At 30.8% G+C, this 57,671-nt stretch carries 55 protein-coding genes, 1 riboswitch and 2 other annotated features (1 of these 58 running past the window's edge); of the genes, 49 read left to right on the top strand and 6 right to left on the bottom strand.

Annotated elements, in window-relative coordinates:
- The 19 genes from prfA to P6922_RS00185 all read left to right on the top strand — a co-directional run.
- On the top strand, positions 1 to 438 hold the 3' portion of the coding sequence (gene prfA / locus P6922_RS00275; RefSeq protein WP_007554333.1) for a peptide chain release factor 1. Its footprint begins 642 nt before the window's first position; the window shows 438 of its 1,080 coding nt (coding positions 643–1,080); the start codon falls outside the window, past its left edge; the stop codon is at positions 436 to 438.
- Complete coding sequence (gene prmC, locus P6922_RS00270) at positions 431 to 1,297, top strand: peptide chain release factor N(5)-glutamine methyltransferase (protein WP_276873381.1); 867 nt, start codon at positions 431 to 433, stop codon at positions 1,295 to 1,297. Before prfA ends, prmC begins: the two co-directional genes overlap by 8 nt.
- 170 nt (positions 1,298 to 1,467) lie before the next feature.
- Positions 1,468 to 2,505 (top strand): L-threonylcarbamoyladenylate synthase, encoded by a 1,038-nt coding sequence (locus P6922_RS00265; RefSeq protein ID WP_007554400.1) that lies wholly within the window; start codon positions 1,468 to 1,470, stop codon positions 2,503 to 2,505.
- A gap of 60 nt (positions 2,506 to 2,565) precedes the next feature.
- Entirely contained in the window at positions 2,566 to 3,018 is a 453-nt protein-coding gene (gene rpiB / locus P6922_RS00260; RefSeq protein WP_276873379.1) for a ribose 5-phosphate isomerase B, read from the top strand.
- Positions 3,011 to 3,556 carry a TIGR01440 family protein gene (locus tag P6922_RS00255; protein WP_007554279.1) on the top strand — a complete coding sequence of 182 codons (546 nt, stop codon included), beginning with the start codon at positions 3,011 to 3,013 and terminating at the stop codon, positions 3,554 to 3,556. Before rpiB ends, P6922_RS00255 begins: the two co-directional genes overlap by 8 nt.
- 141 nt (positions 3,557 to 3,697) lie before the next feature.
- Positions 3,698 to 4,939 (top strand): serine hydroxymethyltransferase, encoded by a 1,242-nt coding sequence (locus tag P6922_RS00250; RefSeq protein WP_276873377.1) that lies wholly within the window; start codon positions 3,698 to 3,700, stop codon positions 4,937 to 4,939.
- A gap of 74 nt (positions 4,940 to 5,013) precedes the next feature.
- Positions 5,014 to 5,210 (top strand) — a binding site (T-box leader).
- 35 nt (positions 5,211 to 5,245) lie between these two features.
- Positions 5,246 to 6,550: a serine--tRNA ligase gene (gene serS, locus P6922_RS00245; protein ID WP_007554429.1), complete on the top strand. Its 1,305-nt coding sequence runs from the start codon at positions 5,246 to 5,248 to the stop codon at positions 6,548 to 6,550.
- A 161-nt stretch (positions 6,551 to 6,711) separates the two neighbouring features.
- Positions 6,712 to 7,434, top strand: coding sequence for an NfeD family protein (locus tag P6922_RS00240; RefSeq protein WP_276873374.1), 723 nt, complete (start codon positions 6,712 to 6,714; stop codon positions 7,432 to 7,434).
- Between the two features lie 12 nt (positions 7,435 to 7,446).
- Positions 7,447 to 8,427 carry a flotillin-like protein FloA gene (floA, locus tag P6922_RS00235; RefSeq protein WP_007554370.1) on the top strand — a complete coding sequence of 327 codons (981 nt, stop codon included), beginning with the start codon at positions 7,447 to 7,449 and terminating at the stop codon, positions 8,425 to 8,427.
- A gap of 11 nt (positions 8,428 to 8,438) precedes the next feature.
- Positions 8,439 to 8,858, top strand: coding sequence for a hypothetical protein (locus P6922_RS00230; protein ID WP_276873373.1), 420 nt, complete (start codon positions 8,439 to 8,441; stop codon positions 8,856 to 8,858).
- Between the two features lie 2 nt (positions 8,859 to 8,860).
- Positions 8,861 to 9,319 carry a hypothetical protein gene (locus P6922_RS00225; protein ID WP_276873371.1) on the top strand — a complete coding sequence of 153 codons (459 nt, stop codon included), beginning with the start codon at positions 8,861 to 8,863 and terminating at the stop codon, positions 9,317 to 9,319.
- Positions 9,320 to 9,393: 74 nt separating this feature from the next.
- Positions 9,394 to 9,627, top strand: a complete 234-nt coding sequence (locus P6922_RS00220; RefSeq protein WP_007554385.1) for a YdbC family protein — start codon at positions 9,394 to 9,396, stop codon at positions 9,625 to 9,627.
- Positions 9,628 to 9,731: 104 nt separating this feature from the next.
- Positions 9,732 to 10,487 (top strand): C40 family peptidase, encoded by a 756-nt coding sequence (locus tag P6922_RS00215; protein WP_276873370.1) that lies wholly within the window; start codon positions 9,732 to 9,734, stop codon positions 10,485 to 10,487.
- Between the two features lie 164 nt (positions 10,488 to 10,651).
- Complete coding sequence (gene alaS, locus P6922_RS00210) at positions 10,652 to 13,261, top strand: alanine--tRNA ligase (RefSeq protein WP_276873368.1); 2,610 nt, start codon at positions 10,652 to 10,654, stop codon at positions 13,259 to 13,261.
- A gap of 13 nt (positions 13,262 to 13,274) precedes the next feature.
- The gene (locus P6922_RS00205) at positions 13,275 to 13,541 is read left to right on the top strand and encodes an IreB family regulatory phosphoprotein (RefSeq protein WP_276873365.1); all 267 of its coding nucleotides are present in this window, start codon (positions 13,275 to 13,277) and stop codon (positions 13,539 to 13,541) included.
- A 1-nt stretch (position 13,542) separates the two neighbouring features.
- The gene (ruvX, locus tag P6922_RS00200; RefSeq protein ID WP_007554417.1) at positions 13,543 to 13,980 is read left to right on the top strand and encodes a Holliday junction resolvase RuvX; all 438 of its coding nucleotides are present in this window, start codon (positions 13,543 to 13,545) and stop codon (positions 13,978 to 13,980) included.
- Positions 13,970 to 14,239 carry a DUF1292 domain-containing protein gene (locus P6922_RS00195; protein ID WP_007555469.1) on the top strand — a complete coding sequence of 90 codons (270 nt, stop codon included), beginning with the start codon at positions 13,970 to 13,972 and terminating at the stop codon, positions 14,237 to 14,239. The genes ruvX and P6922_RS00195 overlap by 11 nt, the downstream gene beginning before the upstream one ends.
- A gap of 132 nt (positions 14,240 to 14,371) precedes the next feature.
- Positions 14,372 to 15,646, top strand: coding sequence for a metallophosphoesterase family protein (locus P6922_RS00190; protein WP_276873364.1), 1,275 nt, complete (start codon positions 14,372 to 14,374; stop codon positions 15,644 to 15,646).
- Positions 15,633 to 18,617 (top strand): AAA family ATPase, encoded by a 2,985-nt coding sequence (locus tag P6922_RS00185; RefSeq protein ID WP_276873362.1) that lies wholly within the window; start codon positions 15,633 to 15,635, stop codon positions 18,615 to 18,617. The genes P6922_RS00190 and P6922_RS00185 overlap by 14 nt, the downstream gene beginning before the upstream one ends.
- Positions 18,618 to 18,744: 127 nt before the next feature.
- On the opposite strand, the gene P6922_RS00180 is transcribed toward P6922_RS00185, so the two are convergent.
- Entirely contained in the window at positions 18,745 to 19,371 is a 627-nt protein-coding gene (locus P6922_RS00180) for an HD-GYP domain-containing protein (RefSeq protein ID WP_007554346.1), read from the bottom strand.
- 212 nt (positions 19,372 to 19,583) lie between these two features.
- Between P6922_RS00180 and P6922_RS00175 the strand changes: the two genes are divergently transcribed.
- From P6922_RS00175 to ligA, 12 genes are all read left to right on the top strand, one after another.
- Positions 19,584 to 20,288: an MBL fold metallo-hydrolase gene (locus P6922_RS00175; protein WP_276873359.1), complete on the top strand. Its 705-nt coding sequence runs from the start codon at positions 19,584 to 19,586 to the stop codon at positions 20,286 to 20,288.
- A 1-nt stretch (position 20,289) separates the two neighbouring features.
- Entirely contained in the window at positions 20,290 to 20,598 is a 309-nt protein-coding gene (locus P6922_RS00170; protein ID WP_276873357.1) for a hypothetical protein, read from the top strand.
- Between the two features lie 132 nt (positions 20,599 to 20,730).
- Positions 20,731 to 22,326, top strand: a complete 1,596-nt coding sequence (gene rny / locus P6922_RS00165) for a ribonuclease Y (RefSeq protein WP_052527186.1) — start codon at positions 20,731 to 20,733, stop codon at positions 22,324 to 22,326.
- Positions 22,327 to 22,439: 113 nt separating this feature from the next.
- Positions 22,440 to 23,561, top strand: coding sequence for a S1C family serine protease (locus P6922_RS00160; RefSeq protein ID WP_276873355.1), 1,122 nt, complete (start codon positions 22,440 to 22,442; stop codon positions 23,559 to 23,561).
- Positions 23,555 to 24,031 (top strand): 23S rRNA (pseudouridine(1915)-N(3))-methyltransferase RlmH, encoded by a 477-nt coding sequence (locus P6922_RS00155; RefSeq protein ID WP_276873353.1) that lies wholly within the window; start codon positions 23,555 to 23,557, stop codon positions 24,029 to 24,031. The genes P6922_RS00160 and P6922_RS00155 overlap by 7 nt, the downstream gene beginning before the upstream one ends.
- A gap of 69 nt (positions 24,032 to 24,100) precedes the next feature.
- On the top strand, positions 24,101 to 24,592 hold the full coding sequence (locus tag P6922_RS00150; protein WP_007554470.1) for a CBS domain-containing protein: 492 nt from the start codon (positions 24,101 to 24,103) through the stop codon (positions 24,590 to 24,592).
- Between the two features lie 136 nt (positions 24,593 to 24,728).
- A complete protein-coding gene (murA, locus tag P6922_RS00145; RefSeq protein WP_007554365.1) occupies positions 24,729 to 25,982 on the top strand; it encodes a UDP-N-acetylglucosamine 1-carboxyvinyltransferase in 1,254 nt (417 codons plus the stop codon).
- 52 nt (positions 25,983 to 26,034) lie between these two features.
- Positions 26,035 to 27,063 carry a rod shape-determining protein gene (locus P6922_RS00140; protein WP_276873350.1) on the top strand — a complete coding sequence of 343 codons (1,029 nt, stop codon included), beginning with the start codon at positions 26,035 to 26,037 and terminating at the stop codon, positions 27,061 to 27,063.
- A 67-nt stretch (positions 27,064 to 27,130) separates the two neighbouring features.
- A complete protein-coding gene (locus tag P6922_RS00135) occupies positions 27,131 to 27,835 on the top strand; it encodes a TVP38/TMEM64 family protein (protein WP_276873347.1) in 705 nt (234 codons plus the stop codon).
- 97 nt (positions 27,836 to 27,932) lie between these two features.
- Entirely contained in the window at positions 27,933 to 28,874 is a 942-nt protein-coding gene (locus tag P6922_RS00130) for a manganese-dependent inorganic pyrophosphatase (protein ID WP_007554414.1), read from the top strand.
- 75 nt (positions 28,875 to 28,949) lie between these two features.
- On the top strand, positions 28,950 to 31,157 hold the full coding sequence (gene pcrA / locus P6922_RS00125) for a DNA helicase PcrA (RefSeq protein WP_276873344.1): 2,208 nt from the start codon (positions 28,950 to 28,952) through the stop codon (positions 31,155 to 31,157).
- A 1-nt stretch (position 31,158) separates the two neighbouring features.
- Positions 31,159 to 33,159, top strand: a complete 2,001-nt coding sequence (ligA, locus tag P6922_RS00120; protein WP_276873341.1) for an NAD-dependent DNA ligase LigA — start codon at positions 31,159 to 31,161, stop codon at positions 33,157 to 33,159.
- A gap of 51 nt (positions 33,160 to 33,210) precedes the next feature.
- Here ligA and lgt read toward each other — a convergent pair whose 3' ends face one another.
- Positions 33,211 to 33,987, bottom strand: a complete 777-nt coding sequence (gene lgt / locus P6922_RS00115; protein WP_276873338.1) for a prolipoprotein diacylglyceryl transferase — start codon at positions 33,985 to 33,987, stop codon at positions 33,211 to 33,213.
- Between the two features lie 205 nt (positions 33,988 to 34,192).
- On the opposite strand from lgt, the gene P6922_RS00110 reads away from it, so the two are divergent.
- From P6922_RS00110 to rfaE2, 12 genes are all read left to right on the top strand, one after another.
- On the top strand, positions 34,193 to 35,614 hold the full coding sequence (locus P6922_RS00110) for a glycosyl hydrolase family 18 protein (RefSeq protein ID WP_276873335.1): 1,422 nt from the start codon (positions 34,193 to 34,195) through the stop codon (positions 35,612 to 35,614).
- Positions 35,615 to 35,705: 91 nt separating this feature from the next.
- Positions 35,706 to 38,177, top strand: coding sequence for a leucine--tRNA ligase (gene leuS / locus P6922_RS00105; RefSeq protein WP_276873333.1), 2,472 nt, complete (start codon positions 35,706 to 35,708; stop codon positions 38,175 to 38,177).
- A 106-nt stretch (positions 38,178 to 38,283) separates the two neighbouring features.
- Positions 38,284 to 39,198, top strand: a complete 915-nt coding sequence (locus P6922_RS00100) for an NAD(P)/FAD-dependent oxidoreductase (protein WP_276873331.1) — start codon at positions 38,284 to 38,286, stop codon at positions 39,196 to 39,198.
- A complete protein-coding gene (gene nth, locus P6922_RS00095; RefSeq protein WP_276873328.1) occupies positions 39,198 to 39,839 on the top strand; it encodes an endonuclease III in 642 nt (213 codons plus the stop codon). The genes P6922_RS00100 and nth overlap by 1 nt, the downstream gene beginning before the upstream one ends.
- A 99-nt stretch (positions 39,840 to 39,938) precedes the next feature.
- Positions 39,939 to 41,063, top strand: coding sequence for an HAD family hydrolase (locus tag P6922_RS00090; protein WP_276873326.1), 1,125 nt, complete (start codon positions 39,939 to 39,941; stop codon positions 41,061 to 41,063).
- Positions 41,064 to 41,197: 134 nt separating this feature from the next.
- A complete protein-coding gene (locus P6922_RS00085; RefSeq protein WP_276873323.1) occupies positions 41,198 to 42,223 on the top strand; it encodes an AAA family ATPase in 1,026 nt (341 codons plus the stop codon).
- Entirely contained in the window at positions 42,211 to 43,059 is an 849-nt protein-coding gene (locus P6922_RS00080) for a PSP1 domain-containing protein (protein WP_276873321.1), read from the top strand. Before P6922_RS00085 ends, P6922_RS00080 begins: the two co-directional genes overlap by 13 nt.
- Entirely contained in the window at positions 43,052 to 43,792 is a 741-nt protein-coding gene (locus P6922_RS00075; protein ID WP_276873318.1) for a tRNA1(Val) (adenine(37)-N6)-methyltransferase, read from the top strand. The genes P6922_RS00080 and P6922_RS00075 overlap by 8 nt, the downstream gene beginning before the upstream one ends.
- Before the next feature lies 1 nt (position 43,793).
- Positions 43,794 to 44,642: a 16S rRNA (cytidine(1402)-2'-O)-methyltransferase gene (rsmI, locus tag P6922_RS00070; protein WP_276873315.1), complete on the top strand. Its 849-nt coding sequence runs from the start codon at positions 43,794 to 43,796 to the stop codon at positions 44,640 to 44,642.
- Positions 44,643 to 44,691: 49 nt separating this feature from the next.
- The gene (gene metG / locus P6922_RS00065; RefSeq protein WP_276873312.1) at positions 44,692 to 46,596 is read left to right on the top strand and encodes a methionine--tRNA ligase; all 1,905 of its coding nucleotides are present in this window, start codon (positions 44,692 to 44,694) and stop codon (positions 46,594 to 46,596) included.
- The gene (locus P6922_RS00060) at positions 46,593 to 47,363 is read left to right on the top strand and encodes a TatD family hydrolase (RefSeq protein WP_276873311.1); all 771 of its coding nucleotides are present in this window, start codon (positions 46,593 to 46,595) and stop codon (positions 47,361 to 47,363) included. The genes metG and P6922_RS00060 overlap by 4 nt, the downstream gene beginning before the upstream one ends.
- Before the next feature lie 129 nt (positions 47,364 to 47,492).
- Entirely contained in the window at positions 47,493 to 48,941 is a 1,449-nt protein-coding gene (gene rfaE2 / locus P6922_RS00055; RefSeq protein ID WP_276873309.1) for a D-glycero-beta-D-manno-heptose 1-phosphate adenylyltransferase, read from the top strand.
- Between the two features lie 62 nt (positions 48,942 to 49,003).
- Here rfaE2 and P6922_RS00050 read toward each other — a convergent pair whose 3' ends face one another.
- Positions 49,004 to 50,233 (bottom strand): MFS transporter, encoded by a 1,230-nt coding sequence (locus P6922_RS00050; RefSeq protein ID WP_276873307.1) that lies wholly within the window; start codon positions 50,231 to 50,233, stop codon positions 49,004 to 49,006.
- Positions 50,234 to 50,295: 62 nt separating this feature from the next.
- Here P6922_RS00050 and P6922_RS00045 point away from each other — a divergent pair, with 62 nt between their 5' ends.
- A complete protein-coding gene (locus tag P6922_RS00045; RefSeq protein WP_276873305.1) occupies positions 50,296 to 50,901 on the top strand; it encodes a ribonuclease H family protein in 606 nt (201 codons plus the stop codon).
- Positions 50,902 to 50,948: 47 nt separating this feature from the next.
- Here P6922_RS00045 and P6922_RS00040 read toward each other — a convergent pair whose 3' ends face one another.
- From P6922_RS00040 to P6922_RS00030, 3 genes are read right to left on the bottom strand one after another with little or no spacing between them, the layout of a single operon-like run.
- Positions 50,949 to 51,776: a MetQ/NlpA family ABC transporter substrate-binding protein gene (locus tag P6922_RS00040; protein WP_276873303.1), complete on the bottom strand. Its 828-nt coding sequence runs from the start codon at positions 51,774 to 51,776 to the stop codon at positions 50,949 to 50,951.
- A gap of 13 nt (positions 51,777 to 51,789) precedes the next feature.
- Positions 51,790 to 52,443 carry a methionine ABC transporter permease gene (locus tag P6922_RS00035; RefSeq protein WP_007555440.1) on the bottom strand — a complete coding sequence of 218 codons (654 nt, stop codon included), beginning with the start codon at positions 52,441 to 52,443 and terminating at the stop codon, positions 51,790 to 51,792.
- Positions 52,424 to 53,461: a methionine ABC transporter ATP-binding protein gene (locus P6922_RS00030; protein ID WP_276873301.1), complete on the bottom strand. Its 1,038-nt coding sequence runs from the start codon at positions 53,459 to 53,461 to the stop codon at positions 52,424 to 52,426. Before P6922_RS00030 ends, P6922_RS00035 begins: the two co-directional genes overlap by 20 nt.
- A 58-nt stretch (positions 53,462 to 53,519) precedes the next feature.
- A riboswitch (SAM riboswitch) is annotated at positions 53,520 to 53,618 on the bottom strand.
- Positions 53,619 to 53,762: 144 nt separating this feature from the next.
- Between P6922_RS00030 and P6922_RS00025 the strand changes: the two genes are divergently transcribed.
- From P6922_RS00025 to rplT, 5 genes are all read left to right on the top strand, one after another.
- Positions 53,763 to 54,071, top strand: coding sequence for a YerC/YecD family TrpR-related protein (locus tag P6922_RS00025; RefSeq protein WP_276873298.1), 309 nt, complete (start codon positions 53,763 to 53,765; stop codon positions 54,069 to 54,071).
- 39 nt (positions 54,072 to 54,110) lie between these two features.
- Positions 54,111 to 54,320, top strand: a binding site (T-box leader).
- A gap of 35 nt (positions 54,321 to 54,355) precedes the next feature.
- Positions 54,356 to 56,260, top strand: a complete 1,905-nt coding sequence (gene thrS / locus P6922_RS00020; RefSeq protein ID WP_276873295.1) for a threonine--tRNA ligase — start codon at positions 54,356 to 54,358, stop codon at positions 56,258 to 56,260.
- 171 nt (positions 56,261 to 56,431) lie between these two features.
- Positions 56,432 to 56,956 carry a translation initiation factor IF-3 gene (gene infC / locus P6922_RS00015; protein ID WP_007554529.1) on the top strand — a complete coding sequence of 175 codons (525 nt, stop codon included), beginning with the start codon at positions 56,432 to 56,434 and terminating at the stop codon, positions 56,954 to 56,956.
- A gap of 18 nt (positions 56,957 to 56,974) precedes the next feature.
- Complete coding sequence (gene rpmI / locus P6922_RS00010) at positions 56,975 to 57,175, top strand: 50S ribosomal protein L35 (RefSeq protein WP_007555438.1); 201 nt, start codon at positions 56,975 to 56,977, stop codon at positions 57,173 to 57,175.
- Between the two features lie 22 nt (positions 57,176 to 57,197).
- Positions 57,198 to 57,548, top strand: a complete 351-nt coding sequence (gene rplT / locus P6922_RS00005; RefSeq protein ID WP_007554585.1) for a 50S ribosomal protein L20 — start codon at positions 57,198 to 57,200, stop codon at positions 57,546 to 57,548.
- Positions 57,549 to 57,671: the final 123 nt, after the last annotated feature.

The raw sequence follows: 57,671 nt of genomic DNA, 5'->3' as shown, positions 1-57,671 counted from the left end.
GAAATATCTAAAGAAGATATACGTGTAGATGTATATAGAGCATCCGGAGCGGGCGGACAGCATATAAATAAAACTTCATCGGCAATTCGTATAACACATTTACCTACAGGAATTGTAGTAACTTGTCAAAATGAAAGAGATCAAAGACAAAATAGAGAAAAAGCGATGCAAATTTTAAAAGCCAGACTTTATGATGAAGCTTTACGTAAAACTAAAAGTGAAACTGCTCAAAACAGAAAAGAACAAGTAGGGTCAGGAGATAGATCTGAACGTATACGTACATACAATTATCCGCAAGGAAGAATTACAGATCATCGTATAGGCGTTTCAGTTTATCAAATGGATAGTTTTATGAACGGATATATGGAACCGATTATAGATCGATTGATAGAGGCAGATTTAAATCTCAAAATTAAAGAAGGGGAAGGTAATGGTTGAAAAAGAAATTTGGACAATAAAAAAATTACTAAATTGGACAACTGAATACTTTAAAAAGCATAAATTGGAAACCCCAAGATTGGATGCGGAACTTCTTTTATCATATGTTTTAAAAAAGACAAGAATATATTTATATACAGATTTTGAACAAATAGTTAATAAAAATGAATTGAAAGAATTTAAAAAACTTATTCAAAATAGAATAAATGGTTTTTCAGTAGCAACACTTATAGGCGAAAAAGATTTTATGGGATTTAAATTTTTTGTTAATGATAAGGTTTTAATTCCAAGACCGGATACGGAAACATGGGTAGAAAAAGTTATACAAATTCATAAAAATGATATAGAACTGTTTGTGGCTGATATAGGATGCGGAAGCGGAGCAATAATATGCAGTTTTTTAAAATATTGTAAAAATGCAAAAGGTGTAGGTATTGATATATCTGATGATGCTATTGAAATCTCCAAGAAAAATATAAAAAATTTATCATTGGAAAATAGAATAGAATTAAGAAAGGGAGATTTTTTTAACGCTTTAAAAAAAGGTGAAAAATTTGACGGTATATTCAGTAATCCTCCATATATACCTACAGACGATATTAAATTTTTACAAAAAGAAGTTAAAAATGAACCGTTGATTGCTTTAGATGGAGGTAAAGACGGATTAAATTTTTATAGAAAAATAGCGGAAAATGCAGAAAAATTTTTAAATTCAGGCGGATTTTTAGCTGTTGAAGTAGGAATTCATCAAAGCTTGATTGTAAAAGAAATGTTTGAATCAACAGGATATTTTACCGATTTTGAAATAATTAAAGATTATGGAAATATAGAAAGAGCCGTTTATTGTATACGAAAATAAAATTGATAAAACCTCGACAGATTCTTTTTTTATAAAGAATCTGTTTTTATTTGTTTAAATATTGTTGACTTAAACACATATTTGAGTGAAGATATAAAGTGAATATACAATATATAAGAGTGAATTTATTAAAAGCAAAATAAGAGTGAAATTTTGCGGAAAGAAAATTAATGAAAACAAAAAAAATAAATGTAAATAAAAAATATTATTCCGATTTGGTTAATAAATTAGGATACATAATAAGAAAAGGCGGACTTGTAGCATTTCCAACAGAAACAGTGTATGGACTTGGGGGAAACGCTTTAAGTTCAAAAGCAGCAAAAAAAATTTATAAAGCTAAAGGTCGTCCATCAGATAACCCTTTAATTGTTCATGTTGCAGATAAATCTCAAGTGAAAAATTTTGTAAAAAATATAAATGATTTGGAACATAAATTAATGGATTTATATTGGCCGGGACCTTTAACGATAGTATTTGAAAAAAAAGATATTATACCTTATGAAACATCAGGTGGGCTTGATACAGTAGCTATAAGATGTCCAGATAACAATGCAACAAGAGCATTAATTCGTGCAGCGAAAGTTCCGTTGGCAGGTCCAAGTGCAAATATATCGACTAGACCGAGTCCTACATATGCAAAAAGCGTTTTGAACGATTTAGACGGTAGAATAAATGCGGTAATAGATAACGGTGACAGTAAGATAGGTTTGGAATCTACTATTGTTGCGGTAAATGAAGGAAAAATAATAATTTATCGTCCCGGTGCAATTACTCAAGAAATGTTATCGGAATTAGCACCAACTTCTTTAGATACGGCATTAAAAAAGAGTAATGAAAAACCGAAAGCTCCCGGAATGAAATATAGACATTATGCACCGTCGGCTCCATTGGAAATTTATGTAGGAAATGAGAATAAAGTTGAAGAATCTATACTTGAAGTTTCAAATGAAAATGATAAAATATATGGATTTTTTGTAAGTAAAGAAACAGCAGAAAAGTTACCGAAAAACAGTATAGTATTTTGCTGGGGTAAACGTTCCGATAAAAAAAGCATGGCAAGAAATTTGTTTAAAGGACTGTTGTTTTTCAATTCCCAAAAAATTGATCAAATCATTGGAGAAGGTACAGATAATAAAGGAATTGGTATGGCAATTATGAACAGATTGAAAAAAGCTTCAGGTCAGCATATTGTTTTTGTAGAGAAATAGAAGTATTATATAGTCAGAAACATTAATTTTTTATAAAAATATAAAGAGGTGAATGCATTTATGAAAATTGCCATAGCCGGAGATCATGGGGGATTTTTATTAAAGAATGAATTAATCAAGCATTTACAAGAATTAAAAATACCCTATATTGATTGTGGAACTGATTCTCAAGAATCTTGTGATTATCCTGATTATGCAGAGAAAGCATGTAAACTTGTATTATCAGGGGAAGTTACTTACGCCGTATTGATTTGCGGTACAGGAATAGGAATGTCAATTACAGCAAATAAAATTAATGGAATCAGAGCTGCATTGTGCAGTGATGAATTTTCAGCGCATTTTACGAGAGCACATAATGATGCAAATGTATTGGCATTAGGAGCAAGAGTAATAGGTCCCGGATTGGCAGTAAGTATTTTAGACGCATTTATAAATTCAAAGTTTGAAGGTGGTCGACATGAAAGGCGTCTTGAAAAAATCAGACAAATAGAAAGGAGCCATAATCATGTATGAAGAATTAAAAAAACAAAGTTTAGCTGCTTTTGAAGAACTTTGTCAAGTATCAAATTTTAAGAAAGGTAATTTGATAGTTATAGGTGGTTCATCCAGCGAAATACGAGGAGGAAGAATCGGTAAAGACAGTTCTTTTGAAATAGGCACCGCAGTTGTATCAACTTTGATGAAAGCGGCGGAAGAAAAAGGTTTATTGCTTGCTTTTCAGTGTTGTGAACACTTAAATCGCTCATTAATTGTAGAAAGAAAAACAGCTGAAAAATATAATTTGGAAGAAGTTTCAGTAGTTCCGTGGCTTCATGCCGGTGGAGCATTTTCTACAAATGCATATGAAATGTTTGAAGATCCTGTTGCAGTTATGAGTGTTAAAGCTCATGGAGGATTGGACATAGGATTGACAATGATAGGAATGCATTTAAAACGTGTCGCAGTTCCGATAAGATTGAAAAATAATAAAATCGGTGAAGCATTGGTTTGCGGTGCAAGAACAAGACCTATGCTTGTGGGTGGAGAACGTGCAAGATATACCAAACAATAACTGATTTAAAATAAAATGATCTCGAGTAAAATTTTCGAGGTCATTTTATTTTTGAGTAAGTTTTTAATTTAATGATATGATATACTGTTACTATCTTATTTACTATAAATTACAATTTATTAAGAAAGGATACTTTTATATATGGAAAATTTAAAAAAATTAGATTCTGAAATTTTTTTCAGTATAAAAGAAGAATTAACACGCCAACGTGATAAATTGGAAATGATTGCTTCTGAAAATTTTGTAAGTGAAGCTGTTTTGGAGGCACAAGGAAGTATTCTTACTAATAAATATGCTGAAGGATATCCGGGAAAACGTTATTATGGCGGATGTGAATATGTAGATAAAGTAGAACAACTTGCAATTAATAGAGTAAAAACAATATTTAATGCAGAACATGCAAACGTTCAACCGCATTCAGGGTCACAAGCAAATTTTGCTGTTTATTATGCTATGCTTAATCCCGGGGATACGATTATGGGAATGAATTTAAATGACGGTGGACATTTAACTCATGGTAGTCCTGTTAATATTTCCGGAAAATATTTTAATGTTATTCCATATGGAGTACGTAAAGATGACGAATTAATTGATTATGATGCTTTGGAAAAAACTGCTAAAGATGTAAATCCTAAACTTATCATAGGTGGAACAAGTGCATATTCAAGAATAATAGATTTTGAAAGAATTTCATATATTGCAAAATCTGTAAATGCTTTATTTATGGTGGATATGGCACATTTCGCAGGTTTGGTTGCAGGAGATGAATATCCTAATCCTATGAAATGGGCTGATATTGTAACGACTACAACTCATAAAACTCTTAGAGGGCCTCGAGGTGGAGTAATATTGTGTAAGGGAAAATATGCAAAACTTATAGATAAAGCTGTATTTCCGGGGATGCAAGGCGGACCGTTGATGCATGTTATAGCAGCTAAGGCGGTAGCATTCGGTGAAGCAATGCAAGATGATTTTAAAGTTTATGCAAAAAAAGTAAAATTAAATGAAAAAGCTTTATCTGACACATTACAAAAAAATGGAATAAGAGTAGTTTCCGGCGGAACGGACACACATGTTCTCTTGGCAGATTTGACATCGCTTGGTATTACTGGTAAAGAAGCACAAAATATTTTAGATGAAATTGGAATTACATGCAATAAAAATACAATTCCTTTTGAAACTTTAAGTCCTTTTGTTACAAGTGGAATACGATTAGGTTCCGCAGCACTTACTACAAGGGGGTTAAATGAAAAAGATTTTATTGAAATTGCAGATATTATATCTGTATCTTTAAAAAATTCTGAAAATGAAGAAAAACAATCTGAATGTAAAAAACGTGTAAAAAAATTGTGTGAGAAATATCCTATGTATGAAAAATTATAAAATAAAGGTAAATGAATTATTTTATTCATTTACCTTATTTCTTTACAAAAATTGATATATAGTCTATAATTACCTTGAAAGCGATGAATGAGAATATCTTTTTGAAAGTTTTAAGAGAGCAAATGTTTGGTGAGAATTTGTATCCGTAAAAAAGAGATCCGCTCAGGAGCAGTCGGTGAAGAATCGAACGAGTGATTTCGTTATAAAATCAATGAGGGAAATTTATTAAATTTCCGAATATGGGTGGCACCGCGATAACTTCGTCCCAATGAGGCGAGGTTTTTTTGTTTGCAAAAGGAGATTAAAATGCTTGATTTGAAATTTATAAGAGAAAATTTTGACCTTGTAAAGGAAAATTTGATAAATCGAAATAATAATTTTGATTTAAATAAAGTTTTGGAACTTGACCGAAAGAGACGTGAATTATTGCAAGAAACCGAAAAATTAAAAAGTAGAAGAAATATAGAAAGTAAAAATATTGCAATAGCTAAGAAGAAAGGTGAAGATGCATCTGCAGCTATTGCAGAAATGCGTAAAGTAGGTAATCAAATTTCTGCAATAGATATAGATTTAAATAAAATCGAAAAAGAATTACATAACCTATTACTTCATATTCCTAATATTGTAGATGAATCGGTACCGGTAGGTAAAGATGATAGTGAAAATCCTGAAATAAGACGTTGGGGTGTTCCGCGCAAATTTGATTTTCCTATAAAAGCACACTATGAATTGGGTGAATCACTTAAGATGCTGGATTTTGAACGTGCAGGGAAAGTTTCAGGAGCAAGATTTACTTTTTATATAGATGCAATAGCTAAATTAGAACGAGCAGTTTATAATTTCATGTTGGATCTTCATACTGTAGAAGGTACATTTACAGAAGTTATTCCTCCGTATATTATTAATGAATCTTCAATGCAAGGTACAGGACAACTTCCGAAATTTGCGGAAGATATGTATAAAGTTGAAGGGGAAACAATGTATATGACACCTACAGCAGAAGTACCTTTAACTAACTATTTTGCAGGTGAAATTTTAGATGAAAGTATACTTCCTGTGCATTTTACTGCACTTACACCGTGTTTTAGAAAAGAAGCAGGATCTGCCGGAAAAGATACACGTGGATTAATTCGTCAACATCAATTCCAAAAAGTTGAAATGGTTAAATATTGTAAACCTGAAGACAGCAAAGATGAATTGGAGTCTTTAACAAATGAAGCTGAAAAAGTTTTACAAGAATTAAATTTACCATATAGAGTAGTATGTTTATGTACCGGAGATATAGGATTCTCAGCATCAAAAACTTATGACGTTGAAGTTTGGATGCCGGCACAAAATAAATATAGAGAAATATCGTCTTGCTCAAATTGTTTGGATTTCCAAGCCAGACGTGCCAATATTCGTTTCCGCAGATGTAAAGGAGCCAAGCCGGAGTTTGTACATACATTAAACGGATCCGGACTTGCTGTAGGAAGAACTGTTGCTGCAATAATGGAAAATTATCAAAATGAAGACGGTTCAATTACCGTTCCGGAAAAACTTCGTCCTTATATGAAAAATATTAAAGTAATCAGTGCATTAAAGGGTTACAAAAGTTCAAACATTAAATAAATAATCTAATTATATCAGACCTCTGAATTTCGATTTAATATGTAATTTTCGGGGGTCATTTTTTTAGAATATAATCAAACGTACTAATTATAATTACTTTGTAGTTTGAAACTTATAAATATAGTATAATTAGAGTAATAAAAAGTATGTTTGGAGGGTTAATGCATAAAATACAAATATTTTTACTTACAGTGTTATTAACAAGTATTTTATTTCCCATGAAAATACTTGCTTTTTCAGGTAATGATTATATTTTTACAAATAATTTTATAATGGAAATAACACTTGTTTCAGTAATTTTTATATCTATTTTTGCTGAGATAAAAACAGCGGGATTTTCAGGTGCCGGTATTGTTGCAATTATTTCGGGAAGTATATTGTTTTTTATACATGGAAGCGAACTACTTTACATGTGGGATATATTACTGTTTTTTTCGGGAATAATTTTATTATTTTGTGATTTATTAATTTTTTTTACCGGTGCGATTTCAATGGCAGGTATTTTGTGCATATGTATGGGATTATATATAAATTTAGGAGCAAATTTATATGCGTTTTATATAGTCTTTGCCGGCTTTGCATTTTCGATTATTGTTGCATACATTCTTTTAAAGAGAATGTCAAAAAGTATTTTATGGGATAAACTTTCACAAAAGGTAATTTTAAGTTCATCCAAAGGATATAAATCATCATCGTTGGATTTGAATAAATATATAGGCAAGCAAGGAATAACCGCTACTGTTTTAAGGCCGACAGGAAAAGTAAAAATTGATAAAGTTATATTTGATGCTATATCTGACGGTGATTTTATTGAAGTCAATAAAAAAATAACGGTAATAAATATTAATGGCAGCCAAGTTGTTGTAAGATTAGATAATTTTTAAAGGAGGGCATATATGGAAATATTTTTAGTACCCGGAATAGGTTTTGTATTTTTTGTATTTTTTATAGTTGTATTTTTAAATTTTATACCTTTGGGGTTGTGGATTTCAGCATTATCATCAAGAGTTTCAATTTCATTGTTTGATCTTGTAGGAATGAGATTAAGACGTGTACAACCTCGCATGATTGTTTTACCGCTTATAAAAGGGACAAAAGCCGGATTGAATTTAAATGTAAATCAATTGGAAGCACATTATTTGGCAGGAGGAAATGTTGATAATGTTGTTGATGCATTAATTGCCGCTCATAGAGCACAAATTTTATTATCATTTGAACAAGCGGCTGCAATTGATTTGGCAGGTAGAAATGTATTGGAAGCTGTTCAAATGAGTGTAAATCCGAAAGTTATCGAAACGCCCACAATATCTGCAGTAGCGAAAAACGGTATTGAATTGAAAGTGCGTGCAAGAGTAACTGTACGTGCAAATATAGACAGATTGGTTGGGGGTGCAGGTGAAGCTACAATTATTGCTCGTGTAGGGGAAGGTATAGTAACTACGGTGGGATCATCTGAAAAGCATACTGATGTGTTGGAAAATCCGGATCATATTTCAAGGACCGTTTTAGGGAAAGGGTTAGATTCCGGAACAGCATTTGAAATACTTTCTATTGATATAGCTGATGTGGATGTAGGAAGAAATATAGGAGCACAATTACAAACAGATCAAGCGGAAGCCGACAAGCAAATTGCACAAGCGAGAGCGGAAGAAAGACGTGCGATGGCTGTTGCTAAAGAACAAGAAATGCGTGCATATACACAAGAAATGCAAGCAAAAGTAGTAGAATCTCAAGCGGACGTTCCTCGTGCATTATCTGAAGCACTTAGAAAAGGTAATTTGGGAGTAATGGATTATTATAATTTAAAAAATATTAATGCAGATACAAAAATGCGTAATACAATTGCTGAAAATGATACAACTCATGATTTATTATAAGGGTGAAATGTATGTCGACTGAAATGGTTATAGCAATTTTTATATGGTTAGCATTTGTTTTTGTAAATGTATATATTAAAAAAAATAAAAATTCAGAAAACAAAGAAAAAGAATCATATGAAATTAAAAATTATGGGAAAAATTATGATTATGAAAAAGTAAGGAACATTATAAAAAAATCGTGGGATAAAACTTCAGAACAAAAACAAGAAGAAAAACAAAAAGAAAAAAATATTTATAATTTTGCAGAAAAAGATAAATTTAAAGAAGAAAAAAGAAATTATGTGAATTTGCGGATTTTAAATAACAATGAAATAAATTCACATAAGAATAAAAAAATAAATTTGAAGAAATGGATTGTTTATGACAGCATTTTCAATGAACCAAGAAGTAAACGACCTTTTATTGCACAAAAAAGAGTTGAAAGATAAAAATGGAAAATTTATATGAAGTGTTTAAAACCTGTATAGTGATTCGTCAAATGTATAGAAAAAAATCTGTAAGGATAGTTGCTTCATTGTTTTATTCAGTTGTTTCGGCTTATTGTATAAACTATATATATAATAATTATCAACATAATTATTATGTTGAATTAATTATTGTATTAATATCATTATGGAGAATATGTATATTAAATCTTCCGATTGTATTATTTTGTGAAAATGTATTATTTATTATGCCTTCTAATGAAAATTGGAAAATTTTACCTAAATATGAAAAGCTTTCATATAATGAAATTGCAGGTGTATCTGTTTCTTGGAAAGATTTGTATTTAGGTAAACGAATAGATGGAGGGGTAGTTAAATTTTCTGTTTTGTTAAATTATTTATCAGCAAAAGACAAGCAAAAATTTCAAAAAAATATTGAAAAAGAGATTAGGGAAAATAATTAATTTATGTTAACTAACATTGATTTTTTAATTAAATATGTGCTAGTATAAAAATGCATAAAGTTGAGGTGAAATTAATGGCAACACAAATTACTATTACTATAGAAGAAGAGTTGGGAGATTTGTCAATCGGCTCAAATGGATGGAAAAAGCAGTTAACTTATACGAGTTGGAATGAACGTGAACCCAAATTTGATATTAGATCATGGGATGAAAATCATGAGAAGATGACAAAAGGTATAACGTTGACAAAGGAAGAATTGTTAAATTTAAAAGAAATTTTAAATAATTTGGATTTTGACAAATATTAAAAAAGTCGCCTGATGGCGATTTTTTTAATTGCAAAATAGAAGAAAAAATAATAATGTGCTATTATTTATAAGAAAGATTATTGATATTCAGGAGATAAACACAAATGAAAAAACAATGTATTATTGCAGTTTTTGTTACAGCACTTGTGTTTGGCACAGGGTATATAGGAAATTCTGCTTATAAAATTGGTAATAGCGGTGAAATTGTAAAATTAATTCAAAGAAAATTAGTTAAACAAGGTATAAAAATTGAAATTGACGGAAAATATGGAAAAGATACTGAAAATGCTGTGAGAATTTTTCAGAAAAGAAAAAAATTAAAAGTAGACGGAATAATAGGAGAAGAAACATATTTTGCTCTTGTAGGAAAGCATATACCGAATAAAAAAAATATAAAAAATAAGCATACGAATAAGAATGTTTTTCATAATACTGAAAATATATACGGGATTGATGATCACATCGTAAGGTGGAAAGAGGCCGGTGTTTTAAAAGGTAAAGTAAAAAATATAACTGAAGAAGCTAAACGGTATATAGGTGTTCCATATAGATTTGGAGGTATTACTCCGGAAGGTTTTGATTGCTCAGGCTTTATTCAGTATGTATTTAATCGTCAAGGTATTGATTTACCCAGATCTGCAGATGAACAATTTGAAAGGGGTAATAAAATTAATATAAATTCTTTGAGACCGGGAGATTTGGTATTTTTTAATACTTATGATGAAGGTGTATCTCATTCAGGAATTTATATCGGTTCGGGAGATTTTATAAGTGCAACTACCAGTCAAGGTATAGCTATTGCAACTATGAAAAACGGATATTGGCATGACAGATATATAGGCGCGTCCAGAGTTTTATAAAAGAAGGTTAATAACCTTCTTTTATAATTTTCAAAAATTAAATATGAAACTGTTAAATCTGATATTAAGTTTCAGTGAATTTATATAGCTGATTTTACTTGTTATAAACGGTAAGTATGAAGTATAATAATAAGATAATAATCTGTCTTACAGGGGGAAAAATAATGAAAGGTAACGACATTCGAGAAGCATATCTTTCTTTTTTTGAAGAAAAAAAGAATCATTTACGTTTAAAAAGTTTTCCATTGATTCCTAAGGATGATCCTAGTTTACTGTTGATAGGTGCAGGAATGGCTCCTATGAAACCTTATTTTACAGGTAAAGTTGAACCACCATGTCATAGAATAACAACAAGTCAAAAATGTATAAGAACAGGTGATATAGAAAATGTAGGACGTACTGCAAGGCATCATACGTTTTTTGAAATGTTGGGTAACTTCTCTTTTGGAGATTATTTTAAAAAAGAAGCTATTGAGTGGGCTTGGGAATTTTTAACGGAAGTTCTTAAGATGGATAAAGAACGTTTATATGTAACAATTTTCCCGGATGACCAAGATGCATATAATTATTGGCATAAAAATATGGGAGTTGCGGAAAATCATATTTACAGACTTGAAGATAATTTTTGGGAAATAGGAGAAGGTCCTTGCGGTCCTGATTCTGAAATATTTTTCGATCAGGGTGAATCTTTCGGAACAGATCCTGCAAATCAAATGGGTGGAGACGGAGATCGTTTCCTTGAAATTTGGAATTTGGTGTTCAGTCAATTTGATAGACAAAAAGACGGAACATATTTACCGCTTGCAAAGAAGAATATAGATACAGGTGCAGGTTTGGAGCGATTAGCTGCAGTAATGCAACAAAAGAAAAACAATTTTGAATCCGATTTGTTTTTCCCTATTATTTCAGAAGCTTCAAAATTGTCCGGTGCAGTATATGGTGTTAAAGAATCAGATGACGTTGCTTTAAAAGTTATATCTGATCATGCAAGAGCAATAACAAATATGATTTCCGACGGTGTACTTCCTTCAAATGAAGGTCGCGGATATGTATTGCGCAGAGTATTACGCAGGGCCATACGTTTCGGTAAATTAATAGGAATTGAAAAACAGTTTATGGGACGTATGGTAGATGTAGTAGTGGATATGATGAAACCTGAGTATCCTGAATTGTATGAAAAGAGAGATTTTATAAAGAAAGTTGCAAGTGTAGAAGAAGAACGTTTCCAGTCGACATTAAATGCAGGCACTGAACTTTTATCAGAAATGATTGAAGACAGTAAGAAAAAACATATAAATAAGCTTTCAGGAGAATATGTATTTAAACTCTATGATACTTATGGATTCCCTTGGGAATTGACTGATGAAATTGCTAAGGAAGAAGGTATGAGTATTGATAAAGAAGGTTTTATAATATCAATGAATAAGCAGAAAGAAAGAGCAAGAAATGCAAGAGTAAAAATTTCTGCAAAAGTACTTACGCCTGATACGACTAAATTGGATGCTAAGAATCTCACCGTAAAAGATGAAGATGTAGATACAACTATTGTGATGCTCGGTAAAAATGGCGAAGAAATAGTATCTGCTACTGATGGCGAGGATTTAGTTGTAATTTTGAAAAATAACCCTTTCCATGCTGAAGGCGGCGGACAAATGGGAGATATCGGTATTCTGCGTAATTCTTCCGGTGTTTTTGAAGTTCACAACACAAAAAAATTACCTGATGGAATTGTATATCTTATAGGAACCATTACGGAAGGTAAAATTTCGGTAAATGATGTGGTTGAAGTTAAAGTAGACAGAGTTCGTAGAGCTGCTTTGGCAAAAAATCATACAGGTACACATTTATTGCATGCTGCATTAAGACAAGTATTAGGTAAACAAGCTACTCAAGCGGGTTCTTTGGTGGCACCGGACCATTTGCGTTTTGATTTTACTTGGAATGAACCTCTTACTGCAAAACAAATTAATGATGTAGAAAAACTTGTAAATGAGAAAATTTTGGAATCGCTTACTTTAACTACAAAAGAAGTTCCTTTGGAAGAAGCAAGGAAAGCGGGAGCTTTGGCTTTATTCGGTGAAAAATACGGTAAAATTGTACGTATGGTAAGAATTGGAGATTTCAGTTTGGAATTATGTGGAGGCAGTCACACGCATACTACAGGCGAAGTAGGATCATTTAGAATTATAAGCGAAAGCGGTATAGGATCTGGCCTTAGAAGAATTGTGGCACTTACCGGAATATCAGCATATGAAGCAATGGTAAATGATCGTAAATTGATAGAAAATTCAGCTGTTTTATTAAAATGTAAAAAAGAAGAAATTTTAAATAAAATTGATAAACTCAATGGAGATTTGAAAAAAGCTGAACATGATATTATTAAATTAAAGAACGAACAGGCAAAAGGTGAATTATCAAGTTTGATGAGTGATATAAAAAATAAGAATGGCATATCATTCTTTGCATCTACGGCACATGCTGATAATATTAATGAACTTAGAAAAATAGCAGATATGATTAAAGATAAATTACCCAAAGGTGCCTTTGTTTTGAGTTCGGTATCAAACGGAAAAGTAAATTTTGTAGGTATGGCATCTAAGGAGGCTGTAGAAGCAGGAATTCACATGGGTAAAGTTGTTTCTCAAGTAGCAAAAATATGTAATGGCGGTGGCGGTGGAAAGCCTACAGTGGCTCAAGCCGGCGGTAAAGATATTTCAAAAGTTGAAGATGCAATTAAAGAAAGTGAAAAAATTATTGAATCGATGATTAAGTAAAGGAGGGATGCAAATGTCAGTATCAGATCAAACAATACTCTTTAGTAAAGGTGCTGAAGAAGGGGAAAATGTTAAGGCAACTATGGTTTTAAAAGAGGTATATAGTGCTCTTAAAGACGCCGGACATAATCCTGCAGTTCAACTTGTAGGATACTTGGTATCGGGAGAACCTACATATATAACAAGCAGACATGATGCACGTAAACTTATTTCAGGTATAGAAAGAGATGAACTGGTTGAAGAGTTGGTTCGTTATTATGTAAAACATAAAGGTTTATAAAATGCGTATTATGGCGTTAGATGTGGGTTCGCATACAATAGGTGTAGCTATAAGTGACCTGATGGGATGGACAGCACAGGGATTGGAAACTATTAGGCACAGTACGCGTGAAAAAGATTTTGAAAGACTTAAAACTATAATTGACAGCTATGATGTAAAAGAAATTGTAGTGGGAATGCCGTTAAATATGAACGGTACAAAAGGTATACGTGCAGAACTCACAGAAGATTTTGTAAAAGATTTGAAAAGTGCATTCCCCAATATACCATGCGCATTTTGGGATGAACGATTAACAACAGTTATGGCACAGAAAACATTAATATCTGCAGACATGAGTAGAAAAAAGAGAAAAAAAGTCATTGATAAATTAGCGGCTACAGTAATTTTAGAAGGATATTTAAGACATTTGGAATTCAAGAGAAAGGGAAATGATGGATAAAAAAATACAAGAAGAATCTGTTATTGTTACAATTGTAGGACCTGACAATGAAGAAAAAGATTATGTTCAAGAAACGGTAATACCTTTCATGGGGAAAAAGTTTGCAATTTTAGTTGCTATTCCGGAAACTGAAGACGGTAATGAAGAACTTGATATGATTCTTGCAAGAATGGATGAAGATGAATTTGGAGAAATTGAGTATCTTCCTCCAACAGACGAAGAATACGATGCGGTGATAAGTATTTACGATGCTATGTAAGTGTATACTGATCTCAAAATTGGATTTTAAATTCAAAATTTGGGATCAGTTTTAAATTTGTAAAAATTATTAAATATATTGATATGAAGTGTATGATAATATATAAATATAAACAATTTCGTAGGAGGAAGTATGAGAAAACATTTTTCTTTTCTTCATTGTGCAGATTTACATCTAGGTGAACCATTTGCCGGAATATGTCCTGAAATGTCAGGACCGTGGACATCTGCCATAAATAAAGCTACATTCAAATCTTTTGAAAAAATAATAGATGTTGCTATTGAATCACGTGTAGACGCTATTCTTATATCAGGAGATATTTATAATAGTGAAAATCATAGTTTAGCTGCACAAATGGCATTTGCAAGAGAATTATATCGTGCAGCACAGGTGGGTATACATACGTTTGTAGTTCACGGAAATCACGATCCGAAAGAAGCATGGAGAGCAGATATACCTTTACCTGAATCTGTACATGTATTTTCATCTGATGATGTAGAATCTGTAATCTTAAAAAAAGACGGAGAAGATGTTGCTGCAATATACGGAATGAGTTTTAAAACAAAACATATAACTGAAAATCTTTCACTAAAATTTAAAAATAAAAACAAAAACTTGTTTTCTATCGGAATGTTACATACAGATGTAGGCAAATCTGAAGGTGTATATGCACCTTGTACAATAAATGATTTAAAAAAAAGTGGAATGGACTATTGGGCTTTAGGACATATACACAAAAGAAAAATAATTTCTGAAAAACCTTACATTATATATCCCGGTAATATACAAGGCCTTGATATAACGGAAACAGGCGCAAAAGGGTGCTATATAGTAGATGTAGGAGCTTTTGGCACTGTAACACCGAAGTTTGTTGAAACTGATGCTTTAAGATGGGTAGATTTAACAATAGATATATCAGAATTCAATCAAACTGAAGATTTATTAAATGAAATAACAAAAAGAAGATTATTACTTAGAGAACAAACGGGTAGACCAAACATAATACGTTTAATTTTTACGGGAAGAGGTATCTTACATAAAGCAGTTTCATCAAAAGACGGGCAAGAATATATATTGCACATGCTAAACGATAAAGAACGTTTTCGTCATATATTTTCATATTTTGCGAGAATAGATGATTATACAAACATATCTATAGATTTGGAAGAACGTAGAAATTTACCTGATATAGTAGGAAATTATTTATCGGCTTATGATGAAATTAAAATGACGAATAAAGAAGATAAAATAAAAATTTTAAATGATATGTTAAATAAATCACCTGAATTTGAAAAGTTAAAAAAATCAATATATAAAATAGATGAAAAGTTATTAATTCGCGCTTTTGAACGAGCTGAAATTGCAGGTGTCGAAATGCTTGCGGAGGAAGAAAATGAAAATAACTGAACTGCAATTAGAAAAATATGGGATATATAAAGATATTTTATGGAAACCGGCCGTTAATGAACTCAATGTAATTATGGGTGCTAATGAAAGCGGAAAAACAACTTTACTTAGATTTATAAGAGATATGATATTCGGTTACAATCGTGGAAAATGGCAAGGTAAATCTGGAAATATGTCTTTTATAAGGGACAACGGTGATAAATATCGAGTATATAGAACAGAAAAAGAAAAGTGGTTTTTAGATTCGGAAATGAAAAAAAACGAAGATGAATTACCGCTTCTATGGTGGCATGGTTTAAACAGAAAAATGTATGAAAATATATTTGCAATCGGATTGGAAGATTTGCAAGGTGCAACATTTTTAAGTGATAATGCCGTAAGAAGCAGATTTTTTATGTTGCAAGGTGGAGATAAAATATCAAATGTAAAAAAAATAGTTAAAGAAGAAATGGAAAATATTTTTATATCATCTCCTCAAGGAAAAAGAAAAATAAATTCTCTTTTAAATAAACTGCATGAAACTGAAGAAGAACTGGACAAATTATCTTTACAAGAAAAAGATTTTTCAGATTTGCAAAAAAAGCAAGAATTGTTAAATGGTGAGATAAGTGAACTGAAGAATAAGTTGGAATATCAAAAAAAAGAAAGTAAAAAACTTGAAAAAAGACTTGGTGCTTGGGAATATTATAAAAGAGTAAAAGCACTTAAAAAACAAATAGATTTAAGTGAAAAAGTAAAAGTATTTCCATCAAATGGTAAAGAACAATGGAATCGTTTGATGAATGATATGAAAGTAATACATGAACAACAAGAAGCTTTGAAAGTTAAATTATCTGAGTATAAACCATATAAAAAAGAAGAAATAGTTCCATTAGTAAATCTTCAAGATAAACTTGAAAAATTATATATAAATCTTGGACAATGGCAGCAAACAATTAATGATGCAGAAGAATTGAAAAATCAAAAATCTGAATGGAAAATTCAATTTATGCATCTAGGATATGATCTTTCTTTATGGGACACAATGTTAAATCCGGAAAAAATAAATACGAACGTAGATTGGGAAGAAGGCAGAAGAATTTCACAGAGCGTAATTGTAAGAGATAATGAATTACATTTTTGGAAACAGCGTGAACCCGAAGTGGAAACAATTGAACCATTGGAACCTGTAGATACGGAAATTATTACGGAAGAAGATTGGAAAAATTTTGAAAATAAAGCAAATAAAATAGAGACATTTGTTGATCGGAAAAAAATTATTAAAGATGATTTACAAACATTAAACGAAGAAAAAGAACATAAATTTACAATATGGTTTTGGATAGGTACAGTATTATTATTGTTTGCAATTTTGAGCTTAGCTGCTTTTTATACATCATTTATAGGAGTATTTTCAATATATATTGCAATAATATGTATTATTTGTTCAGGCGCAGCATTTATTGTTAACAGAAAAAAATCACATTCAAAGAGGAATAAACAAGATAAATTTAATAAAGAATTATTGGATGTAGAAGAAAAAATAAAAATATTGGGAAGTGAATTTCCGGGGAAAATACCTGAGTCTGAAGAAGATATGATTGCATTTCATAACATGATGCAAGAAAAACGTGCGGATTTTTATAAAAACCAATTAAAAAGACAAGCAAATTTATGGAAAAAAGAAACAATAAAAAAACAAGAACTTGAATATAATAAATGGATTGAAGAAGGCAAGGAACTGAAAGAATTAGATGAAGAAATTCATAAAGATTGGAAAGCATGGCTTTTAAAATATAATTTACCTGAATGTAAAGCTGATGATCTTTCAAAACTACAAGAACAATGGCAGAAAATTTATTCAATACAAGGTAAAGGTAAAATACTTGATGTTAAAATAGAACAAATTGAACAAAAATTATCTGAATTTAAAGAACGAGCTGCTGTCATTATTAAAGCAACAGGAAAATCATGTGAAGTAAGTCCGGCTGAAATTTTACAAATTTATGAAGAAAACAGAAGATGCAATTTAGAATGGCAAAGCGTTTTTGAAAGAAACAAGCAGCATTTATCCTATAAAAATGAACTTGAAAAATTAAATGAAAAATGGAATAAATGCCAAGAAAGTATGCAATCTTTATTTAAACTCGTAAATGCAGAGAATGCTGAAGAATTTGCTGCAAGAGTAAATGCATATGAAAAACAAGATCAGATTATGAAAGAGTGGAATGCGGTAAGACAAGATTTACGTTTATATGCAGGCAGTGAAGAAGAATTTAATAAATTATGGGGCTTTTTGGAAAAAGATGAATATGAGAAATGGATGAAAGAGTATAAACTTCTTGAAGAATCAACTAAAAAAGGCAATGAAAAACTTGGAAATATGCAAATGCAAGCAGGTGCTGTTGAAAATGAAATATTTAGGTTAGCCGAAGACGAATCAATGACAACCAAATTGCAAGAGAAAAAAGAAATAGAATCTAAGATATTACATTTGCTGGAAGAATGGATAACATATTTTTATATAGATAAAATACTTGAAATTGCACAAAAAAAATATGAAACAGGTAAGCAACCTAAAGTAATGGAACAAGCAAATTTATTTTTAAACTCTATGACAAGAGGTAAATATTCAATTTTATTGGATGATAAAGGAAAATCTATAAAAATTATTGATTATAAAAATCAAATAAAAGAGTCAAAAATATGGTCATCAGGTACAGGAGATCAAGTATATTTGGCTATTCGCCTTGCTTTGGCATTAGCGTTTGGAGAACAAGTTGAATCACTGCCTATCGTTCTTGATGATATATTTGTAAGATTTGATGAAGAGCGACAAAAGGAAACTTTAAAATTTTTAATGGAACTCGGCAAAAAACAGCAAATATTTTTATTTACATGTCATAAACAAACTATGCGTATAGCAGAAGAAATAGGAAGGGGGCGTAATTCCGGATTGTTTACATATATTAATTCCGGTGTTATAAATTAAAAACATTATTTAAAAATATAGTTTCAAGTTTATATAATAAAAATTGGAGTAAAAATATTTTCTTTACCCCAATTTTATTTACAAAATAAAACTCCGATAACATGGTTTGAACAAAGTTATCGGAGTTTTACTTTACAGAAATATCACAACTATGAAATATAACTTTTAAAAAAGCTGTAATTACTTCCGGATCAAATAAAATACCTGAACCGCTGAATATCATTTGTGAAACTTCAGCTTTTGTTTTTTGTTTAAAATCCGCCGAGCTATAAATATTTGAATCAAAATAACTTGCAACGGCTATTATTCGTGCACCGAGCGGAATATTAACATTCTTTAAATGTTTAGGATAACCGGTACCGTCCCATCGTTCATGATGAGAACGTATATAAGGCAGAAGATCCTGACAACCCGGACACGATTCAAGCATGTTTGCACCTAATTCAGGATATTTTTTATAAAGAGAAAGCTCTCTTCTGCTTAAATAAGGTGCTTTGTTCAATATTTGATTCGGCAGTGCCAAATATCCAATTTTATGTAAAAATGCCGCATATCTTATTAATGTGATTTCATTTGCAGGTAGTCTCATATATATTGCCGTAGCTCCGGCATAATTTGAAACACGCACTGAATGAGCATATAAATCAGGTGATTTCAGTCGCAATAAATCACTAAAATAAGACGTTACGGTATCAAGAGCTTCCTGTATATTTTTAAAAGCTGAGGAAGATTGAAATAATGACGAACTATGCATTGTAACATCCTTAGTTAATAAAAAAATGTATTTAAAATCTGTTTTTATTTTATATAAAAACAGATTTATAGTCAAAGTTTTTTTTATGATATATCAAAATTATATAGTTGAAAAATTTTATAGTATTTTTATTTAAATATATATTAGATTATATTATTAAATATGTATCGAAATTATTATATGTTATAATATTCGACATGGAGGATATTAAGATGAAAATATCTATTACATATTTGTATCATAGCGGATTTATAGTAGAAACTTCGGAATGTATAATGGTATTTGATTATCATAAAGATAAAAACAATATTTTGGATAATATGATTAAAGAAAACAATAAGGATTTGTATTTTTTTGTAAGTCATAAGCATTCAGATCATTTTAATTTTGAAATTGCAAAGTATTCTGCCCGAGCAAAATTATATTTTTTACATTCAGAATGCAAATTGTTTAATGTAGATAAATCTAAAATTGTAAGTATGAGTGTATTTGACAGTTTTGAAAATGATTTATTTAAAATCAAGATGTACGGATCTACAGATATAGGTGGTTCATATTTTGTAAAATTAAAAAATTGCAGTTTATTTCATGCCGGAGATCTTAATTGGTGGCATTGGGCAAGTGAAAACAATTTTTATAATACTAAAGCAAGAGAGAATTTTTTTGAAGAAATAAAAAATATATCTCAAAATGAAAAAGAAGTAGATTTTGCATTCTTTCCCGTAGACTCAAGACTTGAAATAGCAAGTGAATGGGGAATTAAATATTTTTTAGATCAAATTAAAGTGAAGCATTTAGTCATACCTATGCATATGTCTGGTAAAAAATGGATTCCATCCTATGAATTCAAGTGGAAATATAAAAATATGAATGTTTGGATTCCTTCTAAAGAAGGAGATTTATATAAAGGAGAATAGTATGTCTAATACATGGGTATTTATTATGGCAGTTATGATTTTGGGAAATTTTATTTTGCAAATGTTACCTGCAAGTGTTTTTATTCCCGGAGTTATAATTGTTCATTTATTAATATTGCTTTTTTCTTATATTCTGTTAAAAAGAGATAAGTTTAGTGATATAAGAGCAAATATGCTTTTTATTTTCGGACTTACGGTTATAAATATTTTAGTTGATTTAAATATTATGTCACAATCTTTGTCGTGGATAGCATTCGGTGCGTTGCTTATGTGGTCAATGCTTGGTGGAGGAAGTTCCAAAAACGATTAGTTAAATACAATAAAGCTGTTTTGCATATTAATGCTGGATATTGTATTTATTTATCTTGACAATAAAATATAAAAATTTTAGAATTAAAGATGGCGTTTTGTCTATAGTAAATGATATGAATATTGAAATTATATGAATAGAGAGGTGAACTGGTTGAATATTGATGAAGTATTACTTATTATTATCATCGGTTGTGTAATTGCTGCTTTTGTAGGGGCAATTATAGGATATATATTGAGAAAACATTTGGCAGAGGCCAAAATAGGCTCTGCTGAAGAAAAAGCTAAACAAATATCTGAAGATGCAAAGAAAATGTTGTCTTCTGCAGTACATGATGCGGAAACAATGCGTAAAGAAGCTTTAGTTCAAACAAGAGAAGAAATACATAAAATTCGTGAAGATATGGAAGCTGAAAGTCGTGAACGTCGTGACGAACTTAAATGTTATGAACAACGATTGGTCCAAAAAGAAAACAACTTAGATTTAAGAAGTGGAAATTTGGAACAAAGAGAAACTTCTCTTAATAAACGTGAAATACAGGTAAAGCTTCAAAAAGAGAAAGTCGATGATTTGTATTTACAACAAGAGAAAAAGCTGGAAGAAATCTCATTATTATCTAAAGATGAAGCAAGAGACATGATTTTATCCAGAGTTGATGATGAATTGGAACATGAAAAAGCAGTTCGAATAAAGAATGCTGAAGATGAGATTAAAGAGAAGGCTGAAACAAAGGCCAGGGAAATTTTAGCAACAGTTATTCAAAGAAGTGCTGCAGATACGGTATCTGAAACAACCGTATCGGTTGTTTCATTACCGAATGAAGAAATGAAAGGACGTATTATAGGTAGGGAAGGACGAAATATTCGTGCTATTGAAACATTAACAGGTGTAGATTTAATAATTGATGATACTCCTGAAGCGGTTATTTTGTCATGTTTCGATCCTATACGTAGAGAAATTGCAAGACAAGCATTGGAAAGTTTGGTTAAGGATGGACGTATTCATCCGGCAAGAATTGAAGAAATTGTCGAAAAAACAAAGAACGATATAGATAAAGAAATTAAAGAAGCCGGTGAAGAAGCTGTATTGGAATGTAACATCGGTGGTGTTCATCCGGAAATGATAAAAATGCTCGGTAGGTTGAAATTCCGTACAAGTTATGGACAAAATGTATTACGACACTCGGTTGAAACGGCATTTTTTGCCAGTCTTTTAGCGGATGAAGTCGGTGCAGATGCGGAAATGGCAAGACGTGGAGGGTTATTCCACGATATCGGAAAATCTATTGACAGAGAACAGGAAGGTACACATGTAGAATTAGGTGTAGCTCTTGCAAAAAAATACAAAGAACCTCCGAAAGTAATTAATGCTATAGCATCTCATCATGGTGATACTGAAGCTACTTGTGTCGAAGCTGTACTTGTTGCGGCAGCGGATGCTATTTCAGCTGCAAGACCTGGCGCAAGAAGAGAAACATTGGAAAATTATATTAAACGTTTAACCAAATTGGAAGATATAGCCAAGTCATATCCTGGGGTTGATAATTGTTATGCAATTCAAGCAGGACGTGAACTCAGAGTTATAGTTAAACCTGAAAAAATAACAGAAGATCAAGCTATTATTTTATCTCACGATATAGTAAAAAGAATAGAAAATGAATTACAATATCCGGGACAAATAAAAGTTGTTACTATAAGAGAAACTCGTGCTACAGGATATGCGAAATAATGATAGAAGGAACATCTTAATTAAGATGTTCCTTTTATTATATATTTAAATAATAAGAAATATGTTATATTAAAAGAATAAATATATAATTAATATTTTGATTTGGAGGGGTTATGAAAAATCAAATACTTAATAAAATTTTAAAAGCAAGATTAAAATATTTATTATTGTTTATAATTGTATTGATTATTGCATGGATTAGCGGATTTTACTTCGGTAATACTTATAGTAATGAATTTAAAAGTGATTTTAACAAAAATGAAAATATAGAGCTTCCTGCCGTAAGAAATACACCGATAGTTGAAGCTGTAAAAAAAGTAGGGCCTTCAGTTGTAGGAATTACTTCTAAAATTTATGGACGTGATATATTTAATCGTAAATTTGAAATTAATCAGAGTACAGGTTCAGGTGTTATTTTTGATGAAAAAGGATATATTGTAACTAATAATCATGTTGTTTCCGGAAGTGATGATGTAAATGTTTTATTATCCAACGGTAAAACAATTAACGGTAAAGTTATAGGTAAAGATGCAATAACCGATTTGGCAGTTATTAAAATTGACACTCAAGATGATTTACCTACAGCTGTATTTGGTGATTCGGAACAGTTGCAAGTAGGTGAAACTGCTATAGCTATAGGTAATCCTCTTGGATTGGAGTTTAAAGGTACAATAACTGTGGGTGTAATAAGTGCATTGAACAGAACATTGGATAATATGGAACATCGTTTTAAGTTGATTCAAACCGATGCTGCTATAAATCCTGGAAACTCAGGTGGTGCTTTAGCAACAGTCGATGGAAAAGTTATAGGTATTAACAGCTCAAAAATAATAAAGCAAGGAATTGAAGGAATTGGATTTGCAATACCTATTAATCAAGTTAAAGATATTACATCACAATTGATTAAAAACGGTCGTGTTATACGTTCTTTTTTAGGTGCTTCTTTGATTGATGAAGACTTGGCAAATAGATATGGATATGATTGGAGTCGTGACGCCGGTGGTGTGTTGGTATTAAATGTTTACAGAGATGGACCGATTGATGCTTCGGGTATAGAAATCGGAGATTATTTAATGCAGATAAATGATAAACCGGTTAATAAAATTATAGAAATAAGAGAAATTTTAAGTAAGTATTCTCCCGGTGAAAAAATTAATGTTACATATGAATCTGACGGTGTTTTAAAAAGAACAATTGTTGAGTTGGGCGAATCTCCGGAGAATTTGAAATGGTAATTATAATATCTGCAATAGGTAAAATAAAAGAAAAATGGATGAAGGAAGGTATTGATGAGTACCTTAAACGTTTGAAACCGTTTGCTAAAATGAATATTATTGAACATGAAGAAGAAAAATTTTCTAAAAAATCTGAAGAAATTAAGAAGCAGGTTATGGAAAAAGAAAGTATTAAATTATTAAAATCTTTAAAAGATACAGATTGTTGCATATTATTAGATACATCGGGTAAAGAAATGTCATCGGAAGAATTGGCTTCATGGTTTGAAAATAAAATGATTTCAGGTAAAAGTAGATTTCATTTTTTTATAGGAGGTCCTTTAGGTAATGGAGAGACTATCAGAAAAAATATTAAATTTAAATTATGTTTAAGTAAAATGACGTTGACACATCAAATGGCAAGATTGATATTAGTTGAGCAAATATACAGAAGTATAAAAATTATAAAAAATGAGCCTTACCACTTATAAAGAACTATAATAATAATCAAAAATAATGTACAATTAAATAAGATATATTTTTACAATTTGGAGGATTTTATGGGAATAAAACAATATTTAGCAAAAGATTTCATGTCTAAAGATATTATTTCAGTTTCTGCAGATATAAATATTCATGATTTGGTGAAAATATTTGTAGAACATCCTGTAAGTGCATTACCTGTTGTAGGGGAAAAAAATACATTACTCGGAATTATATCGGAAGGAGATTTACTTTATAAAAAGGTAAGACCGTATGTACCTCAATATATGGATGTTTTAGGGGCAGGAGTCTATTATTGGGGCTATGGAAGATTTGCAAGTTCATTTAGAAAATTGCTTGCAACCAAAGCATCTGAAATTATGACAACAAATGTGCACTGTGTTGCTCCTGACACTAATTTGGAAACTGTTACTACTTTAATGATTGATGAGCATTTAAAAAGTGTACCTGTTGTTGAATCTCCGAATAAATTAGTAGGTATGATTACAAGACATGACATTCTTCAAGTTATTGCATCTTCTGAGAAAGATGAAAAATCTGAAAAATAAATTTAATCATTTTTATATATTCGGTGTTTTTATTTATTTTGTTGAATTTGAATATTAATTTTGCTATGATTACCTAAGATTTAAAATAGTAAAATTTAAATAAAATAATTATTTGAAATATATAGGAGTGATTCGTTTGGAAAGATTATTGATTAAAGGTGGAAAACCTTTACATGGATCCGTACGCGTATCAAGCGCAAAAAATGCAGTTTTGCCTATTATTGTGGCGACGTTATTGCCTTCAACACCTGCTACAGTGCTTGATGTTCCAGATTTAGATGATGTAATAACTATTTGCAGCGTTTTGGAATCTTTAGGTGTAATAGTAAAAAAGCAAGGTAGCAGCCTTACATTTGATGCTTCAGGTCTTAATAAATCGGAAGCGTCTTATGAATTGATGAGCCGTATGCGTGCATCTTTTTTGATTATGGGTCCTCTTCTTTCTAAAATGGGCTATGCAAAAATCGCTTTACCCGGAGGATGTATGATTGGAAGTCGTCCTATTGATTTGCATTTAAAAGCGTTTGAGGCATTAGGTGCAAAAATAACTGTAGGAAACGGCTTTGTAGAAGGATATGCACCTCAAGGGTTAAAAGGAACAACTATATATTTAGATTTTCCTAGTGTAGGAGCTACTGAAAATATACTTATGGCAGCAGTACTTGCTGAAGGAAGAACAATTATTGAAAATGCTGCTGAAGAACCTGAAATAGTTGATCTTGTTACTTTTTTATCAAGTATGGGTGCAAACATAAAAGGTGCAGGAACAAATGTTATACGTATTGAGGGTGTTAAAGAACTTAAGGGAATATCGCATACAGTTATTCCGGATCGTATAGAAGCCGGAACGTATATGATTGCTGCTGCAATGGCGGGCGGCGATGTAACAATTGAAAATGTTTTAACGGAACATTTAAAACCTCTTTTGGCTAAACTTTCTGAAGCAGGTGTAAAGGTAATAAAAGATATAGATAGTGTCCGTGTAATTAGTGATGGAAATATAAATTCAACCGATATTAAAACTATGCCTTATCCCGGATTTCCTACAGATTTACAGGCACAATTTATGGCATTGATGACAGTAAGTAACGGTGAAAGCAAGATTACCGAAACTGTTTTTGAAAATAGATTTATGCATGTAGGTGAATTAAGACGTATGGGTGCATCTATTCAAGTTGAGGGAAGATGCGCAACGGTTAGAGGCGTTCCTTTCTTAAATGGTGCATTTGTTCGCGCAACAGATTTGAGAGCAGGTGCTGCACTTGTACTTGCAGGTTTGGCGGCACATGGAGAAACTGAAATAGGTGAGTTGCATCATATTGATCGAGGATATGATCATTTAGTTGAAAAGTTACAAGGCTTAGGGGCTGAAATTTCTCGTGTCGAATAAGAAAAAAATATTAAGCAATAAATTCAAATTTCAATTAGATAAATATACTTTTATGGATTGGCTTGGATCATTCGGGTCTGAAAATATAGGCGTTGATTTAGGGACATCGAATATGGTGGTATATTTAAAAGAAAAAGGTATTATCTTTTCTGAATCATCTGTAGTGGCCAAGCAAGAAAATAAAAATGATTTTTTTTCTTATGGAACTAAAACCGAAGAGATGGAAGGACGTACACCTCAAGGTATAAATTTGATTTATCCTGTAAGAAATAGTGTTGTAGTTGATTATAAAGCAGTTACGTACTTATTGAATTCAATTATGAGTTATTCATATTTGAAAGGATTATTTTTCCATCCGAGATTACTTATATGCGTACCACCGGGCATAAGTAAAGTTCAAAAACGTGCACTTCTTGAAGCTTCGGTTGCAATGGGAGTAAGAAAAACTGTTTTGATTGATCAACCTATAGCTACCTTAATGGGGATAAAAAATAAACGAAAAGATTGTCAAGGGTTTTTCCTGATAGATTTCGGCGGAGGATCTGTTAAAATATCAGTTTTATCCAAACGCGGAATAGTTATAAGTGATTCATTAAAATATGGCGGGATTTATATGGATCAAGCCATTATATCTTATATAAGAAAACAATATCGTGTTAATATAAGTAGAAAATCAGCAGAATCACTGAAAATAACACTTGGTGTTACTTGGGAATTAGATCATGCGCAAAGAACAGCGGAAGTATCAGGGCAATCACTCGATACAGGATTGCCGGTAAGAATTTCTGTAACTTCAAAAGACATATACCAAGCTTTAAGTTCAATTTTAAACAAAGTGTTTTTACAAATAATAAATGTATTACAGCAGACGCCACCTGTTTTGCTATCTGATATAAAAAATGACGGTATAATCATGTCAGGTGCTTTATCACAATTAAAAGGTTTGAGCAATATGATAGGTAATATAACAGGTATTTCAACTTATGTAATAAATCAGCCTTCCTATATTAATGCTATAGGTGCAGGTAAAGCTTTGGAATATATGCATTTATTTCGTGATTCATTACAAGATTTGCATTAGTAAAATAAAAGGGATGCATATGCATTCCTTTTACTTATTTTAAAATTTAACTACCAGGTCGTGAATTATGAGAGAAAATGAAGAGAAAAGGGAAAAACAATTTCGATTTATTTTAATAATATTATTATGTTTACTTTTTGGCGGTATTCACATTGCCGATCCGACTTTTTATTCAACAATTATAAAATTATCCAAAGATGGAAACCTTCAGGGAACTGTTGTATATCTACAAAGTTTTGGTATATGGGCGGTTTTTGTAAGTTTCTTTATAGATGTAATAATAAATATAGTGGGATTTTTGCCTTCTATATTTTTATCAACGGCAAATGGTTTGATTTTCGGTATTTTTTGGGGAACTGTTATATCATGGTTGGCTGAAACTACCGGAGTCATGATTTCTTTTTTTATAATGAGAACGCTTTTTAGAAATATTGCAAAGACCATTATTCAAAAAAGTGAAACTTTGACCAAATTAGATTCCTATGAGTCATGGAAAGCTGTTATGATTGCGCGGGCAATACCTTATATGCCTAACGGATTGGTTACTGCAATATCCGCATTATCAAGCATGACATTTTATGAACATTTATTAGGAAGCTTGATAGGTAAATTTCCGTCAGTTTTATTGGAAGTTGTATTAGGACATGATATAGTTACTTTTAAAGAGCATCAACTAAGATTGGCTGTAATTATAATTGTAGTAGGTATTGTTTACGGATTGATTTGGTTATATATGAAAAATAAAAAAAAGCAAGAGAAAAATAAGTGTTAATTTTATATAACAGTCGTTGATTCTATTGAATGATTTAAAACTATAGAGTAAAATATAAATAATAATTTTACGTTTGATGTAGAGAGGAGAATGTTTAATGAGTAAGGTTTATGTTGTCGGGCACAAGTCTCCTGATACGGACAGTATAGGTGCAGCAGTAAGTTATTCATACTTGTTGAGACAATTAGGTGTAGAAGCTGTACCGATTTGTGCAGGAGAAATTAATAAAGAATCACGTTTTGCACTTGATTATTTCGGAGTGGAAGCGCCTGTATATGTAAAATCTGTAGCAAGAAAAAGTCCTGATGAAGAAAAGAAAAAATTAATTTTAGTAGATCATAATGAATCAAAACAGTGTATTGACGGATTTGAAGACGCAGATATTATTGAAGTTATAGATCATCATAGAATTGGAGATTTTGAAACATTAAAACCGATTTTTATATTGATTCGTCCTGTAGGATGCGTAAATACAGTTGTTTACGGTTTATATAAACAACATGGAGTAAAGCCTTCTCGTGAAGCTGCCGGCATGATGCTTTCTGCTATTATTTCAGATACCGTATTATTCCGTTCACCTACAACAACAGACGAAGATAAACAATCAGCTATTGAACTTGCAAAAATTGCCGGTGTAGATTATGAAAAATATGGCATGGAAATGCTCAGAGCAGGTGCGGATATATCGGATTATCCACCAGAAAAATTAGCAAATAATGATTCCAAAGAATTTAGTGCAGGTGATAAAGTATTTACAATAGGACAAATTTCAGTTATGGATGAAGCACCTATTGAAGCAAAAAAAGCTGAAATAATGAAAATTTTGGAAGCAAGAAAAATTGAAAAAAATTATGTTGCATCTTTCTTGATGGTTACAAACATTCTTACTGAAAATACTGATTTATGGTTTACTGAAGGGGCTAAATCTTTTGCTGAAAAAGCATTTGGTAAAGAATCAAAAAATAATGCGATTTTATTGGAAAAAGTTATGTCCAGAAAGAAACAAGTAGCACCGTTTCTTATTAAGGTATATGAATAGGAATTAAATAAAGTGAGACTCATAATGACTATCAAGTCATATATGAGTCTTATTTTTTAGATACAAAGGAGTAAAATGGATACATATTTAAACTCGTTGAATGAGCAGCAAAGAAAAGCTGTAGAACACTTATATGGGCCGGTACTTATTATGGCAGGTGCAGGATCTGGAAAAACAAAAGCTTTAACTTGTCGTATAGCGCATATGCTGAATAACGGTATAAAACCGGAAGAAATTTTAGCAATTACTTTTACAAATAAAGCTGCACAAGAAATGAAGGAACGAGTACAAAATTTAGTTGGTGTTATAGCGAATAAAATTTGGATGTATACATTTCATTCATTTGGTGTAAGGTTTTTAAGAAGAGAAATTGAAAATGGCGGAATTTATACAAGTAAATTTACTATTTATGATTCTGACGACTCAAAACAATTATTAAAAAATATTTTAAAAGAACTGAATTTGGATGAAAAAATGTTTCAAGTAAATCAAGTTCAATTTAAAATATCAGCTGCAAAAAACTCATTAATTGGACCAAATAAATTTCGTTATGAAAACAGTGGAAACTTTTATAATGAAAAAATTTCCGATGTGTATGAATTATATGATAAATATATGAAACAAAATAATGCTTTAGACTTTGATGATTTGCTTAAATTAACAACTGAAATGCTATATGAAAAAAATATAAGAGAAAAGTGGCAAAAAAGGTTTAAATATATTTTGATTGATGAATATCAGGATACAAATCATGCACAATATTTGATGGCAAAATATATTGCCGGTGAAGATTGTAATATATGTGCAGTAGGTGATGTGGATCAAAGTATTTACTCTTGGAGAGGTGCAGATTTAAAAAATATTATTGATTTTAAATCTGATTATCCACAAGCTGAAATTATTAAACTTGAGCAAAATTACAGATCTACAAAAACAATTTTAAACGCAGCAAATTCAGTAATAAAGAATAATATAGACAGGCCTTCAAAAAATTTGTGGACACAAAACGACAAGGGAGATTTAATACAAAGATATAAAGCATCTGATGAGCATGCAGAAGCGGATTTTATTATAAATACAATAAAAGAAGAACATGATAAAAATAATTGCAGCTATGGGAATTTTGCTATTTTGTACAGAATGAATGCACAATCACGTGTTCTTGAAGAAAGCCTTGTTAAAAAAGGTATAGGATATACAATGGTAGGAGGGACACGTTTCTATGATCGTGCAGAAATTCGTGATATTTTGGCATATTTGAAAGTAATATCAAATTATAAAGATGATATATCATTATTACGTATAATAAATGTTCCTAAAAGGGGTATTGGTAGTGTAACCGTACAAAAGTTATTAAATTTTGCAAAAGATAAAAACATATCAATATTTGAAACCTTGATTATGCTTGAAGAATCTTCATTATCGGAATCAGTCCAGAAAAAAATACAAAAATTCAGTGCATTAATATTTAAATTAGTTAATGAATCAATTCAATGTGATGTATTTGAATTGATTGATATGGTCTTAAAAGAAACAGAATACATTGCGGCTTTACATGAATCTAATGATCCGAGAAGTCAAAGCAGAGAAGAAAATATAGGAGAATTATTATCTGTTGCAAAAGATTTTATAAATGAAAAACCTGACGGAACACTTTCCGATTTTCTTGAAAAAGTTGCACTTGTTAATGATGTAGATAACTATGAAACTGTAAACGATAAAGTAACGTTAATGACTGTTCACAGTGCCAAAGGATTGGAATTTCCCTTTGTTTTTTTAGCAGGAATGGATGAAGGTATATTTCCGGGAGTACGTTCACTTATGGACGAAAGTGCATTGGAAGAAGAAAGGCGATTGTGTTATGTAGCTATTACTAGAGCTAAAGAAAAATTATTTATTACAAGTTCGAATATAAGGACAATGTACGGACAATTAAAGCCATTTAAAGAAAGTAGATTTTTAGAAGAAATTCCCGGTGATTTAATAGAAGAAGTGAAAAGAAATAATTCATGCTATCAATATAATTCAAATGGCAGATTTATTGATAATATTAAAAGTAAATATGCATTGTCGGAATCCGGTATAAGAAATAAATTTCCTAAAAGAAATTCTTCTAACAATTATAATTGGAAAGTTGGAGATATAGTAAAACATAGATTATGGGGAAATGGAAAAGTAGTAGAAGTAAGTGGCAAGGGTAAAGATATGATGCTTAAATTGCAATTTAAAGGAAATAAAATTCGTCAAGTTATGGTGGCATTCGCACCGATTGAGAAGGCATAAAATGATAACAAATGAAATAATTTCAAAAGTTAAAAAATTACGTGAAGAATTAAGATATCACAGTTATTTATATTATGTATTGGATAAGCCTGAAATAAGTGATTTTGAATTTGACAAAATGTATCGTGAATTAGTAGATTTTGAATCTAAATATCCTGAGCTTATTACTCAGGACTCACCTACACAGAGAGTAGGTGGAAAAGCTACCGGAGATTTCAAAAAAGTAGAATTTAAAAAACCTATGTTAAGTTTGTCAAATGCATTTAACGGTAAAGAGTTAATAGAATTTGATAAAGGTGTGAAAGAAACTTTAAATACCGATAATATAGAATATATAACGGAACTTAAAATTGATGGATTATCAATGAATTTAATTTATGAAGAAGGTAAATTAATACGAGGATTGACTAGAGGTGACGGTAAAGTCGGTGAAGATGTTACGGCAAATGTAAAAACAATAAAGTCAATTCCGTTGTACATTGAAAATGCACCGCCTTATATTGAAATAAGAGGCGAAGTATTTATGCCCAGATCGAGTTTCGTAAGTTTAAATGAAAAACGAGATGCTGCAGGTATTATGCCGTTTGCAAATTGCAGAAATGCGGCATCCGGGTCGATAAGACAGTTGGATCCGAATGTTACGGCATCTAGAAATCTTGATTTCTTTGCATACTCCGTAGGAGAAACTGAAGGTATTGAAATTAAAAATCAAGAATCTTTATTAAACTTGCTAAAAAAATTTCATTTCAAAGTAAATCCTAATTATAAAAAGATAAACAGTATTGAAAAAGTTATAGAAATTATTAATGAATGGCAAGAAAAAAGACATCATTTAGGATATGATACTGATGGAATGGTTGTTAAAGTAAACGATTTTGCACAACAAAATATATTAGGAGCAACATCAAAAGATCCTAAATGGGCAATTGCTTATAAATATCCTCCGGAAGAAGAAGAAACAGTTGTTGAAAATATTATAGTTACAATGGGAAGGACAGGTGTTTTAACACCGTCTGCAGATTTAAAACCGGTACAAATAGCAGGAACTGTAGTAAAAAGGGCAACATTACATAATATGAATTTTATAGAAGAAAAGGACATAAGAATAGGAGATATTGTAAAAATTTATAAATCGGGTGAGATTATACCGGAAATATCTGTAGTTTTGAAGAATAAACGTACCGGAAAAGAGAAAAAATTTATTATGCCGTCCGAGTGTCCTTTGTGTAAACATAAAATTTATCGTACAGAAGGTGAAGTTGCATATAGATGTATAAATCCTGATTGTGGTGGGGTTATAAGAGAAAACCTTATACATTTTGCATCAAGAAATGCCATGAACATAGAAGGTTTGGGACCTGCAGTGATAGATGGTTTGTTGGCATACAATTTAATTGAAAATATTGCAGATTTTTATGAATTGAAAAAAGATGATATTATACAAATCGAGCGAATGGGAGAAAAAAGTGCTAAAAATTTATTGATATCAATAGAAAACAGTAAAAATAGAGGATTGTCAAAATTTTTATTTGCATTAGGTATAAGACATTTAGGCGAAAAAGGTTCCGAATTAATATCAGAAAAATTTAAAGATATTGATGTGTTAATGAATGCAAGTGTAGATTCTATAAAATCCGTTTCAGGTATTGGAAATATTACGGCCGAACATATTTATAAATATTTTAAAAATGAGAAAAACAAAAAAATAATAGAAAGATTGAAAAATCATGGAATATTAATGAAACTAAATGAGCGAAAATCTGAAGGTAATGCATTTAAAGGTCATAATGTAGTATTAACAGGTAAACTGAGTAATATAGGAAGAAGAGAAGCCGGAGAAATAATAAAAGCATTAGGCGGCAATTTACAATCAACAGTAACAAAAACTACAACACTTGTCATAGTCGGAGAGAATGCAGGAAGCAAATTGGAAAAAGCAAGGGAAAAAGGAATAAAAATAATAAATGAAAATGATTTTTTAAAAATCATTAATAATAAATAAATAAATGCTCTGAATTAAAAGAATTCAGAGCATTTATTATTTCTCAGTATTCTAAGTATTAGTTTTGTTTTTGGTACTGAAATATATGAAAAAAACAGAAGTTAAAATAAATACAATTACTGAAGTTATTTGCGCACTTTTTAATCCGAATGCCAATATTGCATAATCTCCACGTAAATATTCCAAGAAAAAGCGTAATATGGAATAAAGCATTAAATAAAGGCAAAAAACAGTACCTTTAGGACGTTTTGAACATGAGAACCAAATAAGTAAAACAAAAATTATTAAATCACCTTGACATTCCCAAACTTCTGCAGGCCATAAAGGTTGACTGCCGAATGTTTTATAAGCCAATGTTGTTTTAGGATATAACAAACCGAAAGAACTTCCGGTTGGATGTCCAAATGCATCTCCATTCATAAAATTGGCAATGCGACCTATCGCTTGTCCTAAAATAATTGCGGGGGATATAGTATCTGCAAAAGGAAGTATTGGAATACCATGTTTTTTTAAGAAAAAGTATGCGGCAATTGCAGAAAACAATAATCCACCTTGTATTGCCATGCCTCCTTGCCATATAAAAGGTATTTCCAAAAGATGGTTATGATAGTATTGCCAATCGAAGAAAAATACATCCCACAATCTGCCACCTATAATTCCGGAAAAAGAAATTACAAGTCCAAAATCAAATAAAATTTTTTCCCAACCGTGTCCTTCTTTTTTTAATAAAAAATATGCAATTATACATCCGGCTATAATGCCGAACGAGAAAAATATACCATAAAAACGAATAGGAAAATTTCCTATAAATGTAAGGTATTGATGCATTATATCTCCTTTAAGTTATTTCATTTAATAAATCTGATTATATGTTAAATATTAAATTTAATTACCAAATTATATTATCAAAATAAAATAGCAGCTGCAATAAAAAAGAATAAATTACATAATTTTATTTATAAAAAACCTATGATATACTACAAAAATAAGTGTACTTTATTTATTTAATTTTTTAATTTCGGGTAGGAGAAACATGAAAATAAAAAAATATACGATTTTAATTTTATCAAGTTTGATTCTTACTGTTTTCATTAATGCAAATGCAATTGATAAATTGCATTTGGAAGGGAAAAATTTAAAAGGATTTTACGCCTATAAAGATGAAGATACTGTTTATGTTACACCTGAATTGCTTGAAAATGGCGGTAGATGGAAAATTCAAGAAGAAAAAAATAAAACATTTGCAATTGTAAAAGTTGGAAATAAAGAAGAAAAAGTAGAAATACCGATTATTATAAAAGACAATAAAAAATTAGTTGATTTCGATTTTTTCTCGAAACAAGCAGGCTTGAAAGGTGAAATCAATTTAAAAAGAAAAACATTTAAAATACAAAAAGATAAACAAATTAATTTAAAAAAGGAAAAATCCAATTTAAAACCGTTGATTATATGGGATCCTGATAGTGAATTCAACCAAAATTCTGCATTTTTTACGGAAAATGCAGGCATAAGAATAATATCTCCTACATTGGGAAGTATAAATGTTTTTAACAATGTATTCAGTAATGAATTTTTATCATATTTGAAAAATATTCAAGATTCAGGTATGGAAGTAATGCCGTTGATACATAATAATTTTGATCCGGACAAAACTCGTGATTTTGTAAAGAATTCAAAAAATATAGATGAAATTACCAATCGTATGGCGGCATATTCTGAAGTATACAGATTTGACGGATATAACATTGATTTTGAAAATATGTATAAAGAAGATAAAAATCTATTTACAAATTTTATAAAAGAATTATCAAGTAAAATCCATGCCAGAAACAAAAAATTATCAATTGATATAACCGTAATTGAACCGCTAAGTGATTTTTGGAGTATGTGCTATGACAGAAAAGCTTTATCGGAATTTACCGATTATCAAATAATTATGGGATACGATGAAACTCCTGCAGGAAGTAAATATGCCGGATCTGTTTCATCATATAATTGGTTGAATCGGAAAATACCGGAATTATTAAATGAAGTTCCTGCAGAAAAATTAATCTTAGGTATTCCATTTTATACACGAGCTTGGATAGGATATGACGGAAGTGCAACTTCTTCGGTTTTAACGATAAAAAATAATAGAGAATTCATTATGAAACACAATGTACGTTTAATTTGGCAAGAAAAAGAAAAACAGTATAAAGGTATATATAAAACAAACGGTTTGCCGGCACAAATATGGATGGAAGAAAAAAGGTCATTAGGAGAAAAAATTAAATTAGCAAAAAAATACAAACTTGGAGGGCTGGCATTTTGGAGATACGGATTTGAATCCAGTGATATTTATTCATACTTGGAGAATAAATGGATAAATAATTATTCCGAATATGATATATGGAATAATTCAAATGGAAGCATATTGGAAAAAATAAGAAAAAAGAATAGAATCAAAGATAGGTGACATGTAAATTGAATTTGACTAATTTTATCTGCTAACCTATACTTAAAGGAATATCATTGGGATGTAAAGTTTTACAATGGAGGGCAATAAAATGGAAGAAAAATATATACCTCGTGAGATTGAAAGAAAATGGCAAAAATATTGGTATGATACAAAGTCTTTCAAAGTTGAAATAGATGAAAACAAACCGAAATATTATGTATTGGAAATGTTTCCTTATCCTTCAGGAAATTTGCATATGGGTCATGTAAGAAATTATTCTATAGGTGACGTTATTGCGCGTTTTAAGAAAATGCAAGGGTTTAATGTATTACATCCTATGGGATATGACGCTTTTGGAATGCCGGCTGAAAATGCAGCGATTAAAAACGGTATTGCACCGTCAAAGTGGACATATTCAAATATCAAAAACATGATAAGACAACAAACGGAATTGGGACTTTCATATGATTGGGATATAGATGTTTTAACATGTAAGGAAGATTACTATAAGCACACTCAAAAATTATTTGAAGTTTTTTATAAAAGAGGACTTGCTTATAAAAAAGAAGCTAAAGTAAATTGGTGTAACGGATGTCATACAGTTCTTGCCAATGAGCAAGTAGAAAACGGAAAGTGTTGGAGATGCAAGAGTATAGTAGAAAAGAAAAATCTTTCTCAGTGGTTTTTCAAAATAACTGATTATGCTGAACGTTTGCTTAAAGATTTAGATTTACTCGAAGGTTGGCCGGAGCGAGTAAAATCAATGCAAAAAAATTGGATAGGTAAATCCGAAGGTACCGAGTTTAATTTTAATGTCGAAGGAAGCAATGACAGAATTCGTGTTTACACCACAAGAGTTGATACTGTATATGGTGTAAGTTACTTGGTTATGGCGCCTGAACATCCGTTAGTAAAAAAACTTATTCAAGATAGTGATAATTTAGATGAATTGAATAAATTTATTTATACTGTAAAAAATATAAATGATATAGAAAGAACTGCGGAAGATGCACCGAAATTGGGAATGTTCACAGGTAAATTTGCAATACATCCGCTTACCGGAGAAAGAATTCCGATTTGGATAGCCAATTATGTATTGTTTGAATATGGAACCGGTGCAGTAATGGCAGTTCCGTCTTCCGATCAGCGTGACTGGGAATTTGCAAAAAAATATAATCTTCCTTTCAAGATTGTTATACAAAATGATGAAAAATCATTGTCCTTAGAAAATATGACTCAAGCTTATGTTGACGATGGAATACTTGTAAATTCAGAAGAATTTTCGGGTATGAATTCTAAGGAAGCCAGAGAAGCTATAACTAATAAGCTTGAAAAGATGAATATAGGAAATAAAAAAATAAATTATAGATTGAGGGATTGGTTGATTTCACGTCAACGTTATTGGGGATGTCCGATACCTATAATTTGTTGTAAAGATTGCGGAAATGTACCGGTACCGGAAAAAGATTTACCTGTTAAATTACCGGAAGATGTTGATTTTATTTCAGGAACTCTGTCTCCTCTTGAAACTAATAAAGAATTCCTTAATTGTAAATGTCCTAAATGTGGAAAAGATGCATTAAGAGAAACAGATACAATGGATACATTTATAGACTCTTCTTGGTATTTCTTACGTTATACAGATTCGAAAAATGAAAATATTCCATTCGAAAAAGAAAAATCCGATTATTGGATGCAAGTAGATCAGTATATAGGCGGAATAGAACATGCTATATTACATTTACTTTATTCAAGATTTTTTATGAAGGTTTTATACGACGAAGGCCTTGTAAGAGATTCCGAACCATTTAAAAATTTGCTTTGTCAAGGTATGGTTCTTAAAGATGGCGGAAAAATGAGTAAATCCGTAGGAAATGTAGTAAGTCCTGAAGAAATTGTATCTAAGTATGGTGCGGATACAGCACGTTTATTTATTCTGTTTGCAGCGCCACCGGAAAAAGATTTGGAATGGAGCGATAAGGGAGTTGAAGGTGCTTATCGTTTCTTGAAGCGTGTGTGGATTATTGTAGATAGATTTATTAACTTAAAAACCGAATCACGTGAAGAACTTAATGAAAACGAAAAAGCTTTGAGAAGACGTTTACATCGTTCTATTGCTAAAGTAACTTCAGATTTAAACGGTAAATTCAGCTTTAATACGGCAATCAGTTCAATTATGGAATTAGTTAATGACATGTATCATTTCAGTGAAACTGAATCCACAGTAAGCGAATCTGTTGTTAATGAATGTTTGCGCAATCTTCTTATATTGCTTGCACCTTTTGTTCCACATATAACTGAAGAATTATGGCAACATATACATCAAAATGAGTCCAGCGTTCATTCTGCGTTATGGCCTGAGGTTGATAATTCGGCATTGATTGAAAATGAAGTTGAAATGCCTGTTCAAATAAATGGACGTTTACGTGCAACAATAAAAGTGAATATAAATGATACAAAAGAAGAAATTATAAAAAAATGCCAGGAATCTGAAGATGTTAAAAAATGTTTAACAGACAAAAAGATATTGAAATTTATTGTTGTTCCTAAAAGAATAATTAATATTGTAATAGCCAAATAAACAGTGAAAAACTCCTTATTCGTAATAAGGAGTTTTTCTTGCATAAAGATAAATACTGGTATATAATTATCACAACGATAAAATTCGATTTAATAGGGGTGGGAATATGAAAATTTTTGATGTAGTTGTTATTGGTGGCGGGCCTGCAGGTTTGAATGCGGCAATGTATGCAGTAAGAAAAGAGTTATCTGTTGCGATTATAACTACAGATATCGGCGGACAGATGCTTTTGACAAATGATATAGAAAATTATTTAGGATTTTCATCAATTTCAGGTTTTGAACTTTCAGAAAAAATGGAATCTCATGTAAAAAATTATTCAATAGAATTTATAACAGCACAAGTTTTAAAAATAGAAAAAAAAGAAAACTTTATTACATATTTGGATGATGAAACTGTAATTGAAGGGAAAACATGTATAATAACTTCCGGGAAACGCAGTAGACTTTTAGATATTCCGGGAGAAGCACAATTTACAGGAAGAGGCGTAAGTTACTGTGCAACTTGTGACGGTCCGTTTTATCGTAATAAAACGGTTGCAATTGTAGGTGGCGGTGACAGTGCGGTTCAAGCAGCAATAGAATTGGCAACTATTTCACCTAAAGTGTATTTGTTGGTCAGAAGTCGTATAAGAGCTCAAGAAATTTTAGTTAAGAGAATGAGTGAATATAAAAATATTCAGGTAATGCTAGGGTATACTCCTGAAGAAATAAAAGGAGATAAAAAAGTAAATTCAGTCATAATAAAAAATAAAGAAAACGGACAATTGCAAAGTTTGGAAATTGAAGGTATTTTTGTTGAAGCCGGAGGTATTCCTAATGTAGGATTTGTACCTGAAAATTTAATCAGAAATAATTTAGGAGAAATTGTTACAGATAAAAATTCCGCTACAAATATACCAGGATTATTTGCAGCAGGGGACGTTACAAATAATAAATATAAGCAAGTTATTATAGCGGCCGGAGAAGGTGCCGCCGCTGCTTTGTCAGCACATGATTATCTTTTGATGTCAGGCAAGTAATGAAAATAAATAAATCTGTTAAAGAAATACAATTGCAAAGATTGGAAAAATATTACGGCGAATATAATACCGCACTTGAATACACAAGTCCGTTTACTTTGTTGGTGGCAGTTATTTTATCTGCACAGTGTACAGATAAACGTGTGAATATTATAACGAAAAGAATTTTTCCGAAATTAGATACTCCTGAAAAAATGGTAAAATTATCACAATCCGAATTGGAAAAAGAAATCCGTGATTGCGGTTTATACAAATCTAAAGCAAAACATCTTTTAGGGATGTGTAATGTACTTCTGAAAGAATACAATGGAGAAGTTCCGCATTCATTTGAAGATTTAATAAAATTACCGGGTGTAGGTAGAAAAACGGCAAATGTTGTAAGAAGTGTTGCTTGGGGATATCCTGCAATAGCTGTAGATACTCATGTTTTTCGTGTATCAAATAGACTTAATCTTGCTAAAGGCAAAAAACCGTTAGATGTTGAGTTGGAATTGCAAAAGACAGTTCCGAAAGAAAAGTGGTCTGCATGCCATCATTGGTTGATTTGGCACGGAAGAAAATTTTGTCACGCAAGAAATCCTGATTGTAAAAATTGTTTTTTAAGTGATGTCTGCCCGTCCAATACATTAAAAAAGATATAATGAAGAATGCACTTGAAAGAGTGCATTCTTTTAAATTTGTCAAATGTTAAATATATTTGGTATTGTATATATAGTTATAATGCAAATCAGGAGATAAATATGAAAAAAGTTATATTTGATATTGACGGAGTTTTGTTCAGTGAAGAAAATTATTTTGACGTAGCTGCACTGACAATTCAAGAATGGTTATACGATTCAATATATTTGGGATTACCGACAGAAGCAGATTTATGTAATATAAAAAATACTAATAGAGGAAATATTTCTTCAACTAGATACTATTTGTGGGGAAATGATAAATTAATTCATTTTCTTAAGAGCAAAGGTATAAATTCAGAGTGGGATATGGTGCATGCTTATTTGTCTACAACCATAGGATTAATGGCAAGAGAATATTTTTTAAAAACCGGGGAAAAATTAAATGTTTGTATAAGTACCGAAAAAGATATAAAAAAAGCAGGTCTTGTTTTAATGGGACTTTCAATACCTGGTTCCGAAGAAATATTGAGTTTTTGGCAAAATATTTTAAAAAATGATGCAAACGGAATAGAGATATTTGATTTTTTATTGTTTGAGTTCGGAAAATATTTAGAAAATGTTAAATGGTTACAATTACAAAGCAATTTTTGGAATATGCACAAAGAAACATTTTTAAATATTTATCTAGGTACAAATTTATTTATAAGTGAATTCGGTAAATTTCCATATAACGGTAGAAAAGAAGGATTTATAAAATTTGACAAATCGCTTGCACCTGCATCAAAAATAAAGGCAATGTTTCAGCAAATAAAACAAAAAGGATATAAAATTGCTATAGCAACAGGAAGAAAACTTATAGAAACAGAAATTCCTTTTAAGCAAAATAATTGGTTGGAAGAATTTGATGAAGAATATATAGCAACTGTATCAGATGCTGAAGATGTTTCGAAACTTTTTAAATGTAAAATACCTGATAAACCCGATCCATTTATTTATTATTGTGCTATGTTTGGAAGGAAAAAGGAAAATTATTTAAATTATTTAAATGGAGATATTTTATTGGGTGAAAATGATAACTATATAATAGTAGGAGATTCAATAGCTGATTTTCTTGCTGCAAAAAAAATCGGAGTATCTTTTATCGGAATAACCGGCACATATAAATTTTCAAGTTTGGAGAATATTTTAAAAAATGAAAATTGCGTTTGTGTTGATTCAGTATTAAAAATATTAGATATTTTATAAAATCCGGATTTTCCGGATTTTATTTTAATTATATTTGATAAATTTAATAAATTTTATTTTAAAAAATATATATATAAGTGCTTTTATGATAAAATATCAATATGATGTTGTATATTAGTTAAGAGGTATATATTTTGAATTTTCTTCCTAGAATATATGGACAATCAAAGATACAAAAATCACTTAAGCGTATGGTATCAGATGATACATTGAGTCATACGATTATTTTTTATGGAGATGAAGGTTTAGGCAAGACAACGGCCGCTATCGATTTGGCAGCTGTTTTAACTCGTAAGAATGATAAATATCAAAAAGAAACTGAAATGTGGTTTTCTGAAGATGTTTCAAGATATCAAATTTTGACAACATCAGATAAATTATTATGGTATATAAGACCTTTAGGATTAGAATTAAAGTTTGAACAGTTTCGTATTTTTTTTGAAGAAATGAATTCATTTGATAATCAAGTTCATGTATGTATTATTGATGAAGCTCAAAGTATGATGCCTCCTGTTGCAAATGCATTACTCAAAACTTTGGAAGAACCATTGAATAATGTATATTTTATTTTGATTACTCATGAGTTAAATTCGTTGCTTCCTACTATTATTTCAAGAGCGGAATTATTTCCGTTTTTCCCTTTGAATAAGGAAGAATATATACAATTAATAAATGATTTCCATGATAAATTTACTTTACCTTTAAATTTAAGTGTTGAAGAATCTTTTAGATTGACTGAAGGCAATCCCGGAATGACATTGTCTTTTTCATCTAATAACAATTCTGTCGGATTTGAAGAGGCTTTGAAATTTTGGGAAATTTTTTCTGAAAATAAAACAGCATTTTACAAATTGACCGAAAAAGAATTTAAAGATCGAGTTGAATTCATTCGGTATTTGAAATGTCTATCTTTGATTGGGCAAGATTTAATGGTTATTGCATCAACAGGTAAAACTGATTTTATAAGATGTGTTAATTTTAAAGATATCGAAAAAATAATTGTACAAAAATGGACATATGAAAAAGTTTGTAAAGCAATAAAAATATTAGACAAATCTTTGAAGGCGTGTAAGAGATATATATCAGTGAAATTGATTTGGGATATGATACTTGTTGAATTCGAACATATACAGAAAGGCGATATAGGATGGAAGGTGTAATAGGGGTAAGATTTAAGCGTGCCGGAAAAATTTATTATTTTAATGACAACAGTCTGGATTTACATTTAAATGACGGTGTTATAGTAGAAACATCCAGAGGCATGGAATACGGACACGTTGTTTTGAAACCGACAAGTATAAGTATTTCAGATGAAAATTTACCGCTTAAATCTGTTATCAGAAAAGCAACCGTTAAAGATGAAATACAGTTAAAAAGAAATAAAGAAAGAGAAGAATCGGCTTTTGATATTTGTTTAACTAAAATCAAAAAATTTAATTTTCCTATGCGCTTATTAAGAGTTGAATATACATTTGACAGGAATAAAATAGTATTCTTCTTTACAGCAGACGGGAGAATAGATTTTAGAGAATTGGTTAAAGAACTTGCTGCAGTATTTCATGCAAGAATTGAATTAAGACAAGTCGGTGTTCGTGATGAAGCAAAACAAGTAAATGGAATAGGTCCCTGTGGACGTCCGCTTTGTTGTGCTAATTTTTTAGGTGAGTTTGCTCCTGTTTCCATAAAAATGGCGAAAATACAAGGTCTCTCTCTTAATCCTTCAAAAATTTCAGGTGTATGCGGTAGATTAATGTGTTGCTTAAGATATGAAAATGATCAATATAAAAATGATCCTGAAAGACGCAAGACTTGTTGTAAAATGAAAAAAAGATATGATAATCCGAATTTTTTTGTCGGAATGAAGGTAATTACAGAAGAAGGTTCGGGTCAAGTTGTTTATGTGAATTCACAAAAACATACTGTTAAAATACAATTCGAAAGCAATCAAGTGAAAATTTTACCCTGGAGTGAGGTTGAAGAAGCTGAAAATGAGTAACTGGATTTTAAAAGAAAATGAACGATTGGATGATTTGATTCGTGACGGTATGAAGATTATTCAACGTACTGACGGATTTTGTTTTTCTATCGATTCGGTGTTATTGGCACATTATGTTTCAATAAAAAATAAAGATAAAATAGCAGATTTAGGAACAGGAACCGGAATTATACCATTACTTTTATCGGCATTAGGTGCAAAAGATATTGCTGCATTTGAAATAAATCCTATTATGGCAGATATTGCGAAAAGAAATGTCAGCGGTAATAAAAAGAATGACATAATTAAAGTTTTGGAATGTGATTATAAAAAGATTAAAGAATATTATCCGACCGGAAGTTTTACATCTGTAGTTGCAAATCCACCATATAGAGATATAAAAACCGGAAAAATAAGTAATAAAGAAGCTGTTGCAACTGCTTGTTATGAAATTAATGCTACAATTGAAGATGTATTTAAAACAGCTCAATATTTACTTAAATACGGTGGAAGGTTGACTATGGTTCACAGAGCTGACAGATTATGTGACTTGATAACATATGGTAGAAAGTATAAAATGGAAGCTAAGCGAATGCGATTTATTTATGCACGAAAAAAACATAATGCTGTAAGAGTTTTAGTGGAGTGGAAGTACGGTGGAAATGTAGAAGTCACTGTTGAACCGCCACTCTTTTTACATTATGATGATGGAGCATATACGGAAGAAGTGCTTTCGATTTATGGAAAGGAATAAAATGAATGAAGTGAATAAAGGTACATTATATCTTGTACCGACTCCGATAGGAAATTTATCGGATATAACTCAACGTGCAATAGATATTTTGGCAAATGTGGATATTATAGCTGCGGAAGATACAAGACATACCAAACTTTTGCTTAATCATTTTAATATCCATAAACGCATTATTGCTTATCATGAACATAATAAGCATGTGGCGGGAGAATATTTAATAGAGCAATTAAGAATCGGTAAATCGATAGCACAATGTAGTGATGCAGGTATGCCTGTAATTTCAGATCCCGGTTATGATTTAGTAAAAAAAGCATTGACAGAAAATATTTCTATAATACCTTTGCCGGGAGCAAATGCAGCTTTAACAGCATTGATTGCATCAGGATTGGATAGCAGACAATTTGTTTTTATAGGATTCTTGCCGAAAACAAATACCAAAAAGAAAAAAATATTAAAAGATATTTCAAATTTATCTATGACACTTATTTTTTATGAAGCACCACATAGATTGAAAGAAACTTTGGATATTTTATTAAGCGAATTAGGCAATCGTTATGCGGTATTGGCTAGAGAACTTACTAAAAAATTTGAAACATTTGAGCGAAATACCTTAAGTGAATTACGCAAAAAATTGGATGAAGAATCGGCAAGAGGAGAATACGTTATATTGGTGGAGGGTTTTAAAGATACAGAAATAAAAAAAGAAGAAGTGGAAAAAGATTGGAAAAAAGTTGCACTTTCTTTAGTTGAAAGTGAACCTTTAAAAGATGTTTCACGCAAAATAGCTGTAGAATTTAATTTATCTCGAAGGGAAGTATATCAATATTTGATAAGTAAGAAAAATGATTGATATACTTGAAATGGTTGTTAGGATTTAAATAATATAAGGGGAGAATTTTATGTCTGAAAAACAAGCTTTTTATATTACAACGCCAATTTATTATCCAAGTGCGAAATTACATATCGGACATACATATTGCACAACAGTCGCAGATACTGTAGCAAGATTTAAAAGATTGGATGGAAAAGATGTTTTCTTTTTGTGCGGATCTGATGAACACGGTCAGAAAATTGAACAAAAAGCTACAGAAGCAGGGGTAACTCCAATTGAGTACGTTGATAAAATTGTTAAGGGATTCCAACAATTATGGAAAGAACTTAATATAAGCAATGATGATTTTATACGTACAACTGAGGAAAGACATATTAAAGTTGTACAAAAATTATTTCAGAAAGCTTATGACAAGGGTGATATTTATAAAGGTAAATATGAAGGTTGGTATTGTGTACCCTGTGAAACATTTTGGCCTGAAAGCAAATTACTTGAAGGAAATTTATGTGCAGATTGTAAACGTGAATGTAAACGGGTAAGTGAAGAAGCATATTTCTTTAAAATGTCAAAATATGCTGATAGATGGTTGAAATTTATTGAAGAAAATCCACATTTTATAGAACCTGAATCAAGAAAAAATGAAATGATTCAATTCGTAAAAAACGGTTTGGAAGATTTATGTGTATCACGTACAAGCTTTTCATGGGGAATTCCTGTACCTTTTGATCCTAAGCATGTAGTTTATGTATGGTTTGATGCGCTTACAAATTATTTAACAGCTGTAGGTATAGAAGATGATAAAGAAAAATTTAAAAAATACTGGCCTGCAGATGTACATTTGGTAGGAAAAGAAATAGTAAGATTTCATACTATTATTTGGCCGATTATGCTTATGAGTTTGGATATTGAAATACCGAAACAAGTTTACGGACACGGTTGGCTTGTGGTTGAAGGTGAAAAAATGTCTAAATCAAAAGGTAATGTGGTAGATCCTATTCCTTTGATACATGAATTCGGTTCGGATGCAATACGTTACTATTTAATGAATGATATTCAACTTGGAAGTGATGGTAATTTCGGTAGAGATAGACTTATAAACAGAATAAATTCAGATCTTTCAAATGATTTAGGGAATCTTTTATACAGAACATTGTCAATGGTAGAAAAATATAGAAACGGAATTGTTTATAAAGGTGATATAACCGGAGATAAAGTAATTGAAGATGCGTCATTAAATATTGAAAAAGATTTGATAAATGTTTTAGAAAATTATAAATACGGAATGAATAATTGGAAAATTAATGATGCTCTTAAATCAGTATGGACATATGTTCGTTCGTTAAATAAATATATAGATATAACTATGCCGTGGACATTGGCAAAAGATGAAAGCAAAAAAGATTTATTGGATGCAGTATTATATCATTTGTGCGAAGGACTTAGAGTTGTATCTATATTTGTTTCCCCAGTAATTCCTATAGCAGCTGAAAAAATGTGGAATCAATTAGGGTTAAAAGATTTTAAATCTGTACAATTATCAGATGTTACTTGGGGAAAATTTGAAGAAAATACAAAAATAAATAAAGGGTTACCGATTTTTCCGCGTATTGAAGAAGAAAGTAAAACTGAAACTGAAGAAGTTAAAAATAATCACAATCAAATAACAATAGATGATTTTTCCAAAGTAGAATTGGTTGTAGCTGAAATTTTAGAAGCTGAAAAAGTAAAAAAATCATCAAAACTTATTCATTTAAAAGTTTCTTTAGGAAATGAAGAAAGAAGTGTAGTGAGTGGAATTGCGGCATTTTATAAACCGGAAGATTTAATAGGTAAATGTGTGATTTTGGTATCAAATTTAAAACCTATAAAATTAATGGGAATAGAATCTAAAGGTATGATTTTAGCTGCAAGTAAAGACGGTAAATTAGAAGTTCCATTTGTTAACATGCCGGCAGGAAGCAAAGTAAAATGATTTTTTTTGATACCCATGCGCATATGTACGATAAAGCATTTGATAAAGATAGAGATGAATTGTTGAAATTGTTGGAAAAACTGGAATATAAAATAGTTTGTCCATCAGAAAATTATGAAACATCTTTACAATCAATCGAATTGTCCAAAAAATTTAAAAATTTATATGCTGCTATAGGTATACATCCATATTTTGCTGAAATTGATAAGAAATGTGATTTAAAAAAAATATTCGATTTGGTAAAGGCAAATAGTGAAGTTGTTGCTATAGGTGAAATAGGACTTGACTATTACGATAAAAATAATGATAGAGAAATTCAAAAAGAATATTTTATGAATCAAATAAATATTGCTCAAGAAACAGATTTACCGGTTATTATTCATGATAGAAAAGCTCATGGAGACATATTTTCAATTATAAAAAAAATGAAAAAGCATAATTTGAGGGGAATAATGCATTCATTTAGCGGAAGTATTGAATTTGCAAATGAAATGATAAAATCGGATTTTTATATTTCATTTGCAGGTCCTGTAGCTTATAAAAATAGTAAACGAATAAAAGAAATTGCAAGAATTATTCCACTTGAAAGAATGCTTATAGAAACGGATAGTCCATACATGACTCCACCTCCATTTACAGGACAAAGAAATACTTCGTTGAATTTGTACTATATTGCAAAAGAAATTGCTGCTTTACGTAATATTTCAATAGAAAAAATAATAGAAATAACATATCAAAATGCAATGGATATATATGGTTTGAGATAATGTAAAAATACGTGAATTTTTATTTCACGTATTTTTTTTATTTTAGAAATATTTGCTGTTTATGTGTTTTTATGTAAAAATAACTATATAAAAGTAATGTTAATTTATCAATAAATGAGGTTTTATTAAATGAAAAAATTTTCATGGCTTGATGTAACAAGTCGGATTAATATAGCTGTTGTAGGTGACATAATGATGGATCGATATGTCAGGGGGCGTGTAAATCGCATATCTGAAGAAGCACCTGTACCTATATCAATATTTGAATCCTCGGAAAATATATTAGGCGGCGCTGCAAATACTGCTGCAAATGTAAAAGCTTTAGGTTGTAATGTGTATTTATCCGGAATGTTGGGTCAGGATAAAACTAAAGATGAAGTTTTAAATCTTCTTGATGATAAAAACATAAATAGAGATGCAGTTTTTGCAAGAAAAAATCATTATACAACTGTAAAAACAAGGTTTTTAAATAACAGTCAACAAATTATGCGTTTGGATAATGAAGAAAAATTGAAAATTTCAGAAGCAGAATCTGATAGTATCTTATTATGGCTTGAAAGTTTATGTGAAAATTTGAATTCGGTAATTATATCTGATTACGGTAAAGGTGTAGTATCAAATGAATTAACATGTAATATAATTTCATTGTGTAATAAAAGAAATATTCCTGTTTTAATAGATCCAAAAGGAATCGAGTGGGAAAAATATTCAAATGCATTTGCCTTGACTCCAAATGTAAAAGAGCTTTCAAAATATTGTGGATATTTAATAGAAAATAAAGATGAAAGTATTGTTGAAGCAGGGGCAAGAATTCGTAAAAAGTTAAACTTGGACTATTTAATAGTAACGCGTTCCGAAAAAGGTATAACTTGCATAGGGGAAAATAAAATTATTCATTGTCCTGCATTTGCAAAAGATGTATTTGATGTTTCGGGTGCTGGAGATACAGTAATCAGTGTAATTGCAACTGCAATTGCATGTGGAGTTGAAATGTCGGAAATACTGGAGGCAGCGAATATAGCTGCAAGTATTGCTATTTCACACGTAGGTACATATCAAGTTAAAAAATCCGAATTAGAAAATTATTGTGGAGATTTTAAAAACTTTAAAAGTGTTTTCAATCAAAATGAAATGGATGAATTTATAAAATTAATAAAAAAGTGGAAAAATGAAGGTGAAAAAATAGTATTTACAAATGGATGCTTTGATTTATTGCATAGAGGACATGTGACTTATTTAAAAAAAGCCGCACAATTAGGTACACGATTTATAGTCGGTGTAAATTCTGACAAATCCGTTAGCAGATTGAAAGGTAAAAAACGTCCTATACAAAACATTGAAGATAGAGTATACATACTTAATGAATTACCTTATATTGATGCCATAGTAGTATTTGATGAAGACACTCCGCTAAATTTGATTTCCTTATTAAAACCAGATGTTTTGGTAAAAGGCGGAGATTATAAAAAAGATGAAATTGTAGGGAGAAATTATGCAAAAGAAGTTATTGTAATTCCTTTTGTAGAAAACTGTTCAACAACGAATATAATAAATAAAATTTTAAAAATTAATAAATAACATAAAAAAACTGCACTTTTAAAATCAGTTATAATTTTAGGAGTGCAGTTTAAAATTTGGAATTATTTACATTTTATGTTTATTCCATTTGAAATTTGTTTTTTATAAAAGAAGACTAAAAATGTTATAAATACAGCATCAATTAAACCTGTTAAAAATAATCCTAAAGATGTTCCGAAGCTTTCTAACATTGAACTTACAAATAAACTGCCGAAAGGGGCACTTCCCAGATAAACAAATGTATATAAACTCATAATTCTGCCCAAGTAATTTTTATTAGATGCAATTTGAATAGCAGTATTACAATTAACAAGGAAAAGTGTTACACTGAATCCCATAAAAATAAAAATTGTTATTGATATAAAGAAATTACTTATATAACTTACCGCCGACAGTTCAAGTCCGCAAAGAATAGCATTTATAAAAACCCATTTTTGGCTTAATTGCGTTTTTGCAGCAGCGGATATTAATCCTCCAATCATTGATCCGGTACCGAAACCGAAAAGAATAAATCCGAATCCGTTTACACCTGCATGTAAGACTCTATCTGCAAGTAACGGCCCGTATGAACCGAAGTTTAAGATTAATCCGCTTACTATAGCCAAAGCTATTAAATTGCATAAAATTATAGGTTTTGATTTTGCATGTGTTATGCCCTTTTTTATTTCTTGTGTTGCATTTTTTGTAATTGAATTGCTTATAGAAGATTGTGCTTTCATTTTTTTATATGCAATGAGTACGGGTATTATTGAAAGCGCATTTAAGAAAAAAATGATATCATAAGGAAAGAAATTTATAAGAAAAGCTGCTAATAAAGGGCCAATCATTCTTGTTAAATTGAAATTTGTGGAGTTTAAACTTATTGCACTGTGAAGAGCATCTTTTCCGACAATATCAGGAAGAAAAGACAATCTTGTAGGCATGTCTATTGAATCTATTGTTCCTACAACGAATGCAAAGAATAAAATCCAATAATAATTTGCATGTCCGCTTAAAATAAGTATCCCTAAGCAAACAGATTGGATGATATACATACATTGTGTAACGGTTAAAATTTTTTTCTTGTCATGTCTGTCAATCCAGAAACCTATGAAAAGTGAAAAAATAAAACTTGGTAAAAATTGTACCGCTCCGAGTACACCAAGTAAAAATGCGGAATTTGTAATTTCATAAACAAGCCATTGTTGTGCCGTAAGTTGCATCCAAAATCCGATTAAAGCAACCCATTGACTTGACCAATATAACCTATAGTCCCTTACTTCAAGGGCAGGAAATTTGCTTATAAGATTCATTTTCACCTCTAAAATTATACTTTGATAAGAATATAATAGCACAAATTTGAAAGGATATATAAATGGCAAATAAAAAGAAATTATTTTATGCAGTTAAAGTAGGAAGAAATGTAGGTATATTTTCAGATTGGGAAATATGTAAACAACAAGTTATAGGTTATCCCAATGCTGTGTATAAAGGTTTTTATAATAAAAAAGATGCTGAAGAATTTTTGTTTGAAAATAATTCTATAAAAGAAGAAAGTAATGAAAATAATATAATTGCATATGTAGACGGTTCTTATATACCTTCAAAACCGGAATGTTTTTCTTTCGGAGTGGTTTTAATTGAAAATGGAAAAATTGAAAAATATTCAAAAAAAATCATCAACAAAGAAGAAGCAATGATGCGAAATGTTGCAGGAGAAGTTTATGGGGCAATGTATGCAATAAATTTATGTTTAGAAAGAAAGGGTAAAGTGCTTAATTTATATTATGATTATACAGGTATAGAAAAATGGTGTACGGGTGAATGGAAAACAAATAAAATATTAACTAAAAAACTTAAATTATTTTATGAAACTATAAAAGATAAAATAGATATAAGATTTCATAAAGTTGAAAGTCATACGGGTGTTAAATATAATGATTTGGCGGATTCTCTTGCAAAAGACGCCTTATTTAATTAAAAAAGCATTTTCCTAAATCGTTAATGATTTGAGGAAAATGCTTTTTATTAATTCCATGCAGCTTCTATTGTACCTTTGAATGTTTCTTTTATAAATTGTTTTACTGCGTCGGATTGATATGCAGATACAAATGTTTTGTAGTTTTCATTATCTTTATCTTTTGCACGTGTAGCAATTATCATTACTGCAAGGGGATTGTCTTTATCTTCAAAGAAAATACCTTTTTCTTGTGGAGATATTCCGGCACTTTGTACAAAATTCATTGTAATAACTGAAGCATCAACATCATCTAAGCTTCTTGGTAATTGCGCTGCTTCTATTTCTTTAAAGTTCAAATTTTTAGGATTAGAAACTATATCAGCAGGAGTAGCTTTTATTCCAACGCCTTCTTTTAATTTAATTAAACCTGCTTGTTCAAGTAATTGTAATCCTCTACCTTCATTGGTAGGGTCATTTGGAATTGAAACAGTTGCATTATTAGGTATATCATTTACATTCTTGTAATTGTTGCTATAAATACCCATTCTCATCAAAATAGCATCTCCTATATTAACTAAATCAGTATTATGCTGTTTGTTAAAATTTTCAAGAAAGGGCTTATGTTGATATACAGCGATATCTATGTCGCCATCTGCTAAGGCCTGATCCGGAGTAATATAATCTGAAAATTCTTTTACATGTACAGTCAGACCATGTTTTTCCGCTTCTTTTGCTGCTGCTTCTACTACTTGCGCATGTGGACCGGCAGTTGCACCTACTGTAATTTCATTTTTAGTTGAGGATGCGGAACCACATCCTTTATCTGAACAACATCCTGATAATAAAATGGCTGCAGATAATATTGCAATGCCTCCTAATAAAAACTTCTTCTTCATAAAATAACCTCCATTATTTTTTATTTGTTTTACGTGATAAGTAGTTTCCTGCGAATTGAACAAGTTGAACTATCACGATTAACACTATTATTGTGACAATCATAACGTCTGCTTGAAAACGTTGATATCCGTAACGTATAGCAAGATCTCCAAGACCGCCGCCGCCAATTGTGCCTGCCATTGCACTGGTTCCTATAAGAGTTACTATAACAACCGTTATATTTTCGATCATTGAGGGTAATGCTTCAGGAATAATTACTTTTTTTATAATTTGTAAAGGTGAAGCGCCCATAGATTTTGCTGCTTCAATCAATCCTACAGGAATTTCACGCACTGAAGTCTCTATTAATCTTGCAGTATAAGGTATAGATGCAATTGTTAATGGAATTATTGCTGCATTCGTTCCGATTGATGTTCCTGCAATCATTCGAGTTATAGGGATAATTGCTACCATAAGAATTATAAAAGGTATTGAACGAATTATATTTACTATAAACGATAACGGTTTATTGCAAAATGAACATGAAAGAATTTTTCCTTTTTCAGTAACTACAAGCAATATACCTAAAGGTATGCCAATAACTGCAGATAAAAGAGAGGAAACAAACAACATGTATAAAGTTTCTGCCAATGATTTAAATAAAAGATTAATTATTATTGGAGACATACCCTAAGACCTCACTTTCTATAGGAAGTGTTTTCAAATATTTAAATGAGTTTTCTACATTATTTTCAGCGCCGTCAAGTAAAATAATTAATGTTCCAAACGGTGTTTCTTGAATGTAATCGATATTAGCATATAATATACTGACATTTAAATTATAAAAACGAATTAAATGCTCAATAATAGGTTCATTTGTGACAGCACCTTTAAATGACAATGAGAGTACCATTTTATCGCCTTCAGAATGTTTTGTTTTTATCATGCTATAAAATTCTGAATCTTCAGGTAAGTTTAAATTTGTTGAACCTATAAATTTTTTCAGTGTTTCAGTTTTTGGATTGCTGAAAAGATTTATTACAGAACCTTCTTCTATAATTTTTCCGTTTTCTATTACAGCCACATGATTTGCTATTTTTTTAATAACTTCCATTTGATGAGTTATTAAAATTATTGTTATTCCTAGTTTTTTGTTTATTTCTTTTAATAAATTTAAAATTGATTTTACAGTTTCAGGATCAAGTGCACTTGTAGCTTCATCCGATAAGAGAATAGAAGGTTGAGTTATTAATGCTCTTGCTATTCCTACACGTTGTTTTTGTCCTCCTGAAAGTTGTGAAGGATATTTATTTTTATGATTGGTCAAACCTACTAATTCAAGCATTGAATTTATGCGTTTTTCTTGCTCTTCTTTAGGTGTATTTGATAATTCTAAAGGGAAAGCGATATTCTTATATACGGTACGATTTGAAAGAAGGTTGAAGTGTTGAAAAATCATTCCGATTTTTTTTCTTTCATTACGTAATTCTTTTTCTGATAATTTAGTAATATCTTTACCGTTTATGATAACTTCTCCCGATGTAGGAGTTTCAAGCATGTTTATGCAACGTATTAAGGTGGATTTACCGGCACCTGATTGGCCGATAATTCCAAATATTTCACCTTCTTTTATTTTTATATTTATATCGTTTAAAGCATTAGTTTTATTATCATAAGTTTTATAAACATTTTTCAGTTCTATCATGCGTTCTCCTTATAAATTTAATAAAAAAACTTTCAACGGAATGATGAAAGTTGTTTAATGTTCATCTTTCGGGAAATCCGATGGAATTGGCACCGTTTCAATATGAATGGTTGCCGTAGCTTCATAGGGCCATTCCCTCAGCTACTCTTGATGAAATATTCAGTTGTTGTAAAGTTAGCTTATATTACTATTTATTTTCAAATGTGTCAATAGTTTTTATATTAGATTTTGATATAGTTTTGATATATTTTTATTTAATGATATAATCAATTAAAGAGATATTTAAATAAAGGAGGATGCTATGGGAGTAAATCAGCGTTTAGTAAATCCTATTACAGACAAACTTTTTGATGCTATACTTATGCTTGAATCAAGAGAAGAATGTTATGAATTTTTTGAAGATTTATGCACTATAAGTGAATTGAAAGATATGTCGCAACGGTTAGAAGTTGCAAGACTATTAAAAGAAGGTGCAAAATACGATAAAATAGAAGAAAGTACCGGGGTAAGCACAGCAACTATTTCACGTGTGAAAAAATGTTTGAAATATGGTGCTGACGGATATGTAAAAATTTTGAAAAGAATGGAAGAGACTTCTGACGATAAATAATTTAACTTGACAATACAATAGTAAAGTTTTATATTATTGTTAAATGTAATGAAAGAGAAATGCGTTACAAATGAAATTATTAGAGAGTCTGTGGTTGGTGGAAACAGATAATTTTTTTGTAGACGATACCGCTCTTGAACAGAAAATTTGAAATTAAGTAGAATTTTCCGGTTTGCATCGTTATTTGCTTAGGAGAGAAGCATTTGCTTTAATTGGGTGGAACCGCGGAATTTAACTTTCGTCCCTTGAGGACGAAAGTTTTTTATTTTTAAAGGAGTGTAATTATGATTACTATTGAATTGAAAGACGGGAGTAAATTAAGTTTTGAAGAACCGATAACTCTGTTTGAAGTTGCAAAAAAAATTTCACGAAGCTTAGCTAAAGAAGCACTTGTTGCAAAAGTTGACGGTAATGTTACAGATTTAAGAAATTTAATAAAAGACGGCACAAAAATTGAGTTTTGCACAAAAAATGATCCTGAAGGTTTGGCTGCATTAAGACACACTGCTGCGCATGTTATGGCACAAGCCATACAGCATTTATATCCGGGAACAAAATTTGCTATAGGACCTGCAATATCTACCGGATTTTATTATGATATAGAATCTGAACACGTATTTAAACAGGAAGATTTTCCTGCCATTGAAAAAGAAATGTCAAAGATAATTAAGCAGAATTTACATCTTGATAAAAAAGTGGTTTCAAGAAAAGAAGCTTTGGATTTCTTTAAAAATAAAGAGCAAGATTACAAAATCTTATTAATTAATGATATGCCTGAAGATACAGAACTTTCTATCTATACACAAGGTGATTATGATGATTTATGTCGAGGTGGTCATGTAGATAATACAGGTAAAATTAAAGCTTTTAAGCTCTTAAGTGTTGCAGGTGCTTATTGGCGTGGTGACGAAAATAATGTTATGCTTCAACGTATTTACGGTACAGCATTTTTTAATAAAGAAGATCTGGAACATTTCCTATTTGTTCGTAGTGAAGCTGAAAAGCGTGACCATCGTAAATTGGGCAAACAATTAGATTTGTTCAGTTTTCACGAAGAAGGTCCGGGATTTCCATTCTTTCATCCAAAGGGAATGGTTATAAGGAATTTGCTTATTGATTATGAACGTGAATTGTTTAGAAAATATGGATACGAAGAAATAGTTACACCTATTATTTTATCTAAAAATCTTTGGCTTCAATCAGGTCATTGGGATCACTATAGAGAAAACATGTATTTTACAAAAATAGATAACGAAGACTATGCAGTTAAGCCTATGAATTGTCCCGGTGGAATATTATATTTTAAAACACAACAAAGAAGTTATCGTGATTTACCTAAACGTGTGGGTGAATTCGGTTTAGTTCATCGTCATGAATTACATGGTGCTTTACATGGTTTATTCCGTGTAAGAAATTTTACTCAAGATGATGCACATATATTTATGACACCTAAAGATATGGAAAGTGAAGTTATTTCCGTAGTAAATATGTTTAAAGAACTATATGATGTTTTCGGACTTAAATATCATATTGAGTTATCTACAAGACCTGAAGATTCTATGGGTTCAGATGAACTTTGGGAAATTGCTACAAATGCATTAAGAAATGCAATTGAGAGTACAAACGTTTCATACAGAATAAATGAGGGGGATGGAGCGTTTTACGGTCCGAAATTGGATTTCCATATAGAAGATTCATTAGGACGTACATGGCAATGTGGAACAATTCAAATGGATATGCAATTACCTGAACGTTTTGATGTAACTTACGTAGGAGAAGATGGTGAAAAACATCGTGCAGTTATGATTCATCGTGCAGGATATGGTTCATTAGAACGTTTTATAGGTATATTAATCGAACATTACGCAGGTGCTTTCCCAACTTGGTGTGCGCCTGTTCAAGTTAAAATTATTCCGGTTTCAGAAAATTATCATAATTATGCTCAAGAAGTATATAAAAAGATGTTTGAACAAGGTATACGTGTAGAAATAGATAAAGGTAATGATACCTTGGGATATAAAATAAGAAAAGCACAAATGGAAAAAATTCCTTACATGGTTGTTGTAGGAGAAAAAGAATCAAATTCAGGAAATATATCAGTAAGAAGTAGAGAAAAAGGTGATGAAGGAACTGTAGATATAAATAAATTTATTGAGCTTATATTAAATAAGATGAAGGAAAGAAAATAATGTAAAGCTTGACAAAAGTTATATGTAAATGTTAGTATTTATATGTTATTGCAAGCAGAAGTCATCCGCTTCTCACCTTACAAGACGAAAAGTTACTAAGGTATTGAAAGGAATTTAAAGCGGGCGATTTGTTTCGTCCGTTTTTTACTTGCAATAGAATGTATATTCTAAATGGAGGTGAAAACAATAGCAAAGGAACTTAACATCAATGAACAAATTCGTGCTCGTGAAGTACGAGTTGTTACTGATGAAAATGAGCAATTAGGAATAATGAATATTGGTGATGCTTTAGCTGAAGCTGACGATAGAGGACTTGATTTAGTTGAAGTTGCTCCTAATGGAAGGCCACCGGTATGTCGTATTATGAATTACGGTAAATATCGTTATGAACAGCAAAAGCGTGAAAAAGAAGAAAAGAAAAAACAAAAAGTTTTTCAAGTAAAAGAAGTAAAACTTCGTCCCAATATTGAAGATCACGATTTTTATGTTAAGTTAAAAAGTGCGCAACGTTTTTTATCCGATGGAAATAAGGTTAAAGTAACAATTATGTTCAGAGGTAGAGAAATGACGCATCCCGAGCTTGGGAGTAATGTGCTTGAACGTGTAATTAAAGAATTAGGTGATAAAATAATTTGTGAAAAATCACCTAAACTTGAAGGTCGTAATATGACGATGGTAATTGCACCTAAAGCTTAAAAAAAGGAGAATAATGATATGCCAAAGATGAAAACCTGCCGTTCCGCGGCTAAACGTTTTAAAGTTACAGGATCAGGTCAAATTAAGAGAAATAAGGCTTTCCGTAGCCATATTCTTGAAAAGAAATCTCCAAAGAGAAAGAGAAATTATAGAAAAGCAGCATTAATTTCGAAGGCTGATTACAAACGTATAGCGAAATTATTGCCTAAGAACTTTTAATTGAAAAAGGAGGAATTCGAGAATGGCAAGAGTAAAAAGCGGAATTACAAGTCACGCTAGACATAAGAAAATTTTGAAGTTGGCTAAAGGATACAGAGGTGCACGTCATGCACAATTCAGAAAAGCCAATGAATTAGTTATGAAAGCTCTTTACTATGCAAGAAGAGATCGTAGAGCAAAGAAGAGAGAATTTCGTAAACTTTGGATTGTTCGTATCAATGCAGCAGCTCGTCAAAACGGTATTAATTACAGTACATTGATTTCAGGTTTGACAAGAGCAGGCGTAGAAGTTAATCGTAAAATGATGAGTGAATTAGCTATCAGCGATCCGGCAGGATTTACAAAACTTGTAGAAATTGCAAAAAATGCATAATAAGAATGTGATTATATAACAAATACCGGGGTAAGAATATATTTCTTTACCCCGGTATTTGTTAATAAAAAAAAGCTCGCAACAATGCGAGCTTATAACGTTTATCTACTTGTTTGAACTTTA

It is taken from the genome of Dialister micraerophilus (genome assembly GCF_947090205.1).
Classification (GTDB): Bacteria; Bacillota; Negativicutes; order Veillonellales; family Dialisteraceae; genus Dialister; species Dialister micraerophilus.
The sequence above is the reverse complement of the archived record's forward strand: the minus strand, read 5'-3'. Positions and strand labels throughout refer to the sequence as shown.

Bases quoted from the DNA above. Each gene is read 5' to 3' on its own strand.
- prmC (WP_276873381.1), top strand. From the start codon at position 431: ATGGTTGAAAAAGAAATTTGGACAATAAAAAAATTACTAAATTGGACA.
- P6922_RS00265 (WP_007554400.1), top strand. From the start codon at position 1,468: ATGAAAACAAAAAAAATAAATGTAAATAAAAAATATTATTCCGATTTG.
- rpiB (WP_276873379.1), top strand. From the start codon at position 2,566: ATGAAAATTGCCATAGCCGGAGATCATGGGGGATTTTTATTAAAGAAT.
- P6922_RS00255 (WP_007554279.1), top strand. From the start codon at position 3,011: ATGTATGAAGAATTAAAAAAACAAAGTTTAGCTGCTTTTGAAGAACTT.
- P6922_RS00250 (WP_276873377.1), top strand. From the start codon at position 3,698: ATGGAAAATTTAAAAAAATTAGATTCTGAAATTTTTTTCAGTATAAAA.
- serS (WP_007554429.1), top strand. From the start codon at position 5,246: ATGCTTGATTTGAAATTTATAAGAGAAAATTTTGACCTTGTAAAGGAA.
- P6922_RS00240 (WP_276873374.1), top strand. From the start codon at position 6,712: ATGCATAAAATACAAATATTTTTACTTACAGTGTTATTAACAAGTATT.
- floA (WP_007554370.1), top strand. From the start codon at position 7,447: ATGGAAATATTTTTAGTACCCGGAATAGGTTTTGTATTTTTTGTATTT.
- P6922_RS00230 (WP_276873373.1), top strand. From the start codon at position 8,439: ATGTCGACTGAAATGGTTATAGCAATTTTTATATGGTTAGCATTTGTT.
- P6922_RS00225 (WP_276873371.1), top strand. From the start codon at position 8,861: ATGGAAAATTTATATGAAGTGTTTAAAACCTGTATAGTGATTCGTCAA.
- P6922_RS00220 (WP_007554385.1), top strand. From the start codon at position 9,394: ATGGCAACACAAATTACTATTACTATAGAAGAAGAGTTGGGAGATTTG.
- P6922_RS00215 (WP_276873370.1), top strand. From the start codon at position 9,732: ATGAAAAAACAATGTATTATTGCAGTTTTTGTTACAGCACTTGTGTTT.
- alaS (WP_276873368.1), top strand. From the start codon at position 10,652: ATGAAAGGTAACGACATTCGAGAAGCATATCTTTCTTTTTTTGAAGAA.
- P6922_RS00205 (WP_276873365.1), top strand. From the start codon at position 13,275: ATGTCAGTATCAGATCAAACAATACTCTTTAGTAAAGGTGCTGAAGAA.
- ruvX (WP_007554417.1), top strand. From the start codon at position 13,543: ATGCGTATTATGGCGTTAGATGTGGGTTCGCATACAATAGGTGTAGCT.
- P6922_RS00195 (WP_007555469.1), top strand. From the start codon at position 13,970: ATGATGGATAAAAAAATACAAGAAGAATCTGTTATTGTTACAATTGTA.
- P6922_RS00190 (WP_276873364.1), top strand. From the start codon at position 14,372: ATGAGAAAACATTTTTCTTTTCTTCATTGTGCAGATTTACATCTAGGT.
- P6922_RS00185 (WP_276873362.1), top strand. From the start codon at position 15,633: ATGAAAATAACTGAACTGCAATTAGAAAAATATGGGATATATAAAGAT.
- P6922_RS00180 (WP_007554346.1), bottom strand. From the start codon at position 19,371: ATGCATAGTTCGTCATTATTTCAATCTTCCTCAGCTTTTAAAAATATA.
- P6922_RS00175 (WP_276873359.1), top strand. From the start codon at position 19,584: ATGAAAATATCTATTACATATTTGTATCATAGCGGATTTATAGTAGAA.
- P6922_RS00170 (WP_276873357.1), top strand. From the start codon at position 20,290: ATGTCTAATACATGGGTATTTATTATGGCAGTTATGATTTTGGGAAAT.
- rny (WP_052527186.1), top strand. From the start codon at position 20,731: ATGAATAGAGAGGTGAACTGGTTGAATATTGATGAAGTATTACTTATT.
- P6922_RS00160 (WP_276873355.1), top strand. From the start codon at position 22,440: ATGAAAAATCAAATACTTAATAAAATTTTAAAAGCAAGATTAAAATAT.
- P6922_RS00155 (WP_276873353.1), top strand. From the start codon at position 23,555: ATGGTAATTATAATATCTGCAATAGGTAAAATAAAAGAAAAATGGATG.
- P6922_RS00150 (WP_007554470.1), top strand. From the start codon at position 24,101: ATGGGAATAAAACAATATTTAGCAAAAGATTTCATGTCTAAAGATATT.
- P6922_RS00140 (WP_276873350.1), top strand. From the start codon at position 26,035: ATGGATTGGCTTGGATCATTCGGGTCTGAAAATATAGGCGTTGATTTA.
- P6922_RS00135 (WP_276873347.1), top strand. From the start codon at position 27,131: ATGAGAGAAAATGAAGAGAAAAGGGAAAAACAATTTCGATTTATTTTA.
- P6922_RS00130 (WP_007554414.1), top strand. From the start codon at position 27,933: ATGAGTAAGGTTTATGTTGTCGGGCACAAGTCTCCTGATACGGACAGT.
- pcrA (WP_276873344.1), top strand. From the start codon at position 28,950: ATGGATACATATTTAAACTCGTTGAATGAGCAGCAAAGAAAAGCTGTA.
- ligA (WP_276873341.1), top strand. From the start codon at position 31,159: ATGATAACAAATGAAATAATTTCAAAAGTTAAAAAATTACGTGAAGAA.
- lgt (WP_276873338.1), bottom strand. From the start codon at position 33,987: ATGCATCAATACCTTACATTTATAGGAAATTTTCCTATTCGTTTTTAT.
- P6922_RS00110 (WP_276873335.1), top strand. From the start codon at position 34,193: ATGAAAATAAAAAAATATACGATTTTAATTTTATCAAGTTTGATTCTT.
- leuS (WP_276873333.1), top strand. From the start codon at position 35,706: ATGGAAGAAAAATATATACCTCGTGAGATTGAAAGAAAATGGCAAAAA.
- P6922_RS00100 (WP_276873331.1), top strand. From the start codon at position 38,284: ATGAAAATTTTTGATGTAGTTGTTATTGGTGGCGGGCCTGCAGGTTTG.
- nth (WP_276873328.1), top strand. From the start codon at position 39,198: ATGAAAATAAATAAATCTGTTAAAGAAATACAATTGCAAAGATTGGAA.
- P6922_RS00090 (WP_276873326.1), top strand. From the start codon at position 39,939: ATGAAAAAAGTTATATTTGATATTGACGGAGTTTTGTTCAGTGAAGAA.
- P6922_RS00080 (WP_276873321.1), top strand. From the start codon at position 42,211: ATGGAAGGTGTAATAGGGGTAAGATTTAAGCGTGCCGGAAAAATTTAT.
- P6922_RS00075 (WP_276873318.1), top strand. From the start codon at position 43,052: ATGAGTAACTGGATTTTAAAAGAAAATGAACGATTGGATGATTTGATT.
- rsmI (WP_276873315.1), top strand. From the start codon at position 43,794: ATGAATGAAGTGAATAAAGGTACATTATATCTTGTACCGACTCCGATA.
- metG (WP_276873312.1), top strand. From the start codon at position 44,692: ATGTCTGAAAAACAAGCTTTTTATATTACAACGCCAATTTATTATCCA.
- P6922_RS00060 (WP_276873311.1), top strand. From the start codon at position 46,593: ATGATTTTTTTTGATACCCATGCGCATATGTACGATAAAGCATTTGAT.
- rfaE2 (WP_276873309.1), top strand. From the start codon at position 47,493: ATGAAAAAATTTTCATGGCTTGATGTAACAAGTCGGATTAATATAGCT.
- P6922_RS00050 (WP_276873307.1), bottom strand. From the start codon at position 50,233: ATGAATCTTATAAGCAAATTTCCTGCCCTTGAAGTAAGGGACTATAGG.
- P6922_RS00045 (WP_276873305.1), top strand. From the start codon at position 50,296: ATGGCAAATAAAAAGAAATTATTTTATGCAGTTAAAGTAGGAAGAAAT.
- P6922_RS00040 (WP_276873303.1), bottom strand. From the start codon at position 51,776: ATGAAGAAGAAGTTTTTATTAGGAGGCATTGCAATATTATCTGCAGCC.
- P6922_RS00035 (WP_007555440.1), bottom strand. From the start codon at position 52,443: ATGTCTCCAATAATAATTAATCTTTTATTTAAATCATTGGCAGAAACT.
- P6922_RS00030 (WP_276873301.1), bottom strand. From the start codon at position 53,461: ATGATAGAACTGAAAAATGTTTATAAAACTTATGATAATAAAACTAAT.
- P6922_RS00025 (WP_276873298.1), top strand. From the start codon at position 53,763: ATGGGAGTAAATCAGCGTTTAGTAAATCCTATTACAGACAAACTTTTT.
- thrS (WP_276873295.1), top strand. From the start codon at position 54,356: ATGATTACTATTGAATTGAAAGACGGGAGTAAATTAAGTTTTGAAGAA.
- infC (WP_007554529.1), top strand. From the start codon at position 56,432: ATGGAGGTGAAAACAATAGCAAAGGAACTTAACATCAATGAACAAATT.
- rpmI (WP_007555438.1), top strand. From the start codon at position 56,975: ATGCCAAAGATGAAAACCTGCCGTTCCGCGGCTAAACGTTTTAAAGTT.
- rplT (WP_007554585.1), top strand. From the start codon at position 57,198: ATGGCAAGAGTAAAAAGCGGAATTACAAGTCACGCTAGACATAAGAAA.